This is a genomic window from Streptomyces sp. NPDC005551, from assembly GCF_042871785.1.
In the GTDB taxonomy this organism is placed as follows: Bacteria; Actinomycetota; Actinomycetes; order Streptomycetales; family Streptomycetaceae; genus Streptomyces.
Window position 1 is genome coordinate 216,409 of sequence record NZ_JBIAJE010000001.1, and the last position, 57,671, is coordinate 274,079.

42 protein-coding genes and 1 pseudogene (1 of these 43 running past the window's edge) are annotated in these 57,671 nt (G+C 71.9%); 29 read left to right on the forward strand and 14 right to left on the reverse strand.

Annotation, left to right across the window (positions count from 1 at the left end; translation table 11 throughout):
- The 4 genes and pseudogenes from ACFYP4_RS00870 to ACFYP4_RS00885 all read left to right on the forward strand — a co-directional run.
- The coding region (locus tag ACFYP4_RS00870) for an SDR family NAD(P)-dependent oxidoreductase (RefSeq protein ID WP_388781465.1) at positions 1 to 2,924 on the forward strand (2,924 nt) is incomplete at its 5' end.
- A 92-nt stretch (positions 2,925 to 3,016) separates the two neighbouring features.
- Positions 3,017 to 10,336: a beta-ketoacyl synthase N-terminal-like domain-containing protein gene (locus tag ACFYP4_RS00875; protein ID WP_388781468.1), complete on the forward strand. Its 7,320-nt coding sequence runs from the start codon at positions 3,017 to 3,019 to the stop codon at positions 10,334 to 10,336.
- A gap of 25 nt (positions 10,337 to 10,361) precedes the next feature.
- The gene (locus ACFYP4_RS00880; RefSeq protein WP_358855461.1) at positions 10,362 to 11,987 is read left to right on the forward strand and encodes a PfaD family polyunsaturated fatty acid/polyketide biosynthesis protein; all 1,626 of its coding nucleotides are present in this window, start codon (positions 10,362 to 10,364) and stop codon (positions 11,985 to 11,987) included.
- Between the two features lie 257 nt (positions 11,988 to 12,244).
- A pseudogene (locus tag ACFYP4_RS00885) lies at positions 12,245 to 12,559 on the forward strand (acyl-CoA dehydrogenase family protein); the annotation flags it as partial.
- Here ACFYP4_RS00885 and ACFYP4_RS00890 read toward each other — a convergent pair.
- Positions 12,466 to 12,714 (reverse strand): hypothetical protein, encoded by a 249-nt coding sequence (locus ACFYP4_RS00890; protein WP_388782720.1) that lies wholly within the window; start codon positions 12,712 to 12,714, stop codon positions 12,466 to 12,468. The pseudogene ACFYP4_RS00885 and the gene ACFYP4_RS00890 overlap by 94 nt on opposite strands.
- A gap of 278 nt (positions 12,715 to 12,992) precedes the next feature.
- On the opposite strand from ACFYP4_RS00890, the gene ACFYP4_RS00895 reads away from it, so the two are divergent.
- The 4 genes from ACFYP4_RS00895 to ACFYP4_RS00910 are packed head-to-tail and all read left to right on the forward strand — an operon-like array spanning position 12,993 to position 17,706.
- Complete coding sequence (locus ACFYP4_RS00895; protein ID WP_358852499.1) at positions 12,993 to 13,826, forward strand: hypothetical protein; 834 nt, start codon at positions 12,993 to 12,995, stop codon at positions 13,824 to 13,826.
- Positions 13,808 to 15,589, forward strand: coding sequence for an acyl-CoA dehydrogenase family protein (locus ACFYP4_RS00900; RefSeq protein WP_388782644.1), 1,782 nt, complete (start codon positions 13,808 to 13,810; stop codon positions 15,587 to 15,589). The genes ACFYP4_RS00895 and ACFYP4_RS00900 overlap by 19 nt, the downstream gene beginning before the upstream one ends.
- The gene (locus ACFYP4_RS00905; RefSeq protein WP_388781471.1) at positions 15,586 to 16,374 is read left to right on the forward strand and encodes a 4'-phosphopantetheinyl transferase family protein; all 789 of its coding nucleotides are present in this window, start codon (positions 15,586 to 15,588) and stop codon (positions 16,372 to 16,374) included. Before ACFYP4_RS00900 ends, ACFYP4_RS00905 begins: the two co-directional genes overlap by 4 nt.
- 30 nt (positions 16,375 to 16,404) lie before the next feature.
- Positions 16,405 to 17,706, forward strand: a complete 1,302-nt coding sequence (locus ACFYP4_RS00910; protein WP_358852496.1) for an FAD-dependent oxidoreductase — start codon at positions 16,405 to 16,407, stop codon at positions 17,704 to 17,706.
- 7 nt (positions 17,707 to 17,713) lie between these two features.
- On the opposite strand, the gene ACFYP4_RS00915 is transcribed toward ACFYP4_RS00910, so the two are convergent.
- Positions 17,714 to 18,382, reverse strand: a complete 669-nt coding sequence (locus ACFYP4_RS00915; protein ID WP_358852495.1) for a MerR family transcriptional regulator — start codon at positions 18,380 to 18,382, stop codon at positions 17,714 to 17,716.
- 146 nt (positions 18,383 to 18,528) lie between these two features.
- Here ACFYP4_RS00915 and ACFYP4_RS00920 point away from each other — a divergent pair, with 146 nt between their 5' ends.
- From ACFYP4_RS00920 to ACFYP4_RS00950, 7 genes are all read left to right on the forward strand, one after another.
- Positions 18,529 to 18,891: a DUF3291 domain-containing protein gene (locus tag ACFYP4_RS00920; RefSeq protein WP_388781475.1), complete on the forward strand. Its 363-nt coding sequence runs from the start codon at positions 18,529 to 18,531 to the stop codon at positions 18,889 to 18,891.
- Between the two features lie 374 nt (positions 18,892 to 19,265).
- A complete protein-coding gene (locus ACFYP4_RS00925) occupies positions 19,266 to 20,747 on the forward strand; it encodes an MFS transporter (RefSeq protein ID WP_388782647.1) in 1,482 nt (493 codons plus the stop codon).
- Between the two features lie 102 nt (positions 20,748 to 20,849).
- Positions 20,850 to 22,064 (forward strand): sensor histidine kinase, encoded by a 1,215-nt coding sequence (locus tag ACFYP4_RS00930; RefSeq protein ID WP_388781478.1) that lies wholly within the window; start codon positions 20,850 to 20,852, stop codon positions 22,062 to 22,064.
- Between the two features lie 203 nt (positions 22,065 to 22,267).
- A complete protein-coding gene (locus ACFYP4_RS00935; protein ID WP_358852492.1) occupies positions 22,268 to 22,882 on the forward strand; it encodes a response regulator transcription factor in 615 nt (204 codons plus the stop codon).
- A gap of 134 nt (positions 22,883 to 23,016) precedes the next feature.
- Complete coding sequence (locus ACFYP4_RS00940) at positions 23,017 to 24,762, forward strand: hypothetical protein (protein WP_358852491.1); 1,746 nt, start codon at positions 23,017 to 23,019, stop codon at positions 24,760 to 24,762.
- On the forward strand, positions 24,759 to 26,072 hold the full coding sequence (locus ACFYP4_RS00945; protein ID WP_358852490.1) for a hypothetical protein: 1,314 nt from the start codon (positions 24,759 to 24,761) through the stop codon (positions 26,070 to 26,072). Before ACFYP4_RS00940 ends, ACFYP4_RS00945 begins: the two co-directional genes overlap by 4 nt.
- The gene (locus ACFYP4_RS00950) at positions 26,056 to 27,711 is read left to right on the forward strand and encodes a nitrite/sulfite reductase (RefSeq protein ID WP_358852489.1); all 1,656 of its coding nucleotides are present in this window, start codon (positions 26,056 to 26,058) and stop codon (positions 27,709 to 27,711) included. The genes ACFYP4_RS00945 and ACFYP4_RS00950 overlap by 17 nt, the downstream gene beginning before the upstream one ends.
- 299 nt (positions 27,712 to 28,010) lie before the next feature.
- Here the strand turns inward: ACFYP4_RS00950 and ACFYP4_RS00955 are convergent, their stop codons facing one another.
- From ACFYP4_RS00955 to ACFYP4_RS00980, 6 genes are read right to left on the reverse strand one after another with little or no spacing between them, the layout of a single operon-like run.
- Positions 28,011 to 28,904 (reverse strand): ABC transporter permease, encoded by an 894-nt coding sequence (locus ACFYP4_RS00955; RefSeq protein WP_358852488.1) that lies wholly within the window; start codon positions 28,902 to 28,904, stop codon positions 28,011 to 28,013.
- Positions 28,891 to 29,700, reverse strand: coding sequence for an ABC transporter ATP-binding protein (locus ACFYP4_RS00960; RefSeq protein ID WP_358852487.1), 810 nt, complete (start codon positions 29,698 to 29,700; stop codon positions 28,891 to 28,893). The genes ACFYP4_RS00955 and ACFYP4_RS00960 overlap by 14 nt, the downstream gene beginning before the upstream one ends.
- Positions 29,701 to 29,753: 53 nt before the next feature.
- Positions 29,754 to 30,842: an aliphatic sulfonate ABC transporter substrate-binding protein gene (locus tag ACFYP4_RS00965; RefSeq protein WP_358852486.1), complete on the reverse strand. Its 1,089-nt coding sequence runs from the start codon at positions 30,840 to 30,842 to the stop codon at positions 29,754 to 29,756.
- Positions 30,839 to 32,143: a GTP-binding protein gene (locus tag ACFYP4_RS00970; protein ID WP_358852485.1), complete on the reverse strand. Its 1,305-nt coding sequence runs from the start codon at positions 32,141 to 32,143 to the stop codon at positions 30,839 to 30,841. The genes ACFYP4_RS00965 and ACFYP4_RS00970 overlap by 4 nt, the downstream gene beginning before the upstream one ends.
- On the reverse strand, positions 32,143 to 33,054 hold the full coding sequence (gene cysD / locus ACFYP4_RS00975; RefSeq protein ID WP_358852484.1) for a sulfate adenylyltransferase subunit CysD: 912 nt from the start codon (positions 33,052 to 33,054) through the stop codon (positions 32,143 to 32,145). Before cysD ends, ACFYP4_RS00970 begins: the two co-directional genes overlap by 1 nt.
- Entirely contained in the window at positions 33,051 to 33,734 is a 684-nt protein-coding gene (locus ACFYP4_RS00980; RefSeq protein WP_358852483.1) for a phosphoadenylyl-sulfate reductase, read from the reverse strand. The genes cysD and ACFYP4_RS00980 overlap by 4 nt, the downstream gene beginning before the upstream one ends.
- Positions 33,735 to 34,012: 278 nt before the next feature.
- Here ACFYP4_RS00980 and ACFYP4_RS00985 point away from each other — a divergent pair, with 278 nt between their 5' ends.
- Both ACFYP4_RS00985 and ACFYP4_RS00990 read left to right on the forward strand, forming a co-directional pair.
- The gene (locus tag ACFYP4_RS00985) at positions 34,013 to 35,905 is read left to right on the forward strand and encodes a 2-oxoacid:acceptor oxidoreductase subunit alpha (protein ID WP_358852482.1); all 1,893 of its coding nucleotides are present in this window, start codon (positions 34,013 to 34,015) and stop codon (positions 35,903 to 35,905) included.
- Positions 35,898 to 36,956 carry a 2-oxoacid:ferredoxin oxidoreductase subunit beta gene (locus ACFYP4_RS00990; RefSeq protein WP_358852481.1) on the forward strand — a complete coding sequence of 353 codons (1,059 nt, stop codon included), beginning with the start codon at positions 35,898 to 35,900 and terminating at the stop codon, positions 36,954 to 36,956. The genes ACFYP4_RS00985 and ACFYP4_RS00990 overlap by 8 nt, the downstream gene beginning before the upstream one ends.
- Positions 36,957 to 37,042: 86 nt before the next feature.
- Here the strand turns inward: ACFYP4_RS00990 and ACFYP4_RS00995 are convergent, their stop codons facing one another.
- Positions 37,043 to 37,576 (reverse strand): flavin reductase family protein, encoded by a 534-nt coding sequence (locus ACFYP4_RS00995; protein WP_358850480.1) that lies wholly within the window; start codon positions 37,574 to 37,576, stop codon positions 37,043 to 37,045.
- Positions 37,577 to 37,664: 88 nt separating this feature from the next.
- Positions 37,665 to 38,807 (reverse strand): N-methyl-L-tryptophan oxidase, encoded by a 1,143-nt coding sequence (gene solA / locus ACFYP4_RS01000; protein ID WP_388781487.1) that lies wholly within the window; start codon positions 38,805 to 38,807, stop codon positions 37,665 to 37,667.
- 259 nt (positions 38,808 to 39,066) lie between these two features.
- Here solA and ACFYP4_RS01005 point away from each other — a divergent pair, with 259 nt between their 5' ends.
- Positions 39,067 to 39,984 carry a BTAD domain-containing putative transcriptional regulator gene (locus ACFYP4_RS01005; RefSeq protein ID WP_388781490.1) on the forward strand — a complete coding sequence of 306 codons (918 nt, stop codon included), beginning with the start codon at positions 39,067 to 39,069 and terminating at the stop codon, positions 39,982 to 39,984.
- 78 nt (positions 39,985 to 40,062) lie between these two features.
- On the opposite strand, the gene ACFYP4_RS01010 is transcribed toward ACFYP4_RS01005, so the two are convergent.
- The gene (locus tag ACFYP4_RS01010; protein ID WP_358850477.1) at positions 40,063 to 41,130 is read right to left on the reverse strand and encodes an LLM class flavin-dependent oxidoreductase; all 1,068 of its coding nucleotides are present in this window, start codon (positions 41,128 to 41,130) and stop codon (positions 40,063 to 40,065) included.
- Between the two features lie 223 nt (positions 41,131 to 41,353).
- Between ACFYP4_RS01010 and ACFYP4_RS01015 the strand changes: the two genes are divergently transcribed.
- Together ACFYP4_RS01015 and ACFYP4_RS01020 are read left to right on the forward strand one after the other, a co-directional pair.
- Complete coding sequence (locus tag ACFYP4_RS01015; RefSeq protein ID WP_358850476.1) at positions 41,354 to 42,595, forward strand: DegT/DnrJ/EryC1/StrS family aminotransferase; 1,242 nt, start codon at positions 41,354 to 41,356, stop codon at positions 42,593 to 42,595.
- Between the two features lie 25 nt (positions 42,596 to 42,620).
- Positions 42,621 to 42,827 carry a 4-oxalocrotonate tautomerase family protein gene (locus ACFYP4_RS01020; RefSeq protein WP_358850475.1) on the forward strand — a complete coding sequence of 69 codons (207 nt, stop codon included), beginning with the start codon at positions 42,621 to 42,623 and terminating at the stop codon, positions 42,825 to 42,827.
- Between the two features lie 68 nt (positions 42,828 to 42,895).
- Here ACFYP4_RS01020 and ACFYP4_RS01025 read toward each other — a convergent pair whose 3' ends face one another.
- Together ACFYP4_RS01025 and ACFYP4_RS01030 are read right to left on the reverse strand one after the other, a co-directional pair.
- On the reverse strand, positions 42,896 to 44,638 hold the full coding sequence (locus ACFYP4_RS01025) for an ABC transporter ATP-binding protein (protein ID WP_388781495.1): 1,743 nt from the start codon (positions 44,636 to 44,638) through the stop codon (positions 42,896 to 42,898).
- Positions 44,635 to 46,449 carry an ABC transporter ATP-binding protein gene (locus ACFYP4_RS01030; protein WP_358850473.1) on the reverse strand — a complete coding sequence of 605 codons (1,815 nt, stop codon included), beginning with the start codon at positions 46,447 to 46,449 and terminating at the stop codon, positions 44,635 to 44,637. The genes ACFYP4_RS01025 and ACFYP4_RS01030 overlap by 4 nt, the downstream gene beginning before the upstream one ends.
- A gap of 216 nt (positions 46,450 to 46,665) precedes the next feature.
- Here ACFYP4_RS01030 and ACFYP4_RS01035 point away from each other — a divergent pair, with 216 nt between their 5' ends.
- The gene (locus tag ACFYP4_RS01035; RefSeq protein WP_358850472.1) at positions 46,666 to 47,394 is read left to right on the forward strand and encodes a TetR/AcrR family transcriptional regulator; all 729 of its coding nucleotides are present in this window, start codon (positions 46,666 to 46,668) and stop codon (positions 47,392 to 47,394) included.
- Between the two features lie 366 nt (positions 47,395 to 47,760).
- On the opposite strand, the gene ACFYP4_RS01040 is transcribed toward ACFYP4_RS01035, so the two are convergent.
- A complete protein-coding gene (locus tag ACFYP4_RS01040; protein ID WP_358850471.1) occupies positions 47,761 to 49,068 on the reverse strand; it encodes an AMP-binding protein in 1,308 nt (435 codons plus the stop codon).
- A gap of 275 nt (positions 49,069 to 49,343) precedes the next feature.
- Between ACFYP4_RS01040 and ACFYP4_RS01045 the strand changes: the two genes are divergently transcribed.
- The 8 genes in view from ACFYP4_RS01045 to ACFYP4_RS01080 are tightly spaced (at most 58 nt apart) and all read left to right on the forward strand, a layout consistent with a single transcriptional unit that may run on beyond the window.
- Positions 49,344 to 50,390 carry a ketoacyl-ACP synthase III family protein gene (locus ACFYP4_RS01045; protein WP_388781500.1) on the forward strand — a complete coding sequence of 349 codons (1,047 nt, stop codon included), beginning with the start codon at positions 49,344 to 49,346 and terminating at the stop codon, positions 50,388 to 50,390.
- 58 nt (positions 50,391 to 50,448) lie between these two features.
- Positions 50,449 to 52,125 (forward strand): (2,3-dihydroxybenzoyl)adenylate synthase, encoded by a 1,677-nt coding sequence (locus tag ACFYP4_RS01050; protein ID WP_388781503.1) that lies wholly within the window; start codon positions 50,449 to 50,451, stop codon positions 52,123 to 52,125.
- Between the two features lie 57 nt (positions 52,126 to 52,182).
- A complete protein-coding gene (locus tag ACFYP4_RS01055) occupies positions 52,183 to 52,467 on the forward strand; it encodes a phosphopantetheine-binding protein (RefSeq protein ID WP_358850468.1) in 285 nt (94 codons plus the stop codon).
- Positions 52,464 to 54,026, forward strand: coding sequence for an amidohydrolase family protein (locus ACFYP4_RS01060; RefSeq protein WP_388781506.1), 1,563 nt, complete (start codon positions 52,464 to 52,466; stop codon positions 54,024 to 54,026). The genes ACFYP4_RS01055 and ACFYP4_RS01060 overlap by 4 nt, the downstream gene beginning before the upstream one ends.
- A complete protein-coding gene (locus tag ACFYP4_RS01065; RefSeq protein ID WP_388781509.1) occupies positions 54,023 to 54,856 on the forward strand; it encodes a 2,3-dihydro-2,3-dihydroxybenzoate dehydrogenase in 834 nt (277 codons plus the stop codon). The genes ACFYP4_RS01060 and ACFYP4_RS01065 overlap by 4 nt, the downstream gene beginning before the upstream one ends.
- A 45-nt stretch (positions 54,857 to 54,901) precedes the next feature.
- On the forward strand, positions 54,902 to 55,615 hold the full coding sequence (locus tag ACFYP4_RS01070; RefSeq protein WP_388781512.1) for an isochorismatase family protein: 714 nt from the start codon (positions 54,902 to 54,904) through the stop codon (positions 55,613 to 55,615).
- On the forward strand, positions 55,612 to 57,621 hold the full coding sequence (locus ACFYP4_RS01075; protein WP_388781515.1) for an anthranilate synthase family protein: 2,010 nt from the start codon (positions 55,612 to 55,614) through the stop codon (positions 57,619 to 57,621). Before ACFYP4_RS01070 ends, ACFYP4_RS01075 begins: the two co-directional genes overlap by 4 nt.
- Position 57,622: 1 nt before the next feature.
- A protein-coding gene (locus ACFYP4_RS01080; RefSeq protein ID WP_358850464.1) for a 3-deoxy-7-phosphoheptulonate synthase class II crosses the window boundary here: on the forward strand, positions 57,623 to 57,671 show its 5' portion. Its footprint extends 1,238 nt past the window's final position; 49 of the gene's 1,287 nt are visible here — the first part of the coding sequence; its start codon is at positions 57,623 to 57,625; the stop codon falls past the right edge of the window.

Sequence of the window (57,671 nt, forward strand, 5' to 3'; positions counted from 1 at the left end):
TCGATTCCATCAAGCGTGTGGAGATCATGGGGGTGATTCAGGAGCGGTTCGGGACGGTGTCGTCGGCCGGTCCTGAGCAGTTGGCGGAGCTGCGGACGCTGGGCGACATCGTCGACTTCGTCGCGGGTGCGGCGGGTGCCTCCGCTCCGGCTCCCGTCTCGACTCCGGCCGTTGCGCCTGCTGTTGCTTCTGCCGCGGTACCGGTGGGTGTGGACGCGGCGACGGTGCAGTCGGTGTTGCTGGAGGTGGTGGCTCAGAAGACGGGTTATCCGGCTGAGATGTTGGAGCTGGACATGGGGGTGGAGTCGGATCTGGGGATCGATTCCATCAAGCGTGTGGAGATCATGGGGGTGATTCAGGAGCGGTTCGGGACGGTGTCGTCGGCCGGTCCTGAGCAGTTGGCGGAGCTGCGGACACTGGGCGACATCGTCGACTTCGTCGCCGGAGTCCGTACGCCCGGTGGCCGGGAGAAGTCGAGCGCCGGCGCCACCACCCCCGAGGACCCGCCGCCGGAACAGTCCCGGTCCGTCTCCCCGCAGGCGTCCGAGAAGGCCACCCGTATCGGCCGCGCGCACGCCTCCCTCATCACTCTCCCCGCACCCGATCCGCTGCTCGACGCCTGTCCCGCCCACCACGGCGCCCTCGTCGTGGACGACGGCTCGGACCTGGCCGCACAGATCGCCGACCGGCTCACCGCCACCGGCCGCCGGGTGCACGTCCTGCGTCTTCCCGGAGTCCCGTCGCGGTCGGCCGGTGTGCACGACCACGCACTCTCGGGCTGGGGCACGACGGAACTGGCGGCCGAGACCGAGGCGGTCTTCACCGACCCGATCGGCCTGGTCGTCGACGTGACGGCACGCCCCGACACCGACTGGCCCGACGGGGTGCGCAGGCTGGCGCACTCACTGCTGCTGGCGCGGCACGTCGTCCGCCCGCTGACCGCCATGGCGGCGCACGGCCGTGCGGCGTTCATCGCCGTGACCCGGCTCGACGGGGCATTCGGCCTCACCGGTGTCGCCGAGGAGACCGCCCCCGCCGGAGGTGTCGCGGGGCTCCTGAAGACCCTGGCCCTCGAAGCGCCCGAGCTGTTCTGCCGGTCCGTGGACCTCGCGCCCGGGATCGACGCCGCCGAGGCGGCCGCCCTGGTACTGGACGAGGCCGCTGACTCGGCCGTCGAACCCGTGCAGGTGGGCCACGACGGGACCCGCAGGGTGGGACTGGCCCTGGCCGGGGAGCCGCTCGCGGCCTCCGCCGCGGACACCGGCCCGCTCACCGGTGACGACGTGCTGGTCGTCACGGGCGGCGCCCGGGGCATCACGGCGAACTGCGTGATCGAGCTCGCCCGCAGGCACCGGCCGCGGCTCGTACTGCTGGGCCGCACCCCGCTCGAGGAGGAACCCGCCTGGGCGCACGGCCTCCCCGAGGAGAACCTGAAGGCGGCGGCTGCCGCGTCGCTGGCCGCGGCAGGTGAGAAACCGACGCCCCGACGGGTCGGACAGCTCGCCGCGGCCGTGGTGGGCGCCCGGGAGATCCGCACGACGCTGGACGCCCTGCGGACGGCCGGCAGCCAGGCCGAGTACCTGTCGGTGGACATCACCGACCAGGCCGCGACCACGGCCGCGCTCGCACCGTACCGGGACGCGGTCACCGGCGTGGTGCACGGTGCCGGAGTCCTCGCCGACCAGATGATCGCCCAGAAGAAGGCCTCCGAGATCGAGCGGGTCTTCGCCCCGAAGCTGACCGGCCTGCGGTGCGTCATGGCGGCCCTGGACGGCCGGGCACTGCGTCACGTGGTCCTGTTCTCCTCGGTCGCCGGCTTCTTCGGCAACCAGGGACAGTCGGACTACGCGATGGCCAACGAGGTCCTCAACGTCTGGGCGTCGTCCTGGCGGCGGAGGTTCCCGCAGACCAGGGTCACCTCCCTCAACTGGGGAGCCTGGGACAGCGGAATGGTCTCCCCGCAGATCAGGAAGGTGTTCGAGGAGCGGGGGATCGACCTCATCCAGGTCGCCGAGGGCGCCCGGCTGTTCGCCGACCAGTTCGCCCCCGAACGGGCCGGCGACGTGGTCACCGTGCTCGGCCCGACCACACCGCTGAGCAACCGGGACCGCTCCGGCCCGGCGGCCACGGGAACGGTCGTCCGGCGGCCCGCGGACCTGGCAGGAAGCCCCCTCGTCACCGATCACGTGATCGACTCGGTGCCGGTGCTCCCCGCGGCCGTGGCCATGGGATGGGCCCTCGGCGCCGTGGAACACGCCGACGGCCGGCGAGCCGTACGGCTGCGCGACTTCACCGTGCACAAGGGCATCGTCTTCGACGGCACGGAGCCCGCCGAGTGCCGGGTGTCGATGAGCCCGGCCGACGGCGAGGTGAAGGTCGCCATCCGGTCGGTGACCGACGGAGCCGTACGACCGCACTACGCGGCCACGGTCGTCACCGGCGCACTGCCGCCGGCCGATCGGGCGACCGGACTGCCCGCGACGGGCACCGGAAGCGACGCCGGCGGCTTCTACAGCGACGGCACCCTCTTCCACGGACCCGCGCTGCGTGGTCTGCGCCGGGTACTGGCCGACTCCGAGTCACGCCTGGTCCTGGAGTGCGAGGCCCCGTCGGTGGACGCCGGCAGCGGCTCGGCCGACTGGTACGCCGCCGGCTCCGCCGACCTGTTGCTCCAGGCGGCGCTCGTGTGGGTGCGCAGGTTCCGCGGCAGCGCCGGGCTGCCGCTCGCCGTGGGCGGAGTGGAATTGCACGGTCCGCTGGCTCCGGGCGAGGTGTTCCTCGTCCTGGTGGAGCCCGTACGGCACGGCGGCCCGGACTCCCGCCTGAACATCACCGCCTGTGCCCCCGACGGACAGGTCAAGGCCCGGTTCACGGACGTCTCCGTGGTCTCGGCCCCTCAGCTGGCGGCCAAGTTCACGGGCTGACGGATGACCCGCACCGGAAGCAGCGGGCGGGCGGCGGTTCGCCGCCGCCCGCTCCACAGGATCCCCCGCTTGGGAAGGGACCTCACCCTGTTATGAGCAGATACGCGATCGTCGGCATCTCCTGCCTGTTCCCCGGAGCCCGAACGCCCGAAGAGTTCCGGCAGAACCTCCGCAGTGGCACGGACAGCCGTCGGGAAGGAGGCGAAGAGGTCTTCGGAGCCGGGCCCGGTGAGCGTGACCTCGACCCCCGGCACCCCATCGGGTCCCGCCGGGGCGGGTTCATCACCGACTTCGAGTTCGACCCCGCCGGCTACCGGCTGGACCCCGGCTATCTCGCCGGGCTCGACCGGCTCTTCCACTGGTCGCTGCACGCCGCGGGGGAGGCCCTGCGCGACAGCGGGGCGGCCGGGCGACCCGAACTGCTGGCCAGGACCGGCCTCGTCATGGGCAACTACTCGTTCCCCACGAGCACCTCGGCACAGGTCAGCGTCCCGCTCGCCCAGGAGGCCGTACTGGCCGGGCTGCGCCGGGCCGGCCTGCCCGCGCTCGACGCCCTGCCCGGTGCCGTCAGCCTGGTCGACCGCGACGGCATCGTGCCGGAGAACCTCCGGGTCAGCGGGTCGCCCGCCGCGGTCGCCGCCGCGGCCCTCGGCCTGGGCGGCCCCCGGTACTGCCTGGACGCCGCCTGCTCCTCGGCGCTCTACGCCCTCAGCCTCGCCTGCGGCCATCTCGCCTCCGGACAGGCCGACATGGTGCTGGCCGGAGCCGTCTGCGCGCCGGACCCGACCCTGATCCACCTGTCCTTCTCCGACTTGCACGCCTACCCGGAGGACGGTTTCAGCCAGCCCTTCGACAGCCGCTCCGGAGGAATCGTCACCGGGCAGGGCGCGGGCATGATCGCCGTCAAACGGCTGGCGGACGCGGTGCGCGACAACGACCGCGTCTACGCCGTGGTGGACGGCATCGGCCTGTCCAACGACGGTGCCGGGCGCCACCCGCTGGTCCCTCGCAAGAGCGGCCAGCTGGACGCCCTTGCCCGCGCCTACGCCGACGCCGGCGTGGACCCCGCGGCCGTCCACTACCTGGAGTGCCACGCCACCGGAACGCCGATCGGGGACGCCACCGAGGCGGAGACGGTCGCCGAGTTCTTCGGCGCCCACGGCGACGTGCCCCTGCTCGGTTCGGTGAAGGGAAACATCGGTCACCTGCTGACCGTCGGCGGCCTGAGCAGTCTGCTCAAGGTCGTCCTGGCCATGGAGGACGGCACGATCCCGCCCACCATCGGCGTGGACATGCCGATCTCGTCCCCGGACGACCGGGTGGGTGCCGCCACCCTGGTCCGCGCCGCCCGCGCCTGGCCGGACTCTCCCGGACCACGCCGGGCAGCGGTCTCCGCCTTCGGATTCGGCGGGACCAACGCGCACGTGGTGCTCTCGGCGCCCACCACCGGCCCTGACGTCCCCGAGGAGCGGCCCGCCGCGCTGCCCCCGCTCGACGTCGTGGGACTCGGCGCGCACTTCGGCTCGCTGGACTCGCTGGACGCCTTCGAACGTGCGGTGTACGACGGGAAGCACGATCTGCGGCCACTGCCCGAGCGGCGCTGGCGAGGGCTCGACCGCACCGACGGGGGCACCCTCGAACAGGCCGGTCTCACCGGCCCGCCCCTCGGGGCGTTCGTCGACGGTGTCGAGGTCGACCCCGCCGACCTGCGTGTCCCGCCCGCGGACCTGCGCATCTACAACCCGCAGCACGCGCTGATGACGAAGGTCGCCGACGAGGCACTGCGCGACGCCGGATACCGGCTCGACACCGGACGGCGCGGCACCCCCGAACCCCGCCGCATCGCCGTCGTGGTGGTCACGGAGATCGAGCCGTACTCGCACGCCAGGCTCAGCCGCTTCGGTCTCGGGTCCTTCCTGCGAAGCGAGTTCGACAAGGCCGGCGTCCGGCTGACCGAGGAACAGCGCGCCGCGCTGAACGAGGTGGCCAGGGACGCGGTGGTGGACCCCATCGGGGCCAACGAGGTGCTCAGCTACATCGGCAACGTGATGGCGGGCCGGATCTCCTCCAGATGGAACCTCACCGGACCCTCCTTCACCCTCTCCGCCGAAGGCGCCGGCACCGCGGAGGCCCTGGACGTGGCCCGGCTCCTGCTGCTCGACCCGGACCTGGAAGCCGTACTGGTCGGCGGTGTCGACCTGGCGGGGTCCGCGGAGAACCTGCTGATTCAGCCCGCTCCCGGCACCGGGCCCGGCCTGACGTTCAACGAGGGCGAGCGTGGCCGCCGGATCGGAGAGGGCGCCGGCGCCCTGGTCGTCACCCGCCCGGACGCGGCCCCCGGCCGCGTGCACGCCCGTATCGACGCGGTGGCCGTACGTTACGCGGACGCCGCCGACGGCCTTCCCGACCGTGCGTCGGGTTCCGCGCTGGCACAGGCCGCGCGGGCGGCGCTGGACGCGGCCGGAGTCGCCGCCTCCGAGGTGGGGTACCTGGAGGCCCACGCGGGCGGCACGGAGGAGACGGACCGGACCGAGATCGCCGCGCTGGCCGAGGTCTACCCGGCCGGCGGCGCCACCGTGCTCGGCAGCGTCAAGACGCAGATCGGCGACGCCGGGTGCGCCGCCGGGATCGCCTCACTGATCAAGGCCGTGCTGTGCCTGCGGCACGCCTACCTGCCCGGCACACCCGGCTGGCGCCGCCCGGTCGAGGACCTCGCCGACGACTTCGCCGCGTCCGCGTTCCAGGTGCCGGAGACCTCCTTCCCCTGGCTGCGGGAACGCCCGGACAGCCGCCGCCGCGCCGGTGTCAGCATGCTGGGCACCGGGGGATCGCACGCCCATGTCGTGCTGTCCTCGGTGCCCGCCGCCGCTCGTCCCCGGCCGGTGGCCGACTGGCGCCGCGCCCATGGCCCCCTCCTGCTGCCGCTCGGTGCCGACACCGTCGACGGGCTGGTGGCGGAGCTCGAACGGCACCGCGCTCTGCTGGCGAACGGCGCGGAACCGTCCGCGCTCGCGCGTGCGGCGGCACCTGAACTCGGCAGCAGGCGCCTGCGCGTGGTCCTCGTCGGCCGGAACCGCGAGGCGCTGGAACGCCAGCTGGAACTCGCGGCAAAGGCACTGCCCGCCGCCCAAGCGGAGGGCAAGGACTGGAGCACTCCCGCCGGTTCGTACTTCACCCCCAGCCCGATCGGGCCCGAGGGGCGGGTGGCCCTGGTGTATCCGGGAGCCTTCAACACCTACCCCGGCCTCGGTGCGGGACTGTTCAGGACGTTCCCCGGCCTGCTCGACCGCTTCGAGCAGCAGGCGTCGGAACCCGCCCGGATGCTGCGGGCGGCCCAGCTCTATCCCCGCGGCATCGAGGTCCCCGACCGCCGCGAGGCGATGCGGCGGGAGGAACGCCTCGCCGACGACATCCCCTTCATGCTCGCCACGGGAACCAGCTTCGCCATCCTCTACACCGAGCTGGTCCGTGAGGTCCTCGGGATCACCGCGCACGGCGCCTTCGGATACAGCCTCGGCGAGTCGAGCATGCTCTTCGCGACCGGGGGCTGGGACGCGCGCAGCCGCTCCGACTCGCTGATCACCGACAGTCCGGTCTTCCAGGACCGGCTGTGCGGACCACGCCGCACCGTACGGGAGCTGTGGAACCTGCCCCCGGAAACGGCCGACGCGGACGTGTGGTCCACCCATGTGCTGCTCTCGGCAGCCGGCCCGGTGCGCGAGGCGCTCACCCGCTACGACCGGGTCCACCTCACCCACGTGAACACCCCGAAGGAACTGGTGATCGGTGGCGACCCGGCACAGTGCCGGGCACTCATCGCGGAACTGGGCTGCTCCGCGGCCCGCTCGCCCGCCAACGTGGTCATGCACTGCCCGGTCGTGGACGCGGAGTTCGACGGCCTGGCCCGTCTCAACGACTACCCCACGGGCTCCTTCGGGAACCTGGAACTCCTCAGCGCCTTCGACTACGAGGCGCTGCCCGCCGAGCGGCTCGAGGACTCCCCGCAGCGCATCGCGCACACCCTCCGTTCCATGATCGACTTCCCGCGCCTGGTGCGGGCCGCCTACGACCGCGGCTACCGCTACTTCATCGAGGCGGGACCGGGCGCCACCTGTTCCCGCTGGATCCGGGACACCCTCGGGGAGGCTCCGCACGTAGCCGCCGGAGTCGACCGGCGAGGAGTGGCCCCGGCCACCTCGCTCGCCCACTTGGCGGCCCGGCTCGTCAGCCACGGGCTGCCGGTCGACCTCACGCCCGTGCTCGGCGCGGCCCCGGCCGCGGACGCGTCGGCGCCCGCCGCCCGCCGCCTCCCGCCGGTCCGCGTGGGCGGCGGTGAGCCCATCCCGGACCGCATCGCCCGCGAGGCCGCGCGGGCCGTGGCCGCCGCGCGGCCCGCCCCTGCCGCCACCGCCCCGCCGGAGACGCCCGCGGCCGGGCGCTCCGCTCCCGTCGTCATCCACCCGCCCGCTCCGCCGGAGGTGCCCGCTGCCATGCCCGCCGACCCCACGCTAGAGATGTCCGAGGCCATCACGTTCGACGAAGGCCCGGTGACGGCGCTTCCGTCGGGAACGGCAGCCCCGGCAGCCCAGGCGGCTCCGGTCGTCGAGCCCGCGGCCCCTCCGGCGCTGCCGGGGCCCGGCCGGGCCCCGGCCCCGGCCCCCGCCGCCGGCGCCGGCTCGGCGGCCGACCTGGTGCGGGATCTGCGCCGGGAGATCGTCGCCGCGCACGGGGTCGTGCTGGAGACCCACCGGGTGCTCCAGGCGGCCACCCTGCACCACACCGACGCGCTGCTGGACGCACCCGGGACCGCACCGGCGTCACCGCCCGTGCCGCCGGCCCCGCTGTCCGCGCCGCCCGCCCCGCTGCCGCCGTCGTCCGCGCACGCCGGACCCGCCCAGCCGCAGGCTCCCGCCGGAGAACCGGTTCCGCAGGCTCCCGCGCCCGCCGGGCCGCCGGTCCAGCAGGCCCCCGTCGCCGGGCCGCCCACGTCCTCTCCGGGTCCCGTACCCGGCGGGTCCGGTGGCCGCGTCATCTTCGACGAGGCCGACCTGCTGGAGTTCGCCACCGGCTCGGTGGCGAAGGCGTTCGGTCCCGCGTTCGCCGAGATCGACACCTACCGTGCCCGGGTACGGCTGCCCGCGCCCCCCTACCACTTCGTCACCCGGGTCACCGCACTCGACGCGCGTCCCGGTGTGCTCGAACCGGCCCGCATCACGACCGAGTACGACGTGCCGGAAGACGCCTGGTACGCCGTCGACGGCGGTGTGCCGCCGGCGGTGACCGTGGAGTCCGGTCAGTGCGACCTGCTGCTCGTCAGCTACCTGGGCATCGACTTCCGCAACAAGGGCGACCGCGTCTACCGGCTGCTCGACAGTTCGCTGATCTTCCACGGCGGGCTGCCCCGCACCGGGCAGACCCTCCGCTACGAGATCTCCATCGACCGGTTCGTCCACCAGGGCGAGACCACGATGTTCTTCTTCAGCTACCTCTGCTACGCCGACGGTGAGCTGATCCTCGAACTCAAGGACGGCTGCGCCGGCTTCTTCAGCCAGGAGGAGCTGAACACTCCGCTCGGCATCGTCATGACGGACGCGGAGCGCGCCCGGCGTGAGGCGCTGCCCAGGGGGACGTTCAAGCCGCTGGCCCGTGCCCGCAAGGACCACCTCGACGCGGCCGACCTGGAGCTGCTGGCCCAGGGACGCCCCGGTGAGGTCTTCGGCCCCGACCACGCGCAGGATCCCGGCCTCAACCCGGCACTGCGCCTGCCGGACGCGCGGCTGCGCATGGTGGACGAGGTCACCGTCGACCGCACCGGCGGGCCGCGCGGCCTCGGGCTGCTGCGCGCCGTCAAACGCCTGGAGCCGGACGCCTGGTACTTCGTCTGCCACTTCCCCGACGACCCGGTGCTCGCCGGCTCCCTGGTCGCCGAGGGTGCCGTGCAGCTGCTGCAGATCTACCTGATGCACCAGGGAATGCACCTGACCCTTCCGGACGCCCGTTTCCAGACGGTCACCGACCGCCGGATCGACGTGAAGGTGCGGGGTCAGATCACCCCGCGCGACACCGAGATCCGTTACGAGCTGGAGGTGACGGAGCTGACCCTGCTGCCCAGGCCCACCGTCGTCGCGGACGTCCTGGTGTACCTGGGCGACAAGCCGGTCGTCCGGATGGAGAACCTCGGTCTGCAGATCGTGGAGAAGCCGGGGACGCCGTACCGGCCGGAGGCCGGCGGTGTGCCGGCGTTCCTCGGACGCCGCAACCGCTCCGGCGAGGCGGCGATGATCAACGAGCTGCACCTGGCGCACGCCGCCAGCGGCCTGCTGGACATGGCGATGGGCCCCGAGTTCGAGATCTACCGCGACAGCCGGGCCCCCTACATCCCCAACGGCGACTTCCAGTTCGTCGACCGCGTCATGTCCCTCAGCGGCACCCGCGGCGATCTGAGCCCCGGCTCGGAGATGGTCACGGAGTACGACTCCCCGGACGACGCCTGGTACTACCGCGAGAACTCCTCGCCGTACATGCCCAACTTCGTGTACATGGAGTCCTCGCTCCAGGCCGCCATCTTCCTCGGCTACTACCTGGGCGCGACCCTGAGCCGTCCCGAGGAGCAGTACCGCATCCGCAACCTCGACGGCCGGGCCACCCTCGTCCGCGACATCGACCTGCGGGACAAGACGATCCGTCACCACTCGAAGCTGCTGAGCACCAGCGTGGTGGCCGGCGCGGTGCTGCAGAACTTCTCCTACGAACTGAGCGCCGACGGGGAGGTGTTCTACACCGGGGAGTCGCTGTTCGGCTACTTCAGCGACGCCGCCCTGGCCAACCAGGTGGGCCTCGACAGCGGCACCTACCGGGAACCCTGGATCGAGACCGAGAACCCCGACGCGCAGCGGGTCCGCCGGATCGAACTGCCCGACGGCGCACCCGCGTTCGGCGATCCGGCCGGCGGCGCACTGCACCTTCCCGCCGGCCGGTTCCACCTGGTCGACCGGGTCGACCTGGTCGAGGACGGAGGCCGGTACGGCGCCGGATACCTGCACGGCCACCGGAACATCGCCCCGGACGAGTGGTACTTCGACCGGCACTTCCACCGCGACCCCGTGATGCCGGGCTCGCTGGGCGTCGAGGCGGTGCTCCAGGCGATGCGCCTGTTCGTGCTGGAGCAGAACCTCGCCGACGGCATGACGCGGCCCCGCTTCGCCATGGCCACCGGGGTGGAGATGGCATGGAAGTACCGCGGACAGATCCTGCGCGACGACGACGAGCTCTTCTTCGACGTGCACATCAAGGAAGTGCGCAGGGAGGCGGACCGGCTGCTGCTGATCGCCGACGCGGACCTGTGGAAGACGCGCCTGCGCATCTACGAACTCACCGACGTGGCCATCGAAGTCCGCCCGGAAGCGGACTGACCACATGCACAGCCGAGGAGCCGAGTTGTCCACGAGCACCGCACATCACGCGATCCGCTGGTACGGCGAGGGGTACCCGAGCGTCGACTCCGCAGGAATCCACCAGGTCCTCAGCCAGCTGGAACAGCCCTGCTTCATCGTGTCCGGGCCGCAGGGCATCGGCGCGGTCTCGGGAGGCACGGCGGCCGCGGGCGGGGACGGACCCCCCGTGCTCGCCTCCGCCCCGGCCCTGCCGCCGCAACGGCTCGGTTCGGCGGCCTTCCGCGCCGCACACGGTGTGCGGCACGCCTACATGGCCGGGGCGATGGCGGGCGGCATAGCCTCCGTCGAACTCGTCACGGCCCTGGCCCGACAGGGCTTCCTGGCCTCGTTCGGAGCGGCGGGCCTGCTCCCCGGGGTCATCGAGAAGGCGCTCATCCGTTTCCGCCAGGAGATCCCCGGCCTGCCCTACGCCGTCAACCTGATCCACAGTCCCAGCGAGCAGCGGCTGGAACGCGACGCGGTCCAGCTGTTCCTGGACCACGGGGTCCGCTGCGTGGAGGCGTCCGCCTATCTCGACCTGACCGCGCACCTCGTGCGGTACCGGCTGGCCGGCCTGCGCAGCGGCCCCTCGGGTCAGGTGGTGGCGGAGAACCGGGTCATCGCCAAGGTCTCCCGGGCGGAGACGGCGGAACGCTTCATGCGCCCGGCGCCCGCCGCCCTGGTGGAGACGCTCCTCAGGGACGGTCTGATCACAGCGGAGCAGGCCCGCCTGGCCCATCTCGTACCGCTGGCCGACGACATCACCGCGGAGGCGGACTCCGGGGGGCACACGGACCGCCGGCCGCTCCCGGCACTCCTCCCGGTCATCCTGCGGATCCGCGACACGATCCAGCGGGAGCACCGCTACGCCAGTCCGGTCAGGGTGGGGGCGGCCGGTGGTCTCGGCACCCCGGCGGCGGTCGCCGGTGCCTTCGCCATGGGCGCCGCGTACGTGGTGACCGGCTCCGTCAACCAGTCCTGCCTGGAGTCCGGCACCTCCAGGGCGGCCCGTGAGGCGCTCGCCCAGGCGGACGTCACGGACTGTGTGATGGCGCCCGCGGCCGACATGTTCGAGATGGGCGTGGAACTCCAGGTGCTGCGCCGCGGCTCGATGTTCCCCATGCGCGCCTCGCAGCTGTACCGGCTCTACCAGACCTACGACGGCATCGAGGCGCTGCCCGAGACGGAACGCCGGCGGCTGGAGACCCAGATCTTCCAGCGCCCACTGGAAGACGTCTGGCAGGAGTGCGTCGAGTACTTCAGCCGCCGGGACCCCGACCAGCTGAGCCGGGCCGCGGACAACCCCAGGCGGCGGATGGCCCTGGTCTTCCGCTGGTACCTCGGGATGTCCTCCCGCTGGGCGGTGACGGGCCTGACCGAGCGCAGCGCCGACTTCCAGATCTGGTGCGGTCCCGCGATGGGCAGCTTCAACTCCTGGGTGTCCGGCAGCTACCTCAACACCCCCGACAACAGGACGGTCGCCGACGTCGCCCACCACCTCATGCGCGGAGCCGCCTTCCACACCCGGACCGCCCACCTGCGCACCGCGGGACTGACCCTCCCCTCCGCGGCGGCGGAGTACGTCCCGGTGCCGCTGGAGACGGCGGGCGCGACGGCGGTGCCCTCATGAGCGCCCTGACGCCGCAGGCGGTGGAGGACCTGCTCGGCGACCCCACCGACCCGGACAACCCGTACGGCTTCGCCGCCGCCGTGGCACGGGACGAGAACGACGCCGCCCCCGACGAGCTCTGCCGGAAACTGGTCTCGGCCGGTTTCCACCTGAACTACCTGCCCGAGTCCTGGGGCGGCGAGTTCCGCTCCTTCGACCGGAGCCTGACCCTGGTGCGTGCCGCCGCCCGCCGGGACGTGAACGTGATGCCGGGCACCATGTTCGGCATCATCGCCGCCACCTGCCTCCAGCTCCACGGCAGCGCCGGGCAGCGCAAGCGTGCCGCGGAGATCCTGACTCGCGGCGGGACGGTGGCCTTCGCTCTCACGGAGGCCTCGCACGGCAGCGACATCCTCGCCAACGAGGTCCGTCTCGCGCCGGACGGAACCCTGCACGGCGAGAAGTGGATGGTCGGCAACGGCATGCGGTGCGAAGCCGTCTACCTGGTGGCCCGCACCGGGGAGCGGGGGCCGGGCGCCTTCACCGCCTTCCTGCTGGACCTGGAACGCGTCGTGGGCGACGGCCTGGAACGCCGTCCGGCCGCCCGGACCAACGGCATGCGCGGCATCGACACCGCGCGGCTGTCCTTCACCGGCCTGCCCGTACCGGACGACGCCCGGGTGGGCAGGACCGGCGAAGGGCTGGAGATGGCCGTGCGCGCCCAGCAGGCCGTCCGGCTGATGAGCATGGCGGGCAGTCTCGGCTGTGCGGACACCGCTCTGCGGCTCACCCTCGACTTCGCCGCCGGCCACCGGGTGGCCGGCGTGCCGCTCACCCGGACCGCCCACCCCCGCCGGGAGCTGGCCGTGGGGGGGGGGGGCCCCCGGGGGGCCCCCCCCCCCCGCCGGGGCGCCCCCCGCGGGGGGGGCCGCCCCCCCCCGCCCCCCCCCCGCCCGGGGGGGCGCCCCCCCCCGCCCCCCCCCCGCCCCCCCCCCCCCCCCCACGGCCCTGGCGGCAGCCCGCGGGGTGCACGCCGTCCCCGGGGCCTTCAGCGTGTGGGCGCTCGCGGCCAAGCACGTGGTGGCCGAGATCGCCGAGGACCTGACCCGCCGCTGTGCCGGAGTCCTGGCCACCCGCTCCGTGCTGCGGGAGGGCCCCCCGGGCGCCGGGCTGTTCCAGAAGCTCCAGCGGGACAGCGCCGTGGTGCGCGTCATCGACTCCGGACCGCTCGCCAACCTCCGCTCCTACGCCGGGCAGCTGCCCGGCCTGCTGGGCGGCGGGCGCACCTCGCCGCCCGGAACGCTGAGCGGCGCCTTCCGGCTGGACGAGGAGCCCCCGCCGTACGAACCGGCCGGACTCGATCTCGTCGTACGGGGCGCCGATCCGCTGCTGGCGGAACTCGCGGACGCGGCATCGGCGTTCACCGCGTCCCCGGACACCGCGGCCGACCCGTGGACCCGGTCCTGCGTCGCACGGCTCGTCACGGCCGCCGACGGGCTGCCCGCCGAGGCCGCCGAGGCACGCCGGCGCGGTGCGGACCCGAACGCCCTGGTGGACCTCGCCGAGCGCTACGCCTGGCTGCACGCCGCAGCGGCCTGCCTCCACCTGTGGCATCACAACCGTCACCTCTCGCTCTACGGGACACCGCCGGCCTCGAGCGGCTGGCTCGGCGCGGCTCTCGGATACCTGCTCGCCCGTGCCGACGGCACCGAGCCCCGGCGCCACGGTACGGCGTACGACCCGGCTCTGGACGCCGTGTCGGCGCTGTGCGCGGGGAACCACCTGCTGACCGCCCTGCCCGTCCGGCTCGCCCGCACCCGTTCTCATCCGATGGAGGATCCATGTCCCAGGCCGAGTTGATCGAACTGGCCGAGCGGCTCGAACGGTATCTGGGCGACCCGCACGACCCCGAGAGCAGGATGTCCTTCGCCGCCGTGCTCGACCACGACGAGCGCGACGCGTTCCCGTACGCCATCGTCGCCATGCTGCGCCGCTGGGGGTTCCTGGACTACGGTCTGCCGGCCGAACAGGGCGGCAAGGCGGGCAGCCCCGAGACCGGGTTCATGCTCATGCGGCTCGTGGCACGCCGCGACGGAGCCACGGCCATAGCGCTGGGGCTGACCAACGCGGCCTTCACCCCGGTGTGGATCGCCGGCACCGACGAGCAGAAGCGCCGCCAGATCGAGGACATCCACAACGGGGTGGGGCTCGCCTGGGGGCTGTCCGAGGCGGCGCACGGCAGCGACCTGCTCAGCAACGAGGTCGTCGCGGAGAAGGTTCCGGGGGGCTACCGGCTGACGGGGGAGAAGTGGCCGATCGGCAACGCCACCTTCGCCGACCGGATGGTCGTCTTCGCCAGGACCGGAACCCGCAGCGGCCCCGGGGACTTCTCCATCCTCATCGTCGACAAGTGGCGGTCCGAGGCCGAGACGGTCCGCGAGACGCCCCTGCTCAAACTCCACGGTGTCCGGGCGCTGGACCTCAGCGGCCTGCGCTTCGACGGGGTGTTCGTCCCGGAGAGCCTGCGCATCGGCGCCGAGGGACAAGGGCTCGAGATCGCCCTGAAGACCAGTCAGACCGCCCGTCTGGTCATCCTCAGCCTGGCACTGTCGGCCGTGGACACCTCGCTGCGGACGGCCCTGGAGTTCGCCCAGGGCAGGGTGCTGTTCGACCGTGCGGTGGTCGACGTCCCGTACACCGGGGTCCAGTTGGCGGAGTCCTTCGCCGACCTCATGGTGGCCGACGCGATGTGCCTCGGTGCCGTCCGCAGTGTCCAGGTCTCGCCGGACCAGGTCAGCGTCTGGTCGTCCGCGGTCAAGTACCTGGTGCCGACGCTGCTGGAAGGCGCGCTGTCCCGTCTGAACGTCGTGCTCGGCGCCAGGGTGTTCCTGCGGGACCACGCGCGCTACGGCATGCACCAGAAGATGCTCCGCGACATCCTGGTGACCAACATGGCCGACGGGAACACCGTCGTGAATCTGCGCAACATCGGGCACCAGCTGGCCTCGCTGCTCCAGCGGGCCCGCACGGCCGGACCGGAGGCCCGCGGCGAGGCGGCCGCACGTGCCGCCGTGCTGTTCGGCATGGACACCGACCTCCCGCCCTACCGGCCCTGGGAGCAGGAGCTGTCGAGCCGGGGAGCGGACGACGCGGTCCTGGCCGCGCCCGACGGTGTGGAGCGGCTGCGCTCGCTCGCGGCCGAAGCGGTGGACAAGGACCAGGACCGGTTGCTTCTCGCCGCCGATGTCGCGGATGAACTGCTGGCGCGGCTGGGGCCGTTGGAGGACCGGGCCACCCGGCTCCGGCAGGAACTGGGCCGCGGTTACGCCCAGTCGGCCGAACTCTTCGAGCTGGCGAAGGAGTACTGCGTCATCCACGCGGCCGCCGCGTGCGTGCTCACCTATGTGCACTCGCGGGACAGGATGGCCGAACCGCTGCCGAGTCCGGCCCTGCTCCTGCTGCAACTGGAGCGTCTGCACAAGCAGTTCGATCCGTACCGGCCCTACCGCGACCCGGCCGCCGTGGAGGAGGTGCTCGCCGTGCTCGTCCGGCTGCACGCCGGGAACCGGCTGCTGTCGCACTGGCCGATCGGGCTCGCGGAGCCGGCCGGGGACTCCGGATGAGTCCGGATCCGGGCGGTCCCGCGCGGACGGAGGCGTCCGCGGTGGACCTGTGGACGCTTCCGGAACGGCTGGTGCCGGAGTTCGTCGACCGGGCGGGCGGTCCCGCTGCGGTACTGGACCCGCAGGAACGGGCACGGCACGCCCGGAAACGGTCGTCCGGGGCGCGAAGGCGCTTCCTGGGCGGCCGGCTGCTGTGCCGGCTGGCGCTCAGCGCCCGCACCGGCCTCCCTCCGACGGCCTGGCGCTTCGCGGCGACCCGTCACGGACGTCCCGAGCTGGACCCCGGGCACCACGGCCTGCGCTTCAACGTGTCCCACACCGAGGGTTTGATCGCGTGCGTGGTCGCCCGGGAGCACGCCTGCGGGGTGGACGTGGAGAGCGTCCCCTTCGACGACGACAAGGCCCGTCTGCTGAGCGCTCGCTTCGACGACGCCCAGCGGGCGGCCCTGGCGGGGGCACCGGACCCGGTCGCCGCTCTGGAGGAACTGTGGGTCCTGACCGAGGCCTACCTCAAGGGGGTCGGGACCGGACTGGCGAACGGTGTGGGGGCGCTGCGGTTCACCCGGCGCCCCGGCGGGACCGGCCTGGTGGTCACCGACGGCCGGCGTCCCGGCGCCGGCCGTCGCTGGCACCTGGACCTGGTTCGTCCGGGACCCGGCCACCTGCTCGCCGTGGCGGTGGACGACGGGGGAGCGGGCGGGCTGCGCCGCCACGACCTCGTAGACGCCGGGAGCTTCCCCCGCGGCGCGTGGCCCGCCGCCCCTCCCGCCGCTGTGTCTCTCTGATGAATCTGTTGCGAACTGGAAGGATCCTCCATGTCTGAGAACGCATCGCCGAGCGTCGCCGTGATCGGCGCCGGCCCCGCCGGACTGTCCGCCGCCTACCGGCTGCGCGACCGCGCCAGGATCACCGTCTTCGAGCGCGAGCCCCGCCCTGGAGGCCACGCCAACACGGTGGAGGTCGAGGAGGGCGGCCGGGTGCTCGGCCTCGACACGGCGTTCGTCGTCTTCAACCCGCGCTTCTACCCCCGCCTGTGCGCCTTCTTCGGCGAGCTGGGCGTCGAGACGGTGGCGCACCCGGGGGGCTTCGAGTTCTTCGACCTCGACAGCGGGCTGGAGTTCGGCACCGAGGAGATGGAGCTGGACGAGTCCGCGATCGAGGCGCGCTACGCCGCCGCGCACCCGGAGTTCCCCGGCGTCTGGCGGGAGGTGCAGCGCTTCCACGCGGAGAGCCACCGCGACTTCTCACGAGGCCGTGCCGACATGTCGCTCGGGGAGTACCTGGACCGGAACGGGTACAGCACCGAGTTCCGCCACTCGTACCTGATCATGCTCTGTTCGGCCGTCTGGTCGGTTCCGGCCGAACTGGTCTGGGAGATGCCGGCGGCCACCGTGATCGCCTTCTTCGTCGGTCATGACGAGGGCGGGCTCGGCGGGCGCCGGGTCGACTGGCGGACGGTGGGCGGCGGTTCCATCTCGTACGTCCGCAAGGCGCTCGCCGCGATCGGACCGGATCTGCGGGTCTCCGAGCCGGTGACCGGGGTCCGTCAGGAGGCCGCAGGCGTCACCGTGACCACGGCGGCCGGCAGCAGCACGTTCGACTACGTCGTGCTGGCCACCCACGCCGACGAGGCGTACGCGCTGCTGGAGAACCCGACCGAGGCGCAGCGGACGGCGCTGGAGGGAGTGCGCTACAGCGGCTCCCGTGTCGTGCTCCACAAGGACGCCTCGCTGATGCCCACCGTCCGTGAGCGCTGGGGTGCCTGGAACTACGGGAAGACGACGGCCGACGGCCAGACCCGCTGCTTCGTCACGTACTACCTCAACCGGCTGCACGACTTCACGGCGGAGCAGGACTACTTCGTCACCCTCGACCCGCCGCGTCCGCCGGACCCGGCACTGGTCATCGCCGAGTTCGACTACACCCACCCGGTGATCGACGTGGCCCTGCGGGAGCGGCAGTCCGTGATCTACGCGGCGAACGAGGGCACCCGCCTGAAGCTGTGCGGGTCCTACTTCCACTCCAAGGAGCTGGGCCCCGACCTGATCGGCTCGCACGAGGCGGCCTTCTCGGCCGGAGCCGAGGCGGCGGCCCGGATCCTGGACGACATGGCCTGAGTGGCCCTCAGTCCTCCTTCCGCACCTCTTCGGTGCGGCTGAACAGGCGGGCGGACTTGTCCTCCTGGGCGAGCCGGCGCAGAGCCAGCAGAGCGGGTTCCAGAAGAACCGACACCAGCACGGCACGTTCGGCCTGCTCCAGCAGATCGGACGTGCCGTGCATCTGCGCGATGTCCAGCTCGGAGGTCCGGTCCGCCAGTTCGGCGTAGGGCAGCAGGGTCTGCCAGTCGATGTCGGCCCCCAGCTCGCCCAGGGCGTCCAGCACGTCGCCGAGCGTCTGGATGGCGGCGGTGTGGGCGGAGACGTCCCAGCCCATCCTGGAGATGAGGCTGCGCGCGTCGGTGACGCCCGGGGTCTCCTGCTCCTCCTGCGCCTCCTCCTCCTGCTCCTGCTTCTGCTTCAGGGCGGGTGGGCGGGCGTCGATCACGATGCCGAAGATCTGGTGCAGATCTCCCTCCTCCGTGACGGCGCTCAGGATCTCCCTCACCGAGTTGACCGACAGCCGGCGGACCCCGATCAGTGTGCGGATCAGGCGGAGCCGATGCAGATGGTCCTCGCCGTAGGAGGCCTGGTTGGCCGCGGTGGCGTGGCCTGGCGGCAGCAGGCCGTCGCGCAGGTAGTACTTGATCGCGGGGATCGAGACCCCGCTGCGGCGGCTGAGTTCCGAGATTTTCATCGTGCTCCACTTACCCACTGGATAACGGATGGCGCTACTGTCTATTATTGCAGTCGTTGGCCGTCTTCAGGAAGGTGGGAGTCGTCATGCCGACTCTTGGCTGGATCACCCCGAACGCCGCACCGCCCCACTCGAGGGCATATGTCATGGCTTCCCGCTTCGAGGTGAAGTCCCTCTCGGACGTCCCGCGGTTCCTGCTGAAGTCGCTCAGCTCCTGGAGCCAGGTGAAGACGGCCCCCGGGGCGTACGGGGCCTCGCTGATCGCGCAGCCTCACAAGCGGGTCTTCTGGACGCTGTCCGCATGGGAGGACCGTAACGCTCTGTACGCCTACGCCAAGTCCGATCCGCACGGTGCCGCGATGCGGGCCATGGCGCCGGTCATGCGGCAGTCGACCTTCACCTTCTGGGAAGTGGACTCCTCGTCGCTGCCCATCGGCTGGGACGACGCCAAGCGGCGACTGGCCGACAAGGCGCGCGAGGACGCGGCCGGCGGAGGCCGCAGGGCCTGACCGGACGGCTGTTCCCTGCCGGCCGGACGGCCGGGAACGCAAGCCGCCACTCCCGCCGGCCCCTCCGCCGGCATCCCGGCCGCTCCCGGCCGGATCACGGCCCGCCGCCGCGCCGGTCCGGCCGTACGCCGATGTTCTTCGAAGTCCACGCCTCGCCCCGCCCCGCCCCGGTACCGGTGACCGCCGGGTGCCGGAACGCCTGCGGGCGGCGGCCTTCCCGCCGGACCGGGCTCGCTCCCGGTGCACCGGCCCTTCAGCTGCGCTCCGCCGGGACTGTCGTCCTTCCCCCGCCGGTGGTCCCGGTGGAGCGCGTCCCTCGTGTGTCCGAATCCGTTGTCCGCCCGATGGAGGGTTTTGTCATGAGCGCAATCAAGATGGACGGGGGCGGCTCCACGGCCCCGCGCCCCGCCCCGGACGACCGGCGCCGCCGGTACCCCTTGTGGGTGACGATCCTCGCGTGCAGCCTGCCCATGTTCATGGTCGCGCTCGACAACCTGGTCGTGTCGACTGCGCTGCGCTCCATGGCCGTCGACCTCGACGCGTCCACCACGGACCTGCAGTGGTTCGTCAACGCCTACGTCCTCAGCTTCGCGTGCCTGCTGCTGACCGGCGCGGCTCTCGGGGACCGGTTCGGCCGGCGGCGCGTCTTCGTCCTCGGTGTCGCGGCGTTCACGCTCGCCTCCTTCGGCTGCGGTCTGGCCGACGAAAGCGGCCAGCTGATCGTGATGCGCGCCGTCCAGGGCATCGGCGCCGCGGCCGTGATGCCGCTCTCCCTGACGCTGCTGGCGGAGGAGGTGCCCGAGCGGCGCCGCAACCTGGCCGTCGGTCTGTGGTCGGCGGTCAGCGGTATGGCGGTGGCCCTCGGGCCCGTGGTCGGCGGTGCGGTCGTGGACGGACTGGACTGGCAGTGGATCTTCTGGGTCAACGTGCCGGTCTGCGTGGTGGCGATTCCCCTCGTGTTCGCCGTGCTCGGAGAGAGTTCCGTGCCGGGCGCCAAACTCGACCTCCCCGGCATGGCGCTGGTGACGGCCGGCCTCGTGGCGATCGTCTGGGCGATCGTGAACGGCGAGACGGAGGGCTGGAGTTCCGGGGTGATCCTCTCCGCCTTCACCGCCGGTGTCGTCCTGCTGGTGCTGTTCGTCCTGTGGGAGCGCCGGGCCCGCCAGCCCCTGCTGCCGCTGTCCTTCTACCGCAAGCGGGCCTTCGTCTTCTCCAACCTCGTCTCCGCGACCATGTACTTCGGCGTGTTCGGGTCAATCTTCCTGCTGGCCCAGTTCTTCCAGATCGCGCCCGTCCGGACCCCGCTCGAGGCGGGCGTGCTCACCCTCGCGTGGACCTTGATGCCGATGTTCGTCGCGCCGGTGGCCGGCGCGCTGACGGACCGGCTGGGCGGCGGCCGGCTGATGGCCGCGGGCCTCCTGCTCCAGGCGATCGGGCTGGCCTGGATCGATCTGGTGGCGACGTCCGACACCCCCTACTCGCGCATGGTGGGCGCGATGATCGTCGCCGGTATCGGGATGGGCCTCGTCTTCGCCCCGACCGCCGCGGTGGTACTGGCCTCGGTGGGCCCGCAGAACCGCGGCAAGGCCTCCGGCGCCAACAACACGGTCCGCGAGATCGGCGGCGCCCTGGGCACCGCCATCCTGAGCAGTGTCTTCGTCCACTACGGAAGCGACCGCAACGCCGAGGACTTCGTGGACGGCATGCGCCCGGCCATCTGGATCGGAGTCGGCGTCGTCCTGGTGGGCGCCCTGTGTGCCCTCGCCATTCCGCGCAACGTCTCCGCCGCCCCCGCCGGACCGTCCGGCGAGAACGAGCCGTCGGCGGACCTGCCGCGCACTTCCGTGACCCCCTGAATACAGCCGCCGCCCCTCGTGGGGGCGGCGGCCGAGTGTTCAGATCCCCCTGTGGACAGCCCGTTGCCGGGAAACGTCGAGGCAGAGGAGAGAAGGCCTGTGATGGGCAAGTTGGCGGAGCTCCGCGACAGGATCACGCACAGCGGCGTCGCCCATGCGGTCGGCCTGATGGGGGCCTGCGCCGCCACACTGGCGGTGATCGTCTACGGCGCGGTCGACGGGGAGAGCGGTTTCGGTCGGTCGGGGCTGGTCCTGGTCCTCGACATCGCCCTGCTGATCCTCCAGTTCTGCGTCATCCTGGCGAGAGACGTCGAGCGGGGAGGCCGCCCGGAGCGATGGGCCGTCTCCGCTCTCGCCGCCCAGTTCCTCATCGTCCTGCTGGCCTCGGAACTGCTCCACGAGGCGTGCTGCGTCCTGGCCGGTTCGCTGTCCGGCTCACTCTTCCTGATGCTGCGCGCCCGCTACGCCTGGCCGACGTTCGGCCTGGTGGTGGTCCTGCAACCGCTGGTCGCCGCCCGGTCCTCGGGTGCGCTGCCCCATGCGGCGGTCATGGCCGGGGGCATCCTCGCGATCGGCCTCATGTCGTACACCCTGTCGCAGACGGTTCTGGTGATCCACCGCATCCGCAGCGGACGTGACCAGTTCGCCAGAGCCGCCGTCCAGAGTGAGCAGAACCGTTTCGCCCGCGACTTGCACGACCTGCTCGGACACACCTTCTCGGCGGTGGCGATGCGCGCCGAGCTGGTGAACCGGACCTTCAAGGTCTCTCCGGAGCGGGCGGCCGCGGAGGCGGAACAACTGGTGCGCTTGTCGCGGCAGTCCATGGCCGAGTTCCGGATGGCGGTCCGGGGCTACCAGGGGGTGTCGCTCCTGGGCGAGGTCCAGGCCGTCGCCTCCCTCCTGCAGACCATGGACATCGACGTCACCCTCCGGGTCGCCGCGCTCCCGGACCAGGACGACGCGGGCACGGCCCTGGCCGCCGTACTGCGCGAGTCGGTCACCAACGTGCTGCGGCACAGCAGGGCGTCACGCTGCGCCATCGCGCTGACGGCACGGCCCGGCGCCGTGCGGCTGGAGGTCACCAACGACGGGTGCACCGCCGCCCGCGGCCTGCCCCGCCTCGGCAGCGGCGGTCTGAGCAACCTCGTCCAGCGGGTGACCGCGCTCGGCGGCACCTTCCACAGCGGACCGGGCGCCGGCGGCACCTTCCGGGTCGTCGCGGTGGTGCCCGCCCGCGTGGTGGCCCTGCCGCCCGGACCCAGCCGCGGCTGGTCGGCCCGACGTGTCGTGATGCCGGTCCCCGCCGGAAGTCACTGACACCGTCCGGGCCCCGGCCGACGCCTTCCGGGCGCCGTTTCCGGGCCTCACCACCGCCCCGCGGCCTCGGCACCGCACCCTTATCCCGCGTCTCGGGCGGGCCCGTCGCACCGAACTGTGTTCCCGGCTGTGCCGTTCCCCGATATTTCCCCCTCTGGCTGATTACGATTCCTGGCCGGGTGGGAAAACGCGGGGGTGTGTGCGTGATACGTGTGCTCTTGGCAGAAGACGTGCAGATGGTGCGGGAGGCGCTCGCCTCCTTACTCCAGTTGGAGGACGACATCGAGGTCGTCGGCGAGGTCGGAAACGGGGAGGACATCCTTCCGGCCGCCGAACGGGCACGCCCCGATGTCGCGATCCTGGACGTCAACATGCCTGGCCTCGACGGACTCACCGGAGCGGAGCGGTTGCGTGAGCGGCTGCCCGGCTGCCGGATCCTGGTGCTGACCGTTCTGGACGCGCCGAACGTCGTGCGCCGTGCGCAGGACATCCGGGTCGACGGCTACCTGGTCAAGAACGCTCCCGCGGAACACCTCATTCAGGCCGTCCGGCGGGTCATGGCCGGCGAACGGGTCATCACCCCGGAACTGGCGCTCGCAGCCTGGGAAGGCCTGCCCAACCCCCTCACGGCACGAGAGGCCGACGTGCTGCGGCTGGCGGCGGCCGGGGCCGAGGCGACCGAGATCGCCGAGTTCCTGCACCTGTCACCGGGCACGGTGCGCAACTACATGACCACCATCGTCGCCAAACTTGACGCGCGTAACCGGACCGACGCCGTGCGGATCGCCCGTGACGCCGGGTGGCTCCTCAACAACTGACCACACCGGCAGGGAGCGGAAGACGGCCGGTACGAGTGCCCGGTCCCTCCGTCAGTGACGCGTCAGCGTGTTCTGGGAAGGTACCGGCGCCAGTTGGACCCACCAGACAGCTCCGTGAGAGGAGCGTTCGCGACGTGCGACGATTCAGTCTCCGAAGGCCGGGCGGATCATCCCGCCTGGCCGCGTGCCTCACCGCGGTCGGCCTGACCGCCGTTCTGCTGACGGGTTCGGCGGACGCCACGGCGTCCGCCGAACCCGTGCGGACGACGTCGAAGTTCACCGCCTCCGACGGCGTGACGTACACGGCCACCAACAACCTGCTGCCCGCCGCCGATGGGCGGGGCCGGGAGTGGATGCTCACCTGGGCCGGCTCCGCCGACCCCTCGAAGCCGGACTTCCTCGCGGTGGTCGACGCCACCCGCAATTCGCCCACGTACGGCGACGTGGTCAACACCGTCACCCTCGGCCCGAGTCTCTCCCACGAGGCCCACCACATGCAGTACGTGTGGCACAAGGGCGACCGGCTCTACGCCGGCGGTCTGCTCATGGACACCGTCTTCGTCTTCGACACCAAGGCGCTCCCCGCGCTGAAGCTGGCCGGCGTGAACTCGTCGGTGGACACTCCGTGCGGTACCGCCCCCGACGCCTTCCAGGTGCTGCGTGACGGCACCGCCTACGCCAGCTACCTCGGCGGCCCCGACCTCCCCGGCCCGTGCACCTTCACCAACGGTGAGGTCCGTGAGGGGAACGGCGCGGCCGGATCGCCGGGCGAGATCGTGCGGCTCGACAAGAACGGCAAGACGCTCGCCGAGATCCCCGCGGCGCTCGCCGAGGGCGAGGACCCGAAGCAGTGCGGCAACGTCCCGAAGATCTCGAAGGCCACGTGCGCCAACCCGCACGGCATCATGGTCAGCGAGGAGCGCGACATCATGGTCGCCAGCGACTTCGTCGAAGCCCGTCACTTCATGAGCCCCGTCCTGCCGGACCAGACGAACCTCGCGCGCCAGACGGTGCGTGTCTGGGACATCAGCGACCGCAACGACCCCGAACTCCTCTCCGTGAGCAAGATGCCCGACGGACCGCGCGCCTCCAAGGAGCGCTCGGCGATGTGGCACGAGTCGCGGGTCGTCATGGAGCCCGCACTCCCCAACAAAAAGCGCCACAAGGGGGCGTTCGCCTCGTCCATGCTGGGCGGTGCGATCTTCTACGCGCCCGATGTGAGCGTTCCCGAACCGAAGTGGCGCGAAGTCTTCGACGACACCACGGCGTACCGTGCCGCGGGCGCCGACAAGGACGTCACGGGCGGGGGTGACGCGGGAAGCTGGCTGATGGTCAGCCCCGACGACCGCTACCTGTTCCACACGGTGATGGGCCAGTCCACGGCGTACGGGAAGCCGCTCGACCGGACCACCGGCATGGTCTACGTGCTCGACATCCGCAAGCTGCTGGCCGCCGGGGACGACCCGAAGTGCACCATCGACAAGCTGAACGAGGTGTACCGGGGCGGCGCGGAGAGCGACTGTCCCGCCGTCACCTCCGCGATGCCGATCAGGGACACCACCGACGGTGGCCCGCACTGGGGCGCGATGGACAACTTCGAGCGCACGCACGCCGGCACCTACCGGGAGACGAAGCACATCCGCCGCCTCGCCACCTCGAACTACTTCATCGCCGGCTCCTTCAGCGGCGACGGCAACCACGAGGTGTGCATGTACGACCTCGACCGGTCGGGCAAGCTCAAGCAGGACACCACGTTCCGCGACGAGCTGACCCACAAGCCCTGCGTGGACTTCGACCGGACCTCCTGGCCGCACGGAGACACCGGACCGGCCCGGCCGCACGGCATCCTGTTCACCGTCAGTGACAGCGTCCTGAAGTGACCGGATCCATCAGTACCCGGATGACCGCGGCCCTCGCATCGGGCCGCGGTCATCCGGCCGCGCTGGACGGGGCGCCGGGGCAGACCCTGATGCCGATCGCCGTCGCGTCCGTCATCGGCATCGTGTGTGTGGCGTTCCTGGCCCGGCGGAAGCTGCTGCCCCGCGGCTACCTCCTCACCTCCGTCGCCGTCTTCTCCCTGGCACTCACGCTCGTCACCGTCGCGGCGCTCGGCACCCGGGGAGGGAGCCCGGAGGCCACCACGGCGGACGCGCCGGCTCCGTCCCGACCGGGTACGCCGCTCCTGCGGACGCTCCCGCTCGGCGGGAAGCAGGTCGGTGTGCTCGTGGTGCCAGGACGGCCCGGCCCCAACCTGGTGGCGATCGGCGCCGACGACGCCCGGGCCGGCACCGCCGACGGCGGGCTGCGACGGGGCGAGCACCGCCCGGGCAGCTCCCAGACCTGGGTCCCCGTGCATCTCCCCGACGGCCGCAGCACGCTGCGGATCGCCGCGGGAGGCAGTACCGGGAAGCTGTCGGTGGACACCGGACGCGGCGCCCGGGCCCCGCTGGAGGCACTCGCCGGCGCCGACGGGCCGGAGTGCGCCGCGGCCGCCGCAGGCGCCCTGGTGGCCGGGGAACAGACCCCGCTCACAGCCTGCCCGTCCGACCGCCTCACCGAGCAGGACGCCGCCACGCTGCGGGCCACCGTCCGCTTCCTCGCAGACCGGGGCACCCGCTCCGTCGGCCTGGTGTCCGACGGCTCCAGGCGCGGCCGGGCCGCCGCCGCCGCGGTGCGCTCGGCGGCCGGCCGGGCGGGCATCGACGTCACCCGGCCCGACCGGTCCTCCCGGCCGCTGCTGGTCACCAGCGGGTGGCCCGGCGCCACGGACGCGGCACTGGCCGTGGAGCGCGGCACGACCCGCGCCCAGGGCGTCTACCTCGCCCCCTGGCTGCTGGCCCGGTCGGTGCTGACGCCCAGCGCCGGTCAGGTGATCCCGCTGCGGTACGCGCCACGGCGGGCCGAAGCCATGGAGTACGTCAAGGCGCTGACCGCGCGGATGCCCGGCGAATACCCGTCGAGCACCGGCTACCGGGCCTGGCAGCGGGTGCGCGGCGAGGAGCCCGCGACACCGGCACGGCTCTACGCGGTCTCGGTCGCGTACGTACCCGGCGGGATGGTCGCCGCGGACGGCGCGAGCGCGGGCGGCCACCACCACGCGGGCGGCGAGGCGGACTGGCTCCCCTCGGGAATGATCGCGCCGATCAGCGCCCCCCTGAGTGAAAGGACGAAGGATGACCCGGGAGCGTAGGCGTGACGAGGGCCAGTGGGCGCTCGGATCGAGAGAGCCGCTCAACGACAACGAGCGGTTCAAGAAGGCCGAGGACCCGCTGCGGGTACGGGAGCGCATCGAGCGGACGTACGCGCGCGAGGGCTTCGCCTCCATTCCCGCGGACGACCTGCGGGGCAGGTTCCGGTGGTGGGGCCTCTACACCCAGCGGCGTCCCGGCATCGACGGCGGACGCACCGCGACCCTGGCGCCCGAGGAGCTCGACGACGAGCACTTCATGCTCCGGGTCCGGGTCGACGGCGGAGAACTCGACGTTGCCCAGCTGCGCGAGATCGCGGCGCTCTCCACGGAGTTCGCGCGGGACACCGCCGACATCACCGACCGCCAGAACATCCAGCTGCACTGGATACGCATCGAGGACGTCCCGGAGATCTGGCGCCGGCTGGAGGCCGTGGGCCTGTCCACCACCGAGGCGTGCGGGGACTGCCCGAGGGTCGTGCTCGGAAGCCCCGTGGCGGGCGTGAGCCCCGACGAGGTCCTGGACGCCACCTCCGCAATCCGCGAGATCGTCGACCGTCATGTCGGCGACCCCTCGCTGTCCAATCTGCCCCGCAAGTTCAAGACCGCCGTCTCCTGGCTGCCGGACGTCCCCTTCCAGATCCACGACATCGCCTTCCTCGGCGTCGAACACCCCGTGCACGGACCCGGCTTCGACCTCTGGGTCGGCGGTGGACTTGCGACCTCGCCCCGGCTCGCGGAACGCCCCGGCGCCTGGGTGCCGCTGTCCGAGGTGGCCGAGGTCTGGGCGGCGGTGGCCGGACTGTTCCGCGACTACGGCTACCGGCGGCTGCGCAACCGGGCCCGCCTGAAGTACCTGATCGCGGACTGGGGAGTGGAGAGGTTCCGGGAGGTGCTGGAGACCGAGTACCTCGGCCGGCCCCTGCTCGACGGACCGGAACCGGTGCTGCCCGCGGTGCCGGTGGACCACCTCGGTGTCCACGAGCAGCGTGACGGGCGCTACTACGTCGGTGCGACACCCGTGGTCGGCAGGGTGTCCGGCACCCGGCTCGCCCGGCTGGCCGACATCGTCGAGGCCCACGGCTCCGGCCGGATACGCCTGACGCCCTATCAGAAGCTGATCGTCCTGGACGTGGCGGATCCCGGACCCCTGGTGCGGGATCTCGAGGCCGTCGACCTGCGGGTGACCCCCTCCGTCTGGCGCCGCTCCACGATGGCGTGCACGGGACTCGAGTACTGCAAGCTCGCCATCGTCGAGACGAAGGACCGGGCCGCCGAACTCGTCGCCGAACTGGAACGCCGGCTGGCGGACCAGCGGACGGACATCAGCGTCAACGTCAACGGATGCCCCAACGCGTGCGCCCGCACGCAGGTCGCGGACATCGGACTGAAGGGCCAGATCGTCACCGGCCCCGACGGTGCGCAGGTGGAGGGCTTTCAGGTCCATCTGGGCGGCGGGCTCTCGCTGGCCAAGGACGACGAGGCGGCCTTCGGGCACAAGCCCCGCGGGATGAAGGTGGCCGCGACCGAACTGCCGGACTTCGTCGAGGGACTGGCACGCGACTACCGGGACGGACGTACGGACGAGACGGAGACCTTCGCCCAGTGGGTGCTCCGGGTGCAGGACGCGCAGCGGGGCTGAACCCGCGGACCGGCCGAAAGGGGCCCGGGGAACACCTGGAGGTGTTCCCCGGGCCCCTTCGTGCGGGTCCCTTCGACCGGGGCCCCGGAGCTTGCCGGCGGACGGCCTCGTAGCCGTCCACCGGGCGTGGGACCGAGCCGGACGAAGGGGGGAGCGGTGGGTGGAGGGTGGTGGCCGGGGTGGTACCGGAGGCGGGCACGGGCCACACGGTGCACCGTCGCACCGCGGCTCCCGCGCCGGTGATGGGCTGCCGTGCCCGCCTCCGGGCTGAGGGTGCCGGCCGGGCCGGCACCGGCCGGTCATGCCAGGCCGCGGCTGCGCAGCACCCGGCGCTCGAGCGGGCTGAAGACGAGGAGGTCGATCACGATGCCCACGGCCAGGATGAGCAGGATGCCGAGGAACACGCCGGGCATGTCGATGCTCTCGCGCGAGTTCTCCAGGTAGCGCCCCAGTCCGATGCCCAGTTCGGGGGACGAGGCGATCAGCTCGGTCGCCATCAGGGAACGCCAGGAGAAGGCCCAGCCCTGCTTCAGGCCGGCGAGGTACCCGGGCAGGGCGGCGGGCAGCAGGATGAAGCGGGCGCCGCGCAGACCGGTCGCACCGATGGTCCGTCCCGCGCGCAGGTACAGCGGGGGCACCTGGTCGACACCGGAGACGAGCCCGATGGCGATCGAGGGGACCGCGCCCAACAGGATCACCGTGTACATGGCGCCGTCGGTCAGACCGAACCAGATGACCGCCGCGGGCACCCAGGCCACCGACGGCAGGGTCTGCAGCCCGGACAGGACGGGGCGTACGGCTGCCCGGACGAGCGGTACCCGGGCCACGACCAGGCCCAGCGGGGTGCCGATCGCCACGGAGGCCAGGAAGCCCAGCAGGCCGCGTTCCAGACTGGTCCAGATGATGTCGAACAGGGTGCCGCGCAGCCAGAGCGTGCGGAAGCTGTCCGCGATCGCCTGGGGGCTCGGCAGCCGCTCCTCGGACACGAGGCCGCTGACGTGCAGCGACTGCCAGACCGTCAGGACGAGAACGGCGCCGAGCACCGGCGGGGCGAGCTTGCGCCTGAGGAACAGCCCGACCGGGTCCCGCGCCACGGGCTTGGATTCCAGGGAGTCCAGACCGGCCTCCAGACGGGCCAGATCCGCATCGGTGCGGCCGACGTCCGCCTCCGGGCGGGCCTCAGTCTCGGGCATGACGTCGGATCTCCTCGCGCAGTTGGTCGGTGATCTCCACGGACAGTTCGGCCACGGCCGGGTCCTCCAGGCGGCGGGGCTGCGGGAGGTCGATCCGCCATTCGTGGGCGACCCGGCCCGGCCGGCACGACATCAGCAGAATGCGCTGGGCCAGCCGGACCGCCTCGCGGACGTTGTGGGTGACGAAGACGACGGAGATGCCGGCGGACTGCCAGATCCTCGTCAGCTCCTCGTGCAGGACATCGCGGGTGATGGCGTCGAGCGCGGCGAACGGCTCGTCCATGAGCAGCACCTGGGAGTCCTGCGCCAGGGCACGGGCCAGTGCGACGCGCTGCCGCATGCCGCCGGAGAGTTCGTGGACGCGTTTGCCGTACGCGTCCTGCAGCCGGACCAGGCCGAGCAGCTCCTCCGCCCGGGACCGGCGGTCGGCCCGGTTGACGCCCCGCAGTCTGAGGACCAGCTCGATGTTCTTGCCGGCCGTCAGCCAGGGGAACAGCGCGTGTTCCTGGAACATGAGCGCCGGCCGGCCCGCCGGCAGTTCGATGCGTCCCGAGGACGGCTCGTCGAGGCCGGCGACCAGATTGAGCAGGGTGGACTTGCCGCAGCCGGAGGACCCGAGCAGACAGAGGAACTCGCCGGGCATCACGTCGATGTTGATGTCCTGGAGAACTGTCTGAACGCCTCCGGGCCGGCTGAACGTCTTGTGGACACCCGCCACACGCACGGCGGGGGCGGTGGGCGCCGAGACGGCCGTTCCGGGCGCGGCGGCCTGTTCCGTGATCGTTGTCGGATGCACGCGGGTCAACTCCTGGGTGCGGGACGGACGGACAGCGCGGATGACGTCGTCTCTCACGGCACGCCGAGCCCGGCGTCGTCGGCCGGGGGCCGGCCCGCCGCCTTCAGGACCCGGTTGAGCGGGCCGAGGTCGTAGATGCCGCGCAGCACGGGACGGTCCAGCAGACCGGCCTCGGTGGCGTGTTCGGCCTGGGCGCCCAGCGTGGCGGCCAGCGGGTCGTCGGTGAACCTGAGCGAGGACCAGGCCGCCCGGACGACGTCGGAGGGCAGTTCCTTCCCGGTCAGCTCCCGCAGTGCCGCGTTCGTGGCACGCCTGGCCTCCTCGGGCCTGCGGGTGATCCACGCGTTGGCCGCGACCGAGCCGCGGACGACCGCCTCGACCACGTCGGGGTGGTCCGCCAGGAAGCGCTGCGACACCACCAGGTTGGTGATCACGAACCGCCGGTCGGGCCACAACCGCGACTCGTCCAGCAGGACCTTCGCCCCCTGGGCCACCAGCAGGGAGGCGGTCGGCTCGGGAACCCAGGCCCCGTCGATGGAGCCGGACCGGTAGGCGTTCGGCGTCATCTTGGTGTCCGTGCGCACCACCGACACGTCACCGCGGCCCGACACCGGGTCCACGTGCCAGCCCTGCGTGGAGATCCAGTGCAGCAGGGCCACGTCCTGGGTGTTGCCGAGCTGAGGGCTCGCGATGCGCTTGCCCTTCACGTCGGCCGCCGTCCTGATCTTCGCCGGGTCGACCACCAGCTTGACCCCGCCGGACGCGGCCCCCGCGACGATGCGCAGACCCTTGCCGCCGAGCTTGGTGAAGGCGTTGATCGCCGGTGACGGGCCGACCCAGGCGAGGTCGACCGATCCGGAGTTGAGGGCCTCGATGGCGGCGGGCCCCGCCCCGAACGTCGCGGTCGAGAGCTTGGTGCCGCCCAGCTCCTTCTGGATCAGACCCTCACGCACGCCGACCAGCGCGGTGGCGTGCGTGAGGTTGGGGAAGTAGCCGACCCGTACCTCGTCGGCGGAGAGCCGGGTACCTTTCGGCAGCACCTTCGCCGTGTTGTCGACGCGCTGCGAACCGTAGCCGCACGCGCTGAGGGCGCTGAGCGCGAGGAGCGCCAGAGCGGCGCCGAGACGCTGGACCGGCCTCATGCGTCCGGACCCCCCGGGGCCCGCGCGGCGAAGGAGTCGCCGGCCATGCCAGCCGTCAGCGTGGTGCCGTCGGCCGGGTCGATCAGGAGGAAGGAGCCGGTGCGGCGGGAGACGGCGTAGGGGTCGAGGGCGAGCGGCGCGGCCGTCCGGACCCTGATCCGGCCGATGTCGTTGGCCGTCAGCCGGCCGGGAGCGGCCTGCTGGGTGAGCGGATCGAGCGTCACCCGGCTGACGATCTCCTGCACGACGGCGGCCACCGTGCGGGTGGTGTGCTTGAGCAGCACCCGCTGGCCCACGGTCAGCGGCCGGTCGGCGAGGTGGCAGGCCGTGGCCTCGATGTCGCGGGATGCCGCGGGCACGCAGTCGGAGGGCACCAGGAGGTCCCCCCGCGACATGTCGAGGTCGTCGGCGAGCAGCACCGTCACCGACTGCGGCGCCCGGGCCGACTCCACCCGCTGCCCCAGCAGGTCGATGGCGCTGATCACCGAAGTGTGTCCGGAGGGCAGGGTGGTGACCTCCTGGCCGACGCGCAGCGTTCCGGACGAGATCATGCCCGCGTAGCCGCGGTAGTCGGGGTCCTCGGCCGTCTGCGGGCGGATGACGTACTGCACGGGAAGGCGGGCGGGGGCCCCGGCGGGTTCGGAACCCACCTGGACGGTCTCCAGGTGTTCGAGGACCGTGGGCCCGCCGTACCAGTCCATGTTCGCCGACGGGACCACCACGTTGTCACCGTTGAGGGCGGACACGGGGATCGCGGTCACCGCGGGCACTCCCAGCGCCCGGGTGTAGGCGATGAAGTCGTCCGCGATGCCCGCGAAGACGGACTCGGCATGACCGACCAGGTCCATCTTGTTCACGGCGAGCACGACGTGCGGGACGCGGAGCAGCGCGGCCACGGCCGCGTGCCTTCGGGTCTGCTCCAGGACGCCCTGTCGCGCGTCGACCAGGACGATGACCAGCTCGGCCGTGGAGGCCCCGGTGACCATGTTCCGGGTGTACTGCACATGGCCGGGGGTGTCGGCCAGGATGAAACTGCGGCGCGAGGTGGCGAAGTAGCGGTAGGCCACGTCGATGGTGATGCCCTGCTCGCGCTCGGCACGCAGCCCGTCCGTCAGCAGCGCCAGGTCGGGCGCCTCCTGACCCCGGGCGAGGGAGGCACGCTCGACGGCCTCCCACTGGTCGGCTAGCAGCGATTTGGAGTCGTGCAGGATCCTGCCGACCAGAGTGGACTTGCCGTCGTCGACGGAGCCGGCCGTGGCGAAACGCAGCAGGGTGGAGTGATGCTCGGGTCCGGTCGTCATCAGAAGTATCCCTCGCGTTTGCGGTCCTCCATGGAGGCCTCAGACATGCGGTCGTCGGCCCGGGTGGCACCGCGCTCGGTGAGCCGTGAGGCCGAGATCTCCTCGATGACCGCTTCGGGGTCGGCCGCGTGCGAGTCGACGGCTCCCGTGCAGGACATGTCGCCCACGGTGCGGTAGCGCACGGTGCGGATCTCCAGGGGCTCGCCGTCCTTGGGCCCGCCCCAGCCACCGGGGGTCAGCCACATGTTGTCCCGCAGGAAGACCTCGCGCCGGTGCGCGTAGTAGATCGAGGGGACTTCGATGCCGTTGCGGGCGATGTACTGCCACACGTCCAGCTCGGTCCAGTTGGACAGGGGGAAGACCCGGACGTGTTCACCGGGGGAGTGCTTGCCGTTGTAGAGCTGCCACAGCTCGGGGCGCTGACGGCGCGGGTCCCAGCCGCCGAACTCGTCACGCAGGCTGAACACCCGCTCCTTGGCGCGGGCCTTCTCCTCGTCGCGGCGTCCGCCGCCGAAGACCGCGTCGAACCGGTGGGCGCGGATGGCCTCGACCAGCGGCACGGTCTGCAGGGGATTGCGCGTGCCGTCCGGCCGTTCCCTGATCGCCCCGCGGTCGATGTGCTCCTGTACCGACGCGACATGAAGGCGCAGCCCGTGCCGGGCGACCGTGCGGTCACGGTAGTCGAGCACCTCGGGGAAGTTGTGCCCGGTGTCGACGTGCAGCAGTGAGAAGGGCAGCGGCGCGGGAGCGAAGGCCTTCAGCGCCAGGTGGAGCATGACGATGGAGTCCTTGCCGCCCGAGAACAGGATGACGGGCCGTTCGAACTCGCCCGCCACCTCGCGGAAGATGTGCACCGCCTCGGATTCGAGGGCGTCCAGGTGCCGCAGCGGTATGTCTGTCCCGGTCGTCATGTGTGGATCCCGCATTCCGTCTTGGCGCTCCCCGCCCACCGGCCCGCCCGGGCGCTTTCGCCGGGGAGCAGCCGCCGGGTGCAGGGGGCGCAGCCCACCGAGCCGTAGCCGTCCGAGAGCAGGGGGTTGACCAGCACCCCGTGCTCGCTGATGTAGGTGTCCACGTCCTCGCGCGACCACCGCGCGATCGGGGAGATCTTCACCTTCTGCCGTGCCTCGTCCCAGTCGACGACCGGGGTGTTCGCGCGTTCCGGCGAGTCGAGCCGGCGCAGCCCGGTCACCCAGGCGCTGTAGGGGGCGAGCCCCTCCTCGAGCGGCTGGGTCTTGCGCAGCCGGCAGCACAGGTCGGGGTCCCGCCGGTGCAGCTCGGGCCCGTACTCCGCGTCCTGCTCGGCCACCGTCTGCCGGGGGAGCAGGCTGATGACCCTGACGTCGCTGAGCGCCTCGACGGCGTCCCGGGTGCCGAGGGTCTCGGGGAAGTGGTAGCCGGTGTCGAGGAACACGACGTCCACTCCGGGCATCACACGGGCGGCGAGATGGACCACTACGGCGTCCTCCATCGAGGACGTGACGCACAGACGTGGGCCGAAGGTGTCCGCGGCCCAGCGCAGGATGTCCAGCGCCGGGGCCTCTTCCAGCTCCCGCCCGGCCCGGGTGGCGAGTTGCTTGAGTTCGTGCATCCGAAGTCCTCTCGATATCTCTTCGAGTGGGGAGCCGAGAAAGGACAGGAAATGAGCACATGGCACACACCTGATCGCTGAACGGCAGGCGCAGGCTAACCGGGGCGTCATACACGACGCTGACGTCACGCTGACCCGGGAGCGCGCTGCGGGGTTCCTCAGCAGGCCGTCAGCGCACCGTAAGCGGCAGCTGTCACCATCCGCCGCACAAGGAGTGGCGTTTCCGAGGCGGGCGTCACCGTCGGGCGCACGACGGGAAGAGGGAATGAGGGTGGGGGATGAGGCGTGAGGACGGCAAGAGCGTAGGCGCTGCGGAAAAGAACGAGGTGCGTCGGCTGGACCGTGTGGTCATCCGTTTCGCGGGTGATTCGGGTGATGGCATGCAGTTGACGGGTGAACGGTTCACGTCCGAAACGGCGTCGTTCGGGAACGACCTGTCGACGCTGCCGAACTTCCCCGCCGAGATCAGGGCACCTGCCGGGACGCTGCCGGGCGTGTCGTCGTTCCAGCTGCACTTCGCCGACCACGACATCCTGACGCCGGGCGACGCACCGGACGTGCTGGTGGCCATGAATCCCGCCGCGTTGAAGGCGAACATCGCCGATGTGCCGCGCGGGGCGGACATCATCGTGAACACGGACGAGTTCACCAGGCGCCCGATGGCGAAGGTCGGTTATGAGACATCTCCGCTGGAGGACGGATCCCTTCAGGCGTACCACGTGCATCCCGTGCCGCTGACGACACTCACGGTCGAGGCGCTGAATGAGTTCGGGCTTTCCCGTAAAGAAGCCGAACGTGCGAAAAACATGTTCGCGCTCGGGCTGCTTTCGTGGATGTACAACCGTCCTACCGAGGGTACGGAGAAATTCCTCCGGACCAAGTTCGCGAAGAGGCCGGCCGTCGCGGAGGCGAATGTGGCGGCGTTCCGGGCGGGCTGGAATTTCGGTGAGACGACCGAGGACTTCGCGGTCTCCTACCAGGTGGCTCCCGCCACGAGCGCCTTTCCCGCCGGGACCTACCGCAACATCTCGGGGAACCTGGCGCTGTCGTACGGGCTGGTCGCCGCCTCCCGGCAGGCCGAGCTGCCGTTGTACCTGGGCTCGTACCCGATCACTCCCGCCTCGGACATCCTGCACGAGCTGAGCCGGCACAAGAACTTCGGCGTGCGCACCTTCCAGGCCGAGGACGAGATCGCGGGCATCGGCGCGGCGCTGGGGGCGGCCTTCGGCGGCTCCCTCGCGGTGACGACCACCTCCGGTCCCGGTGTGGCGCTGAAGTCGGAGACGATCGGCCTGGCGGTCTCCCTGGAGCTGCCCCTGCTGGTCATCGACATCCAGCGCGGCGGCCCGTCCACGGGTCTGCCGACCAAGACCGAGCAGGCCGACCTGCTCCAGGCGATGTACGGGCGCAACGGCGAGGCCCCGGTCCCCGTCGTCGCCCCCCGTACCCCCGCGGACTGTTTCGACGTGGCGCTGGACGCGGCCCGGATCGCCCTGACCTACCGCACCCCGGTGTTCCTGCTCTCCGACGGGTACCTCGCCAACGGCTCCGAACCCTGGCGCATACCGGACCTCGACGAACTTCCCGTGCTCCGGGTCCCCTTCGCGTCCGGCCCCAACCACCGGCTCGCCGACGGCACCGAGGTCTTCTGGCCCTACAAACGGGACCCCGAGACACTGGCCCGGCCGTGGGCGGTGCCCGGCACGCCCGGTCTGGAGCACCGGATCGGCGGGATCGAGAAGCAGGACGGCTCGGGCAACATCTCCTACGACCCGGCCAACCACGAGTTCATGGTCCGCACCCGGCAGGCCAAGATCGACGGGATCACCGTGCCGGACGTGGTGGTCGACGACCCGGCGGGTGCGGACACGCTGGTGCTGGGCTGGGGCTCGACGTACGGGCCGATCACCGCGGCGGTCCGCCGGCTGCGGGCGGCCGGCGTCCCGATCGCCCAGGCCCACCTGCGTCACCTCAACCCGTTCCCGGCCAATCTCGGCGAGGTACTGGCGCGTTACGGCCGTGTCGTCGTCCCCGAGATGAACCTCGGCCAGCTCGCCACCCTGCTCCGGGCCAGGTACCTCGTCGACGTACGGCGCCACACGCAGGTCGACGGGATGCCCTTCAAGGCCGAGCAGCTCGCCACCGCCCTCAAGGAGGCCATCGATGCCTGACACCGACGAACTCCTCCAGCTGGTCCCCAGGGCCGACGGCCGCCAGTCCATGAAGGACTTCAAGTCCGACCAGGAGGTGCGCTGGTGCCCGGGCTGCGGTGACTACGCGGTCCTGGCGGCCGTCCAGGGCTTCATGCCGGAGCTGGGGCTCGCCAGGGAGAACATCGCGTTCGTCTCCGGTATCGGCTGCTCGTCGCGCTTCCCGTACTACATGAACACGTACGGGATGCACTCGATCCACGGGCGGGCGCCCGCGATCGCGACGGGGCTGGCCACCTCCCGGCGGGACCTGAGCGTGTGGGTGGTGACCGGTGACGGCGACGCGCTGTCCATCGGCGGCAACCACCTCATCCACGCCCTGCGCCGCAACGTCAACCTCAAGATCCTGCTGTTCAACAACCGGATCTATGGGCTCACCAAGGGCCAGTACTCGCCCACCTCCGAGGTCGGCAAGATCACCAAGTCGACCCCGATGGGCTCGCTGGACGCGCCCTTCAACCCGGTGTCGCTGGCGCTCGGCGCCGAGGCCTCCTTCGTCGCCCGGACCGTCGACTCCGACCGCGCACACCTCACGGGCGTCCTCCGGGCCGCCGCCGCCCATCCGGGCACGGCGCTGGTGGAGATCTACCAGAACTGCAACATCTTCAACGACGGCGCCTTCGAGGTCCTCAAGGACAGGGAGAAGGCCCAGGAGGCGGTCATCCGCCTCGAACACGGCCGGCCCATCCGGTTCGGCGCCGACGCCGCGAAGGGCGTGAGACGCGATCCGCTCACCGGCGGACTGGAGGTCGTCACCGTGACCGAGGACAACGAGGCCCGCGTCCTCGTCCACGACGCCCACGACCCGGACCCCACCACCGCGTTCGCGCTCTCCCGGCTCGCCGACCCCGACACCCTCCACCACACCCCCGTCGGCGTCCTGCGCAGCGTGCGACGCCCGGTCTACGACACCCTCATGTCCGACCAGCTCGAAGCGGCCGTCGAGCAGCGCGGCAAGGGCGACCTCGGCGCCCTGCTGGCGGGTGGCGACACCTGGACCGTCGTCGGCTGACGACAGCGGCGCACGCGCACACCCCGAAGCCCGGCCACGGACGTCCGTGGCCGGGCTTAGACGTGCGCCCCGGAAGCGACCGCGCGCTACGGACGCGGAGCGGGCACGGCGCAGAAGGTCCGCCCGTACCACAGCAGCGCCGTACCGGCGGCCGACGCCTGCGGGGCGATACGGGTGTCGCGCAGCGCGCCGAGGAGCAGGTCGTGATCACCGGCGGGCAGGGCCTCCCCGGTCACGCAGCGGAACACGGCCGGAGCGTCGGGAAGGCAGGGAAGGTCCGTGCCCGGCCAGGTGGTGAAACCGCCGCCGGCGAAACGGTCCACCCCGTGCGTGGCGAAGCGCTGCGCCACGGCGCGGTGCTGCTCGCCGAGGACGTTCACCACGAACTCGCCGGAGGACACCAGGGCCCGGTGGCAGCTCGACGACCGGGAGAGACCGACGAGGAGCAGCGGCGGGTCGAGCGAGACCGAGACGACGGAGCTGGCGGTGAACCCCCACCGCCGGCCGTCCTCGTCCACGGTCGTCACGACGGCCAGGGGAGCCGCCAACTGTGCCATCGCGTCGCGGAACCGCTGTGCGTCCACCAGTGGTGCCGTCGACTGGGCCGGGGGAGACGTCATGAGGTGCCTTCCGTCGTCGGCTGAATGCCGGAAGAGGCGGGGAGAAGGGGACGGGGCGGGGCGAGGAAAGACGCCGGCCGCACCACGCTCAGCGGAACCGGTCCGGTGCGAGGAAGTCCAGATCCACCTTGGTGGTGCCGCCCCTGACGATGTCGGCGAGGGCCTCCCCGATCCCGGTGGCGTGCTTGAAGCCGTGGGCGTTGTCGCCGCCCGCCACCACGACGCGGGGGTCGCCGCCCGGCCTGCCGATCACGAACTGCCCGTCCGGGGTACGGGTCAGCATGCACACCGCGACCTTGGCCGGCAGCGGTTCGAGGCCCGGGATCTTCGCGGGCAGCAGACGGGACAGGTCCGCCCAGTCGTCAGGGGTCACCGAGCGGTCGCTGTCGTCCGGGTCGATCGGCTTCGACACCTGTCCCCTCTCCTCCAGGCCGAGCTTGACGTCGAAGCCGCCCTCCGCGCCGTTGCCCCACACCACCCGCCCGTCGTCGAGTTCCCGCATGAAGACCGGGAAGCGGTCCAGGTCGAAAGCCCGGTCGGCCTCGAGCGGCCGGAACCAGGTGATGGGCATGCGCAGCGTCTCCAGCGGCAGCCCCGGCACCAGGGACGAGAGCCAGGACCCCACCGTCACCACGACCTGCCGTACCCGCACGGCCCGTTCGGCGGTACGCAGCAGTACACCGCCCGGCACCTTCTCGATGGCGATGATCCGGGTGTCGGGGTACACCCGCGCTCCCGCTTCCGCGGCGAGGCGGACCGCGGCCTGTACGGCACGCTCGGGGCGGATGATGCCGGCGGACGGCTCCCAGACACCCATGTGATGGTCGGGGACGGCCGTGTGACGCGGGAAGCGGAAAGCCAGGGCGCGTGCCGAGAGGGTGCGGACCTTGATGTCGTGGGTTCGCGAGGCACGCAGGGTGCCGCCCGCGATGTGTCCGTCCTTCGGGCCGATCAGCAGTCCCCCGGTGGGGAAGAACAGCTGCTCACCGGCGCTGTCCTCCAGCTGTGACCACAACTCACGGGAGCGCCGGGCCAGCGGCACGAGCCCGGGGTGTTCCAGGCACGTGATGCGGAACATCCGGGAACCCCCGTGCGAGGAGCCCAGCGAGTGCCCCGGCGTGAACCGGTCGAAGCCGATCGCGTCGACGCCCTCGGCCGCCAGCCTCCACAGCGTCGCCGACCCCCACGCGCCGAGACCGACGACGGCTACCTCCGCGTCCATGCGAGCCATGCCCTGTACTCCCCGTCTGTAGTCCGGTGCTTGTCCGCCACCAGACCACGAACCCCGTGGTGCGCACGTGAGTAGTGGGCACTCACCTGCCCCGGCCGGTGCGGCCACGGGAGCCGCGGACGGGCACGCCGCCGTGGAACCCGCTTCGGAACGCGCGCGTGCCGATTGAGTACCGGGTTACTCAGGTGGATCCCGTCCGGGCCGTGATCACCTCGAAGCCGAGGCGCGGCGTGGGCCGCGACGACGGGTGGAGGTGGGAATGGAGTTCCGCATACTGGGTCCGCCCGAGATCTACGACGAGGTCCGGCAGCGACGCGTCCGGCTGACCAGCCCCAAGCAACGCCTCCTGCTCGGAGCCCTGCTGGTCCGTCAGGGAACTCCGGTGGCGACCAGGGACCTGATCGGCGAGCTGTGGGGGCACCACGCGCCGGACAAGGCCGCCAACGCGCTCCAGGCCCACGTCTCGCGGCTGCGGCAGCAGTTGATCGACATGGAGCCGCCGCGGGCCAGCACTCCCCGGCTCGTCGCGCGCGGATCCGGCTACCTGCTGCTGGCGCGCCCCGAGGAACTCGACAGCGTGCAGTTCAGGTCGAGGGCGGAACGGGGAAGGCGGTACCTGGACTCCGACCCGGGCACCGCGTGCCGGCTGTTGCGCGAGGCGCTGAGCCTCTGGCGCGGTCCGGCCCTGGCCGGCGGTGCCCACGGCCCCGTCTGCGCCGGGCTGGCGGTCCGTCTGGAGGAGGAGCGGCAGCAGGCCCTGGAGGATTTCTACGACGCGGCGTTGCGGGACGGCCGGCACCGCCGGATGATCGGCGAGCTGCAGGAACTGGTCGCGGCCCATCCGGCGCGGGAGCGCTTCCGTGATCTGCTCGTCCTGGCGCTCCAGCGCTCCGGCCGCCGGAACGAGGCGCGGGCCCTGACCGAGGCGCGCCGCGGGCGAGGCCCGGCGCCGGTCCGGCCGGCACCGGTCACGGCCGAGCAGGGCGTCGACCCGAAGGGCGCGGGCGCTGCCGCGCAGAGCCATGAACTCCTGCGGCTGCGCCGCCAGGTCGACCGGTTGACGTCGGAACAGGACAGTCTCCGCTCGGAACTGGCTCGGCTGGTCTCCCTGGTCGAGAGGCGATCCGTCGGCCGAGGGGCCGCCGCCGACGTCTCGGGGGCGGCGCATGCCGGATGAACGCCCGCGGCCGGCCGTCGGGATCCGCCCCGCACGGGAGTCCGGCCAGGGCGGGACGCTTCACCCGGCACACGCCTCTCAGGCCTCGTCGGGGAATGCGGGCATGACCTCCGCGGCGAATATGTCCATTGCCCTCGCGGCCCGGGCGAACGAAAGAGCGCCGGGACTGAACTGCAGGCTCACGGTCAGATCGCTGCCGAACTCCTCGCGCACTCGGGAGATCTGGTCCCGCACTTCGGCGGAATTTCCCGCGAAGACCTTGTTCCCTTCCAGGGAGCGGGCGAAGTCATAATTCCTCGCCTTTTCCAGGAATTTCTCGTACCCGGGGTAGTCGGCGGAACTGGAGCGGGCCAGCGGCGCCACGGCCCCTGCCATGTGCTCGATGTAGGAGCGCTCGTACCGCTCCGCGATGCGCCGCGCCTCGGCCGAGTCGTCGTCGAGGTAGCAGGTGTACTTGATCTGGATGCGGCGTGCCGCGGGATCGTGGCCGGCCTCGTCCCAGGCGGCCCGGTAGTGCTTCAGCATCGAGGAGAGCTGCTCCGGGGTCGTCACCGAGGGCACGATCTGCAGATGGTGACCGGCCGTCCCGGCCGCTTCGCACGACTCACTGCTGGTCGCCGACGCGATGAAGATCGGCGGGTGGGGCTTCTGGTACGGCCGGGGCAGCAGGGTGACCGGCCCGAACCGGTGGAAGCGGCCCTCGAAGACCAGGTCCTCCTCGGTCCACAGGCGCCGGCAGGCCTCCACCCCCTCCTGGAAGCGGGCCCGGCTCTCGTCCATGTCCACCTGGAAGGCCTCGAACTCCGTCGGCAGGAAGCCGCGGCCGAAGCCCACGTCCAGGCGCCCGTGCGAGAGATGGTCCAGCATGGCGAGCTTGCCGGCCAGCTTCACCGGGTGGGTGAACGCGGGGACCACCGCACCCGTGGCGATGCGGATACGGCTGGTCCGGGCCGCCGCGGCGGTGAGCAGGGTGACGGGGTCCGGGCTGTAGCCGCCGTAGCCGGTGAAGTAGTGCTCCACCGTCTGCACGTGCTCGAAGCCGAGCGCCTCGGCGAGCTCGACCAGGCGCAGCGTCTCGTCGTAGTACGCGGTCGCGCTCTTCACCTCGGGATCGATGACGGGGAAGAAGTTCACACCGAATTTCATCTCTGCCGTGCTCCCTGCGCTTATCGGCTCATGGGGTCACACGTAGTATTTCCGGCACTCGAATGCCCGTGTCAAGAGCAGCGGCGCCGGGCTGTCAGCATGTCAATTACTTGTCAGGGTGGGTATCGGGCCGTATACCGTCGCGTGGGGGCAACTTACGATGGGAAATGCCGCGCGGTGAACGGCGGGCAGTGAAAACACTAATCCAGCCGGAGGGGACGTTATGCACGGAACTTACGCTGTTCCGTACGCGAGTCGTGGAAGCATCCTCGGTGCAGCGGAGAAGCGGGCTCTGGAGCAACTCATCGAGTCGGGCGACACGCTGTCCATGGGCTCGTGGCGGGCACGGTTCGAGAAGCGCTTCAGCGAGTACGTGGGAGCCCGGCACGCGCTGACCGTGACCAGCGGCACGGTCGCGCTCGAACTGGCGATCCATCTGCTCGACCTGGCTCCGGGGGACGAGGTCATCGTCACCCCGCAGACCTTCCAGGCGACCGTGCAGCCGTTGCTCGGCCACCAGGCCACGGTGCGCTTCTGCGACGTCGAGCCGGACTCGCTCAACATGGACCCGCGCGAGCTGAAGAACCTCATCACGGACCGCACCCGGGCCATCCTGCTCGTGCACTACGGCGGCTGGCCGGCCGAGATGGACGAGATCCTGATGATGGCACGCGAGCGGGGGATCCTCGTCCTGGAGGACTGCGCCCACGCGCTCGGCTCCCGGTACGACGGGAGGCGCCCCGGCTCCCTGGGGGACATCGGGTGCTTCAGCTTCCACTCCTCGAAGAACATCACCACGCTCGGTGAGGGAGGCATGCTCACCTTCGACCGGGACGACTGGGCGGAGCGAGTGGACCGGCTCCGTTCCAACGAGGTCGACGGGGTGTTCGTGCCGGCGTCCGAACTGTCGATGGAGGAACCGGGGCTGCTGCCCTGGATGAAGTACTCCGAGTCCGTGTACCAGGAGGCCTGCCTGGGAGTGCGCCGGTCGGGCACCAACGCGACGCTGTCGGAGGCGGCCTGCGCCGTCGGCCTGACGCAGATGGACAGGCTGGACGAGCTGGTGGCGCGCCGGCAGTCCATAGCGGCACGGCTCGACGGGGTTGTCGGGCGCCACCCCGGCGCCAGGGTGGGACGCCCCCGGGCGGGACTGGAGCACGCCCACCACCTCTACACCTTCTTCGTCGACGGGCCGCCGGGAATCCGCGAGGCCGTGGTGCGCGGACTCGACGAGCGCGGCGTCGAGGTGCAGTTGCGGTACTTCCCGCTCCACCTGCTGCCCGAGTGGCGGGACCGCGGGCACGGTGTGGGGGAGTGCCCGGTCGCCGAACGCCTCTGGTTCAACGCGCACGTCAACCTGCCGTGCCATCCGGGACTCTCCGAAGCGCAGGTGTCGCACCTGGAGACCGCCCTGGACGAGGCCCTGCAGTCCGCCTACGCCCACGCGCACGCCGACCTGACCTGACCCGCCCCGACGGAAGGAACAGCCGATGCCCCTCATCGACGTCAAACTCTACGAAGGCCGGCTCGACGGCCAGACCGAGACGGAGCTGATCGCCCGTCTGACGGACGCCGTCGTCGAGGTCTTCGGCGAATCGGCCCGTGCGGCGACCTGGGTGGTGCTGCAGGACGTGCCCGCCACCCGCTGGGGCATAGCGGGCAAGCCGGGGACCCCGCCGGTGCGTGCCCGCGACTGACCTCACCCGGACACGGACGAGGGGGACTCCTGCCCAGGAGTCCCCCTCGTCCGTGTCCGGCGGCCGGCTCAGCCGGCCGCCGGGGCGGCCAGCCGCCAGCCGCGCGCGCGGTCGCGCTCCTGCCAGAAGTCCGCGTAACGGCCCGGCTCGCGGATCAGCTCCGCGTGGGTGCCGCGCTGCGCGATGCCCCCGTCGTCGAGCACCAGGATCTGGTCGGCGGCCATGACCGTCTGCAGCCGGTGGGCGATCACGAGGAGCGTACGGTCGGCGGTCAGAGCGGACAAGGCGTCCTGCACGGCCTGCTCGTTCTCGGGATCGAGCGAGGCGGTGGCCTCGTCGAGCAGCACGACCGGAGCGTCCTTGAGGATGGCGCGGGCGATCGAGATGCGCTGGCGCTCGCCCCCGGAGAGAGCGGCCCCGCCCTCTCCGACCTGGGCCTCCCAACCGTCCGGCAGCCGGTGGACGATCTCGTCCACCCGGGCCTTCACGGCCGCGTCGCGCACCTCGGCGTCGGTCGCGTCCGGCCGGCCGACCCTGATGTTCTCCTCGATGGTCCCCTCGAAGAGGTAGACGTCCTGGAAGACCACGGAGATCCGGGACATCAGGTCCTCGGTGGTGAGGTCGCGGACATCGGTGCCGCCCACCCGGACCGTTCCGGAGTCGACGTCCCAGAACCGTGCGATGAGCCGCGTCACGGTGGTCTTCCCCGACCCCGACGGACCGATGAGCGCCGTCATCGTCCGCTCGGACACGGCGAAGGAGACGTCGCTGAGCACCTTCCTGGAGTCGTAGGCGAAGGAGACCCGGTCGAACTCGATCTCCGAAGTCCGCGGCGCCGCGGCCGGTTCGGCCGGCTCGCGGAGCGGCGGCAGGGCGAGCAGTTCCTGCACCCGGCCGAGTGAGGCGCGGGCCTGACGCAGCGCGGTGCCGAGGTTGGCAGCCTCGGTCATGGGCTCCACGAAGCGCGCCGCCAGGACCAGGAGCGCCATCAGCTCGGGCACGGCGAGAGAACCGCCGAGCGCCAGGTAGGTGCCGTACACCAGGATGGTGGTGAAGGCGGCCTGGACCACGAGGGTGAAGGCCGCCAGACCGGGCACGCCCGCCACCATGACCTGGCGCGAGGCGTCGCGCTGGGCGGAGAGAGCGGCGTCCAGCGGCCGGCTGACCACCCGTCCCGACCGGGCGAAGGAACGCAGGACCGGCTGCATCTCGGCGTACTCGATGACCCGGCCGGCCGCTTCGGTCATCGTCCTGTGCCGCAGGTCGTCGGCCTTGACCGTGAGCCCGGTGCTCCACCGGTAGACGAGGACGATCACGGGGACGGTCAGGGTGGCCGCGAGAGCCATCCGCCAGTCGAAGGCGTACATCAGCACGACCACCACGGCGGGCGTCAGCAGCCCGTTGACCAGCGGCCGGATCAGATATCCGGGGACGCGCATGATGGACATGACCGTGCTGGTGGTCAGAGCGCTCAGCTCGCCGGTGCGGCGCGGTCCGAACCAGCCCAGCGGAAGTTGGGAGACATGGTGGCCGATGCGGTGGTGCAGGTCGCGGGAGAGCGAAGCCCCGGCCTCGAAGCCCTTCTTCGCCCCGAGGAAGTAGAGGACGGCCTGCAGGGCGCAGACCGCGCCGAGCGCCCACACCCACGGCCACGCGGAGTCCGGGTCGTCGCCCAGCAGGTTCCGCAGGGCCGGGACCAGCAGCACGAAGGCGACGGCCTGCACCACGGATCCGGCAATCTGGAGGGCGAGCACGGTGCGCAGCAGTCGCCGCTCCTCGGCGCCGACGACGGAGAACAGCTGGCGGATCATCGGACGGCCTCCTGGGCGGCGGGCAGCGGAGAGTCGGAGAAGGCGCCCGGAACGGCGGTCGCGGAGCCCGGCCGCCATCCCTCGGCGCGCTGGTGCGCGGCCCACATGCGGGAGTAGAGGCCCTGACGGGCGAGCAGTTCGGGGTGGGTACCGTGCTCCACGACGGATCCGTCGGCCATCACCACGATCTGGTCGACGTCCTTGACGGTGGCGAGCCGGTGCGCGATGACCAGGAGCGTCTTGCCCTGGGTCAGTTCGGACAGGGCGTCCTGCACCGCGGCCTCGGACTCGGGGTCGGCGTAGGCGGTGGCCTCGTCGAGGACGATGAGGGGCGTGTCGGCGAGCAGGGCGCGGGCGATGGACAGGCGCTGGGCCTCGCCGCCCGAGAGGCGGGCGTCCTCCCCGACCACCGATTCGTATCCGCGGGGCAGCTCCATGATCCGGTCGTGGATCTGGGCGCGCCGGGCGGCGTCCTCGAGTTCTTCCGTGGTCGCCTCCGGCCGGGCCACGGCCAGGTTGGCCCGGATCGTGTCGCGCAGCAGCTGGACCTTCTGGAAGACGAAGGACACGTGCTGGTACAGGTCGTCCGGGGTCAGTTCGCGCAGGTCGGTGCCGCCGATCCGGACGGCCCCCGAGTCCGGGTCCCAGAACCGGGGGAGGAGGGCGGCGACGGTGCTCTTGCCGGCGCCGGACGGGCCGACGACGGCGGTGGTGGTTCCAGGGGCCAGGGTGAGGTCCACCCCGTGCAGCACCTGGTGCTCACCGTCGTAGGAGAAGTCGACGTCCTCGAAGGTGACCGGGCCGGGGCCGGGGGTGCCGGGCAGCTCGGGGACCGGCAGTTCGGGGGTCGTCAGGACCGCCTGCACCCGTCCGGCGGCCGCCGCGGCCGCTCGGACCTCCTCCTCCGCGTAGCTGATGGTCAGCAGGGGAGTGGTGATGCCGACGCCGAGCAGGGCGAAGGGCAGGACGTCGACGGCGGCCATCGAGCCGTTCGTCACGAACAGGGTGCCGCCCGCCATGACGGTGAGGAGCATGACGGCCGGGGAGAGCACGATCTCCGACAGGGCGCGGGGCACGACCAGCGAACCGACCCAGGAGCGGAAGAAGTCCGCGAACCGGTCGGCGGCCTCGGTGAACCTGCGGTGAGCCCTGCGGGCCTGGCCGAAGGTCTTGACGACGGCGATGCCGTGGACGAACTCGACCGCCGCGCCGTTGATCGCGCCCATGGCCGCGTCGAGCGCCGGCAGGTTCGCCTTGAAGGCGTTGCCGGTACGGCCGAACAGTGCGAGGCCGAGGACCATGGGGATCATGGTGACCAGGGCCAGCCGCCACTGGACCGTGAAGAGGTAGACGAGGGTGGCGACCGGGACGATGACCGCGGAGGTCAGCTCCTGCATGGAGTGCGCGACGAGGTGGTGCATCGCGTTCACGTCGTCCTGCACGGTCTTCTTCACGGACGCCGAGTTGCGCTCGGAGAACCATCCCAGCGGCACCCTGCCGAGCCGCTCCACCAGCCGGCGCCGGATCGTGTACTGCAGATCGTTCTCGGCGAAGTGGCTGATCGTGTTGGCGGCCAGCAGCAGGAGCATGCGGACGAGGAGGGCGGCGGCACCGAACGCCGTGATGGTCCAGGCCCGGTCGTCGTCGGCCGGCCCGGGAGCCATCAGCTCCTGCCCCAGCTCCACCACCGCGATGAAGGGGACGATGCTGAGCAGGGAGGCGAGGCCCTGGCAGACGAGCGCCAGAATCAGCCGCCCCCGGATGGGGTGCAGTAACGACCCGAGCGCGGGGGGTTCTGGTTCCGCGGTCATCGTCATCCTCCGTTTCACGAGGAGCCGTGTCGGGCTCCGTGCGGCATAGACCCTGATCGGCCTTCTTACCCACTGGGTAATAGATAGCGTCACTATACGTTGCGGGGTCCGGCCCGGGTCAAGCGGCAGCCCTCGTCCGAACCCCCGGCGTCAGCTGTTCGTCAGCTGTTCCCCTGTCGGTCGGTCGCCGCGGGAAGGTCCATTACAGTTCCTGGTATGACCGGAACAACCGCTCCCAGAGCGCGCTCGGGAAAGGCGGCGGACCGGCCGCCGGTGACGGCGAAGAAGATCATCGAAGTCGCTGTGCGCCTCACCGCGGAGGACGGGCTCGACACCTGGTCCACGCGGCAGCTCGCCGCCGAGCTCAACGTGTGGCCCCGGGTCATCTACCACCACGTGGGTGACCGGGAGGCCGTCGCCGACGCCGTCGCCGACCACGTCGTCGGCCAGGTGCCGCTGCCCGAAGCCGGGCTGCCCTGGCGCGACTGGTTCGAGGCCCTCCTCATCGGCGGACGTCAGGTGCTCCTGAACTTCCCGGGGGTGGCCCGCCGGCTGGTCCGCACCGGACCGACGATGCCCTCCGCGCTGAACCTCATGGACCAGGGCGTGCTCGTGCTCCAGCGCGCCGGCTTCGGCGACGGGGCGACGGCGGCCTACCGGTATCTCACCAACAGCGCCTTCATGCTCGTCGCCGTGGAGGACGACCGTGCCGAGCACCTGCCGGACGCACGGGCCCGGCTGGCCGGCATCCTCTCCGCCCACCGGGGCGACGCCGAACATCCCGGCCTCGCGGTGGTGGGCGAAGCCGTCGTCGAGCGGGGGGCCGACGACCCCGAAGCCATCAAGGCGCTGGAGACCGAGTTCTACGCCTACACGGTCGAGCGCGCGCTGGACGGCATCGCGGTGATGCTGAAGCAGGGCGCCACCGCCCCCGCCTCGCTGTAACACCCACGCCCCGCTGTCACACCCTCCGCGTGCCGCGAACACCTGGCGCGTGCCGCGAGGACCTGGCGCGTGCCGCGAGGACCTGGCGCGTGCCGCGAGGACCTGGCGCGTGCCGCGTGCCGCTGCCGCGGCCCTGTGCGTGATGTCCTGCCCCGCCGTCCGACCCGTGCGCAGCCCCGCGTCCCGCGTCCCGCGCCCCCGCCCCAGCGCCGTCCCGTCCCGCACCGCCGGGGGACGTGCGGAGTCGGCGCAGGACGTGCGCGGCGGCGCGGAAGGGGACGGGCGGAGGAGCGGAACGCGCCGCGACGGCGCGGGGCGTGGCGCGACGGTGGGGGGACGGCCGTCGCGCGGGGCCGCTGAGGCGGGTCAGTAGTACAGCAGGGCCCGGTCCCAGTCCTCGTCGGGGCCGAACAGTCCGCGCGGCTTGAGGACGTCGGGGTCCGAGGTGAGCGCCGACAGGGGCACCAGGGAGCCGGGCGGAGCGGCCGTCACCTCGCACGGCACGCCCAGCTTCTCGCGGATGGCCGCCGTCAGCCCGTCCGCCGCCGCTCCGCAGCGCCCTTCGGCGGCCTCCAGCTCCACGCGCAGCACCTCCCGCTCGGCCCTGGCGCGCCAGAAGACGACCTCGTCACGGGCCGGCAGCGTGAAGACCAGTTCCTCCAGCCGGTGCTGGTCCACCGTGCCGTCGCCCACCCGGTGGGCGAAACCGGAGCGCCCGAAGACCTGCACCACGGGCAGCCGCCAGTCGCACGCGCAGTCGGACCACGAGATGCGCACGTCGTCGTCGAGGTTGTAGCGCAGCAGGGGCATGGCCTCGCGGTGCAGGGGGGTCACCACCAGACGGCCGCGGCCCTCCTCGGCGAGGGCCCCGGTGGCCGGGTCCATCACCTCGAACAGGGCCCGGTCCGCCCACAGGTGCAGCTGCCCTTCGGGGCACTGGCCGGCCAGCGTGCCCGTCTCGGTGGAGCCGTACTCCTCCACGACGGGCACGTTCCAGATCTCGCTGATGCGGGCGCGGCGGGCGGGACTGAGCGGTTCGCCTCCGACGAACAGCGCCCGCAGGGCGGGGAAGTCCTTCTCCGGCGCCAGCCCGGCGGCCCGTGCGGCGGCCGCCCACAGCAGTGTCTCGGTCGGGTTGGACCAGGTCAGGGTGACCTCCAGGTCGTGCAGGACCCGGATGACGCGCGCCGCGGGCGTGGCCGCCGAACGGCTGTCCCCCGGCACGACCGTCGCGCCGCGGGAACGTGCCGCCGCGTGCGCGAGGTGCCCCGTGATCATCAGGGCGTAGGGAGTACGCACCAGGAAGGTGTCCGCGGCCTCGATGCCCACCCACTTGCGCGCGTACCGCTCGGCCAGGTCGGCCCAGTCGTCCTCGGTGTAGTACGAAGCCGTCGGCCGGCCCGAGGTGCCGCTGGACTCGTGGTAGGTCGCCAGCCGGTCCCTGCCCACGGCCAGCAGGCCGTACGGATAGGCCTCGCGCAGATCGTCCTTGGTGGTGGGCTCCAGCGTGAAGAAGTCGTCCGCGGTGACGGGCGCCGTCCGGCCGGCGTGCCGCGCCCGGTAGAAGGGGGAGCGTCCGGCGCGCGCGAGGAGCGGCTCCAGCAGACCGCGCTGCAGCGCCCGCAGCTCGTCGCGGCTCTTCCAGTCGCCTATCTCGGGCCGTTGTCCAACCACAGGTCTCGTCTCCTCCGGATCGCCCTGCGGCCGTACGCGGACCGCGGCCGCCGTGCGCCAGCACAGCACCGGGGGACGACGGCTGCCTGAGTACCCACCACTCAGCCCGGGCGGCGGACCGCCGACGGGACGGGGCACACCGACGGCGGTCGCGGGCGGGACGGGCCCCGAACGTGAGTGACGCCTACTCACGAAGCCCCTCCGCTGCCGTGTTGGGCTGGTCCGCGGTCCGACGAGAGCCGACACGGGTACACCAGAGACGAAAGAGGCCGAGGGTGAAGGTCGAGAACATCCATCTGGCAGGAGTGGGGACGTACGTCCCGGAGCTGGTTCCCACCGAGCGGGCGGTCAAGGCCGGCTGGTACGACGCCGACGAGTGCGAGGCGTCCGGCATCGAGTCCATCGCGGTGGAGGACTCCGTCTCCGCACCGGACATGGCCATCCGGGCGGCGAAGACGGCTCTGGAGCGCTCGGGGCACGCCCCCGACGACTTCGCGGCGCTGTTCCACAGCAACACCTACCACCAGGGCCCCGACGGCTGGTCCTCCCCGCACTACGTGCTGCTGAACACGCTCGACCGGCCGGTCCCCGCCCTGGAGCTGCGGCAGGGCTGCCTCGGCATGCTGGCCTCGCTGGAGGCCGCCGCCTGCCGGCTGACGGCCTGCCCCGACAAGGACGCCGTACTGCTCACGACCGGCGACAACTTCTCCACCCCGATGGTCGACCGCTGGACCGCGTCCAAGCTCTTCCTCTTCGCCGACGCCGGTTCCTCCCTGGTGGTGTCGCGGCGATCCGGCTTCGCCCGGGTGCTCTCGGTCGGGTCGCTGTCCGACTCGCGGATGGAAGCCCTGCACCGCGGCGGCGAGAAGCTGCTGCCGCCCAGCATCACGGAGGGCATCCCGCTCGACTTCGACTCCCGCATCCAGTACTGGCGCAAGCAGTGGGCGAACGGGGTGAAGCCCCCCGTGGGCCACTTCGGTGACCAGGTCGCCGCCGTCGCCGAACGCACCCTGAAGGAAGCCGGGCTGACCATCGATCAGATCAAGCGGTTCTGCCACGTCGGCTTCAACCTCGACCCGCTCCAGGCCATGTTCCTGGAGCCGCTCGGCATCGAGCCGGAGCAGGGCATCTGGGAGACGAGCCGGCGCATCGGCCACACCGGTGTCAGCGACTTCGTCATCGGCCTCGAGCGGCTCTGGCTCTCCGGCGAGGTCGTGCCCGGGGACCACGTCCTTCTCATCGGTGCGGCCACCGGCATGGAGGCAGGGTGTGCCGTCCTGGAGATCACCGAGGCGCCCGGCGCGGAGCTGACGGCCGGGTGACGGCCTCCCCGCACCGATCCGCCTGACCGACCGACGAACACAGCACCGAGGAGACATCATGCTGGAAGGCTGCACTCCCTGGCCCGCGGACCGGGCGGAACGCTACCGCCGCGAAGGACTCTGGCGCGGCGAGAGCCTCGTACGACTGCTGTCCGACGCGGCCCGCGTCCACGGCCCGAAGACCGCTCTGGTGGGCGGCGGCCGACGCGTCAGCTACGCCGCACTGGAGGACCGGGCACGCCGCACCGCCGCCGGTTTCCGGCAGCACGGCATCGCCCGGGGCGACCGGGTCGTCGTGCAACTGCCGAACTGCCCCGAGTTCGTCGAGGTCTGTTTCGCGCTCTTCCTCGTCGGGGCCAAACCGGTCTTCGCCCTCCCCGCCCACCGGCACAGCGAGATCCGCCACCTCTGCGAGCTGTCGGGCGCGACCGGTTACGTGTTCCCGGGCCTGCTCCGGGGCTTCGACCACCCCGCTCTGGCCCGCCGCATACAGGACGAGGTTCCTTCCCTGCGGCGGCTGTTCGTCCTCGGTGACGCCGAGGACGCGGGCGAGGGGTCGGTCGTGCCCCTCTCCGAGGTGGACGCCGATCCCGACGAGGGACCCGCGTTCCCGGTGCCGGACCCCTCCGACGCGGCGTTCTTCCTGCTGTCGGGAGGCACCACCGCCCTGCCGAAGCTGATCCCGCGCACCCACGACGACTACACCTACCAGGTGCGGGCCGCCGGTGAGGCGTGCGGACTCGGCGACCGGGACGTCTACCTCGCCACGCTGCCCGTCGAGTTCAACTTCACCTGGGGCTGCCCCGGCGTGGTGGGGACACTGCGGGCGGGAGGGACGGTGGTCTTCGCCGACGACCCGACGCCCGAGCACTGCTTCCCCGTCATCGCGCGGGAGAAGGTCACGATCACCTCCGTGGTGCCGAGCGTGCTCCAGCTGTGGCTCGAGGGCGCCGAGTGGCTGGACGACGATCTGAGCAGCCTGCGGGTCCTCCAGGTCGGCAGCGCCAAGCTCTACCGCGAGGTGGCCGAGCGCGTCGAACCGGTCTTCGGCTGCCGCCTCCAGCAGGTCTTCGGCATGGCGGAAGGACTGCTGACGTTCACCAGGGACGGCGACCCGGCCGAGACCGTGCTGACCACCCAGGGGCGGCCCATCTCGCCGGCCGACGAGATGCGCATCGTCGACGAGAACGACAAGGTCCTCCCGGCGGGCGAGATCGGCGAACTGCTCGCCCGCGGGCCTTACACCCTCCAGGGCTACTACCGCGCCCCCGAACACAACGCGAAGGCGTTCACCGCGGACGGCTTCTACCGCAGCGGCGACCTGGCCCGGCTCACCGAGAACGGCGACCTCGTCATCGAGGGACGCATCAAGGACGTCGTCATCCGCGGTGGCGACAAGGTGTCCGCCACCGAGGTCGAGGGCCATCTCCTCACCCACCCGGCCGTGGCTCTCGCCGCGGTCATCCCGGTGCCCGACCAGTTCCTCGGGGAACGCGTCTGCGCCTACCTCGTGGCCGAGGAGGGCGCCGAACGCCCCACCTTGCCCGAGCTGAAGAAGGCACTGATGGAGCGAGGGCTCGCCGAGTTCAAACTGCCCGACCGGGTCGTCTACATCGAGGAACTGCCCCTCACCGGACTCGGCAAGGTCGACAAGAAGGCGCTCGGCGCCCTGTCGCGCGGCGAGTCCCTTCCCGAGGCGGGGACCTTCATCCCGGCCCGCACGAACGCCGGCTGATCCGCACGCCCGGCACACCCGTACGAAAACCCCGCTCCCGGAGAGGCATGGACCGTCATGGAAACCAGTAGAGAACTCGCGGCCGAGAGCACCCGGCAGGAGGTACGCGAGGTCGTCGGCGCACTCATCGGCCTGGAACCGTCCGAGATGGAGGACGACGCCAACCTCGTCCACCTGGGCCTCTCCTCCCTCGACGTGATGCGGATCAGCAGCCGCTGGCGCCGGGCCGGCACGCCGGTCGACTTCGACACCCTGGTCGCCGGCCCCACCGTCGGCGGCTGGGCCCTGCACCTGGAAGAGGTGCGCTCGCGCGCCGCCGCGGCCCCGGACGGTGCCGCGTGACCGCCCAGGGCCCCGGCGCCCCGGCCCCGCTCCTGCTGCGCGGAGCGTTCCTCTATCCCGCGGACCCCTCCGACCGGGTCCTGCCGGACGGCTCCCTGCTCGTCGTGGACGGCCGGATCGCCGCGATCGGCGAGCAGCGGGACGTCGACGCCGCGGTCGCCGCTCTCGATCCCGCGCAGCGTGCCGCGCTGCGTACCGTCGACGGCCGCCGGATGCTGGCTCTGCCCGGCTTCGTCAACGCGCACTGGCACGAACTCTTCGCCACCAGGCTGCCGTTCAACGGTGCGTTCCGTCCTGCCTCGGACCGGGAGGACCGCCCCGGTTTCCTCGCGCGGGGCGGGGACATGCACCGCACCTCCGCGATCTTCGACTCGTTCCACGACATGATCGCCGGCCTCACTCCCGACGAGGCCGAGGCAATCGCCCGCTTCTCCATGTGGACACAGTTGCGGGCCGGCGCCACCACCCTCGGCGACGTGGGCTCCGTCAACCGCCCCGAGGCCCTGGCGGCGGCCGCGGTGAGTCTGGGGATGCGGTGCTCGGTCAGCACCTGGGCCGCGGACGCCGTCTGCGCGCCGGGCGAGAGCCGCTTCCGCCGCACCCGCGACACCGACGCGCTGCTCGCCCACGTCGAGACGCTGGTCAAGCGGTGCGCGACGGACACCACGGGACTGCTCAAGGCCCGTCCGACCGCCGTCTACGGCACCAACATGACCGACGAACTCGGCCGCGGACTCGCCGAACTGGTCTCCCGTCACGACACCGGCTTCGCCTCCCACATCGGTGCGCAGCGCAATGAACCCGCGGTGATCGAGCAGTACTACGGTGCCACCCCGGTACGGCGTTTCGCCGATCTCGGACTCCTCGACGAACGGCTCATGTCGGTCCACACGGCTTTCGTCGACGACGAGGAGCGCAAGCTGCTTCTCGACGGCCGGGTCCACCTGAGCCACTCGCCGGCCAAGTACGGCGGGGCCGGTGAGTCCGCGATGTCCGAGACCCGGGTCATCCCCGACCTGCGGCGGGCCGGCCTGGACGTCTCCCTGTCCACCGACGGCCAGCCGCTGGTCTTCGCGGGCATGGCCGAGCAGATGCGCGCGGCCTGGCAGACGCACAACGAGTTGTACGCGGACTCCACCGTCGTGCTGCCCACCGACGCGCTCGCCATGGCGACCCGGACCGCGGCCCGCGGCCTGCGCTGGGACGACCGGATAGGAAGCCTGGAACCCGGCAAGGAAGCCGATTTCGTGCTGATCCGGATGGACGACTGGCGCTACGTCCACACCCCCCGGCCGCTGGAGACGTTCCTGGCCACCGGCGGTTCCAGGGACATCGACACGGTCGTCGTGGGCGGCCGGGTCCTCATCGAGGGCGGGCGGAGCGTCCTCGTGGACGAGGAGGAGCTTCTCGCCGGGTACGAGGAGGCGCTGCGCTCCTTCTCGGTGCGCTGCCTCGGCGTGGAGCCCGAGGCCGTCGACCGGGTCTACGCCCTCTCCGCCCGGCGCCGAAGCGATGGATCCGGAACGACCGCACCCGACCCGATCCAGGAGGAGAAGTGAACGCGGCACCCCAGCAGTCGTCCACCGCGCCGGCCCGCCCCGAGGGGAAGTACGGGGAGGTCGCCCTCGTCACCGGGGCGGCCGGCGGGATCGGGGCCGAGATCGCCCGGGCGCTGTACGTCCGGGGCGTGTCGGTCGGCCTGATCGACCGGGACCGGGCCGCTCTCGACGTCCTGGCCACCGAGCTGAAGGGACGTTCCGAAGGCTCGGGCGCCCGGTTGCTCGTGCTCCCCACCGACGTCTCCCGGGCGGCCGACGTGGAGGACGCCGTGGAGACGGCGGAGCGCGAACTGGGGCCCGTCGACCGCCTGGTGAATGCGGCCGGCATCCTGCGGCCCGGTCCCGTGCACGGGATGGGGGACGCGGACTGGCACGACACCCTCGCGGTGAACGCCACGGGAGTGTTCCTGATGTCCCGTGCCGTGTCGGCCCGCATGATGTCCCGCGGCGGGGGCGCCATCGTCACGGTCGCCTCGAACGCCGCCCGTACGGCCCGCACCGACATGGCCGCGTACGCCGCGTCGAAGGCCGCCGCGCAGGCCTTCACCAAGTGCCTGGGCCTGGAACTCGCCCGGCACGGGATCCGCTGCAACGTCGTGGCACCCGGTTCCACCGACACCCCGATGCTGACGTCCCTGTGGTCCGGGGACGGTGCGCGAGCCGCCTCGATCGACGGCGTCGCGGAGGCGTTCCGGGTCGGCATCCCGACGGGCCGCCTCGCCCTCCCGTCCGACGTGGCGCAGGCGGTGCTGTTCCTGCTGTCCGAGGACGCCGCGCACATCACCCTGCAGGACCTCACCGTTGACGGCGGCGCCACCCTCGGCGTCTGAGCCGGCCGGGTCGCGTCATCGCTTCGTCGACCAGAAGGGCCAACCATGGCAGAAAGCTCTCTTCCCGAGATCCACCCCTACCCCATGCCGACGGCCGGTGAGCTGCCGCGCAACACGGCCTCCTGGACGGTCGACCCGGCCCGCGCCGTACTGCTGATCCACGACATGCAGCGGTACTTCCTGCGGCCGTTCCCCGAGGGCACGTCACCGCGGACCGAGCTGGTGGCCCACACCGTGGCACTGCGTACGGCGGCGGCCGCCGCGGACGTACCCGTCTGGTACACGGCCCAGCCGGGCGGCATGACGCCCGAGCAGCGGGGCCTGCTCGTCGACTTCTGGGGCGCCGGCATGAGCGCGGAGCCGGGCCACCGGCAGATCATCGACGAACTGGCCCCCGGACCCGGCGACGTCGTGTTCACCAAGTGGCGGCCCAGCGCCTACTTCCGGACCGGCCTGCTGGACATGCTCCAGGAGGCGGGCCGCGACCAGCTCGTCATCTGCGGGGTGTACGCGCACGTGGGCATCCTGCAGACGGCGTGCGAGGGTTTCGCCCACGGCATCCGGACCTTCCTGGCGGCGGACGCGCTGGCCGACTTCAGCGCCGCCGACCACCGTATGACCCTGGAGTACGCGGCGACCCGGTGCGCCGTGGTGCTGCCCACGCGGGACATCCGGGCCGCCTTCTCCGCCCCGTCGGACGTGCGGGAGACGGCTGCCGTGGCCGGCGGCGTGCCCGCCGGGGCCGGTGAGCGGTCATGACCGGCGCCGCCATGGACCCCTACGCCTTTCTCGACCGTGCGGGCCGGGGTGGCGCCGGCACGCCGTTCGCCCTGCTGTACCGGCCCGAGTCGGGCGCTCCGGGAGCGGCGCCGCACGTGGACCTGGTCACGGGACCGGTCGAGCGGTACGCCGAACTGGCCGACCTGCCCCTGCGGGACGACGCCGCCCGCGACAGGCACGAACTGCTCGTCCTCGTCCCGTACCGGCAGATCGCCGAGCAGGGCTTCGAGCACGTCGACGACAAGACCCCCCTCCTCGCCATGACCGTCGAGGAGCAGGCGGCGCTGCCGCTCGCGGAGACGCTGTCCCGGCTCCCCGACGGCGCGTCGCATCCGATCCGGGTACGGGACGGCCACTTCGACCTGGACGACGCGGAGTACGCCGCCACGGTGCGCCGGATCCTGGACGAGGAGATCGGCGCGGGGGCCGGCGCCAACTTCGTCCTCAAACGGACCTTCACGGCCGAGCTCGAGGGGTGGTCGGTCCCGGCCGCCCTGGCGCTCTACGCCCGCCTGCTGAACGGTGCTCCGGGCCAGTACTGGACCTTCCTCGTGCATCTGGGCGAGCGCACGCTGATCGGGGCGAGCCCCGAGCGGCACATCACGCTGGACCGGGGCACCGCCGTCATGAACCCGATCAGCGGGACCTACCGCTACCCGCCCGAAGGCCCCACCGCCGAGGGCGTCCTGGCCTTCCTCGCCGACGGCAAGGAGACCAACGAGCTGTACATGGTCCTCGACGAGGAACTGAAGATGATGAGCCGGGTGTGCGAGCACGGCGGCCAGGTGATCGGCCCCCGGCTGCGCGAGATGGCCCACCTGGCACACACCGAGTACTACATCGAGGGCAGCACCACCCGCGACATCCGCGACGTGCTGAGGGAGACGCTGCTCGCACCGACCGTCACCGGCAGCCCCGTGGAGAGTGCCTGCCGGGTCATCGCCCGGTTCGAGCCCGAGGGACGCGGCTACTACTCCGGCGTGGCCGCGCTCATCGGCCGCGACGCGCAGGGCGACCGGACGACGGACTCCGCCATCCTCATCCGGACGGCGGACATCGACGGCACCGGCACCCTGCGGCTGGGCGTCGGGTCCACGCTGGTCCGCGACTCCGACCCGTGGGCCGAGTCCGTCGAGACCAGGGCCAAGGCGGCCGGACTGCTCGCGGCCCTGCACGCGGGGGAGCGCACCGACGCCGTGCCGCCACGCCCCGCCACCGGCACCCGGCCGGGTGCCGCGCACCTGCCCGGCGTGCAGGAGGCACTGAGCGCGCGGAACGGCCCGCTCGCCCCCTTCTGGCAGACCCCGCCACTCGCCCGCGGCCGGGACCTCCCCGCTCTCGACGGACGCCGGGTGCTGATCATCGACGCCGAGGACACCTTCACGGCGATGGGGGCGACGCTGCTGCGGTCGCTCGGCTGCGACGTGGAAGTCCGGCGCTTCGACGAGACGTTCTTTCTCGACGGAGCCGACCTCGTCATCGTCGGCCCCGGACCCGGCGACCCCCGGGACCTGGCACACCCCAAGATCGGGTACCTGCACGAGGTCACCGGAGAGCTGCTGGAACGGGACATCCCGTTCCTCGCGGTGTGCCTGGGACACCAGGTGCTCAGCGGCCTGCTCGGGCTGCCGCTCGTCCGCAAACAGGTGCCCCATCAGGGCGTCCAGCGCGAGATAGACCTGTTCGGACGCAGTGAACTCGTCTACTTCTACAACTCGTTCGCCGCTGTCAGCGAGACCGATGCCTTCCCCGGCGCCGCGGTGCGGCCCGGCACGGTGCACGTCGCGCGCGACGCCGCGACCGGGGAGGTGCATGCCCTGCGTGGACCGGGCTTCGCCTCCGTACAGTTCCACCCCGCGTCCGTGATGACCCGCAACGGCCGCGACATCGTGGGTGACCTGATGGCTTCCCTGCTGCTCACACCCAGGTCCACGGGGGAGCCGGTGCGCCGCCCACGCCGCGACCGCAGAAGCGTGAGGCTGTGACATGAGCGAGTTCGATCAGAAGCCCGCCGACCGGACGGCGTTGCCGGCGG

Bases quoted from the DNA above. Each gene is read 5' to 3' on its own strand.
- ACFYP4_RS00875 (WP_388781468.1), top strand. From the start codon at position 3,017: ATGAGCAGATACGCGATCGTCGGCATCTCCTGCCTGTTCCCCGGAGCC.
- ACFYP4_RS00890 (WP_388782720.1), bottom strand. From the start codon at position 12,714: ATGCTCATCAGCCGGACGGCCTGCTGGGCGCGCACGGCCATCTCCAGC.
- ACFYP4_RS00900 (WP_388782644.1), top strand. From the start codon at position 13,808: ATGTCCCAGGCCGAGTTGATCGAACTGGCCGAGCGGCTCGAACGGTAT.
- ACFYP4_RS00905 (WP_388781471.1), top strand. From the start codon at position 15,586: ATGAGTCCGGATCCGGGCGGTCCCGCGCGGACGGAGGCGTCCGCGGTG.
- ACFYP4_RS00910 (WP_358852496.1), top strand. From the start codon at position 16,405: ATGTCTGAGAACGCATCGCCGAGCGTCGCCGTGATCGGCGCCGGCCCC.
- ACFYP4_RS00915 (WP_358852495.1), bottom strand. From the start codon at position 18,382: ATGAAAATCTCGGAACTCAGCCGCCGCAGCGGGGTCTCGATCCCCGCG.
- ACFYP4_RS00920 (WP_388781475.1), top strand. From the start codon at position 18,529: ATGGCTTCCCGCTTCGAGGTGAAGTCCCTCTCGGACGTCCCGCGGTTC.
- ACFYP4_RS00925 (WP_388782647.1), top strand. From the start codon at position 19,266: ATGGACGGGGGCGGCTCCACGGCCCCGCGCCCCGCCCCGGACGACCGG.
- ACFYP4_RS00930 (WP_388781478.1), top strand. From the start codon at position 20,850: ATGGGCAAGTTGGCGGAGCTCCGCGACAGGATCACGCACAGCGGCGTC.
- ACFYP4_RS00950 (WP_358852489.1), top strand. From the start codon at position 26,056: ATGACCCGGGAGCGTAGGCGTGACGAGGGCCAGTGGGCGCTCGGATCG.
- ACFYP4_RS00955 (WP_358852488.1), bottom strand. From the start codon at position 28,904: ATGCCCGAGACTGAGGCCCGCCCGGAGGCGGACGTCGGCCGCACCGAT.
- ACFYP4_RS00965 (WP_358852486.1), bottom strand. From the start codon at position 30,842: ATGAGGCCGGTCCAGCGTCTCGGCGCCGCTCTGGCGCTCCTCGCGCTC.
- ACFYP4_RS00970 (WP_358852485.1), bottom strand. From the start codon at position 32,143: ATGACGACCGGACCCGAGCATCACTCCACCCTGCTGCGTTTCGCCACG.
- cysD (WP_358852484.1), bottom strand. From the start codon at position 33,054: ATGACGACCGGGACAGACATACCGCTGCGGCACCTGGACGCCCTCGAA.
- ACFYP4_RS00980 (WP_358852483.1), bottom strand. From the start codon at position 33,734: ATGCACGAACTCAAGCAACTCGCCACCCGGGCCGGGCGGGAGCTGGAA.
- ACFYP4_RS00985 (WP_358852482.1), top strand. From the start codon at position 34,013: ATGAGGCGTGAGGACGGCAAGAGCGTAGGCGCTGCGGAAAAGAACGAG.
- ACFYP4_RS00990 (WP_358852481.1), top strand. From the start codon at position 35,898: ATGCCTGACACCGACGAACTCCTCCAGCTGGTCCCCAGGGCCGACGGC.
- ACFYP4_RS00995 (WP_358850480.1), bottom strand. From the start codon at position 37,576: ATGACGTCTCCCCCGGCCCAGTCGACGGCACCACTGGTGGACGCACAG.
- solA (WP_388781487.1), bottom strand. From the start codon at position 38,807: ATGGCTCGCATGGACGCGGAGGTAGCCGTCGTCGGTCTCGGCGCGTGG.
- ACFYP4_RS01005 (WP_388781490.1), top strand. From the start codon at position 39,067: ATGGAGTTCCGCATACTGGGTCCGCCCGAGATCTACGACGAGGTCCGG.
- ACFYP4_RS01010 (WP_358850477.1), bottom strand. From the start codon at position 41,130: ATGAAATTCGGTGTGAACTTCTTCCCCGTCATCGATCCCGAGGTGAAG.
- ACFYP4_RS01015 (WP_358850476.1), top strand. From the start codon at position 41,354: ATGCACGGAACTTACGCTGTTCCGTACGCGAGTCGTGGAAGCATCCTC.
- ACFYP4_RS01020 (WP_358850475.1), top strand. From the start codon at position 42,621: ATGCCCCTCATCGACGTCAAACTCTACGAAGGCCGGCTCGACGGCCAG.
- ACFYP4_RS01025 (WP_388781495.1), bottom strand. From the start codon at position 44,638: ATGATCCGCCAGCTGTTCTCCGTCGTCGGCGCCGAGGAGCGGCGACTG.
- ACFYP4_RS01030 (WP_358850473.1), bottom strand. From the start codon at position 46,449: ATGACCGCGGAACCAGAACCCCCCGCGCTCGGGTCGTTACTGCACCCC.
- ACFYP4_RS01035 (WP_358850472.1), top strand. From the start codon at position 46,666: ATGACCGGAACAACCGCTCCCAGAGCGCGCTCGGGAAAGGCGGCGGAC.
- ACFYP4_RS01050 (WP_388781503.1), top strand. From the start codon at position 50,449: ATGCTGGAAGGCTGCACTCCCTGGCCCGCGGACCGGGCGGAACGCTAC.
- ACFYP4_RS01055 (WP_358850468.1), top strand. From the start codon at position 52,183: ATGGAAACCAGTAGAGAACTCGCGGCCGAGAGCACCCGGCAGGAGGTA.
- ACFYP4_RS01070 (WP_388781512.1), top strand. From the start codon at position 54,902: ATGGCAGAAAGCTCTCTTCCCGAGATCCACCCCTACCCCATGCCGACG.
- ACFYP4_RS01075 (WP_388781515.1), top strand. From the start codon at position 55,612: ATGACCGGCGCCGCCATGGACCCCTACGCCTTTCTCGACCGTGCGGGC.